At 70.9% G+C, this 42,267-nt stretch carries 45 protein-coding genes; 32 read left to right on the top strand and 13 right to left on the bottom strand.

What is annotated here, in order from left to right:
- On the top strand, positions 1 to 863 hold an 863-nt coding region (locus AC1DS4_RS07000; protein WP_477646012.1), incomplete at its 5' end, for an HNH endonuclease signature motif containing protein.
- On the opposite strand, the gene AC1DS4_RS06995 is transcribed toward AC1DS4_RS07000, so the two are convergent.
- From AC1DS4_RS06995 to AC1DS4_RS06985, 3 genes are all read right to left on the bottom strand, one after another.
- On the bottom strand, positions 817 to 1,869 hold the full coding sequence (locus AC1DS4_RS06995; RefSeq protein WP_477633081.1) for a DUF695 domain-containing protein: 1,053 nt from the start codon (positions 1,867 to 1,869) through the stop codon (positions 817 to 819). The two genes, AC1DS4_RS07000 and AC1DS4_RS06995, sit on opposite strands and share 47 nt — an antisense overlap.
- Positions 1,870 to 1,963: 94 nt before the next feature.
- Complete coding sequence (locus tag AC1DS4_RS06990) at positions 1,964 to 3,187, bottom strand: acetyl-CoA C-acetyltransferase (RefSeq protein WP_477614723.1); 1,224 nt, start codon at positions 3,185 to 3,187, stop codon at positions 1,964 to 1,966.
- Positions 3,188 to 3,237: 50 nt separating this feature from the next.
- The gene (locus AC1DS4_RS06985; RefSeq protein WP_477633082.1) at positions 3,238 to 4,473 is read right to left on the bottom strand and encodes an SGNH/GDSL hydrolase family protein; all 1,236 of its coding nucleotides are present in this window, start codon (positions 4,471 to 4,473) and stop codon (positions 3,238 to 3,240) included.
- Positions 4,474 to 4,676: 203 nt separating this feature from the next.
- Here AC1DS4_RS06985 and AC1DS4_RS06980 point away from each other — a divergent pair, with 203 nt between their 5' ends.
- Positions 4,677 to 6,053 carry a cystathionine beta-synthase gene (locus AC1DS4_RS06980; protein ID WP_477614725.1) on the top strand — a complete coding sequence of 459 codons (1,377 nt, stop codon included), beginning with the start codon at positions 4,677 to 4,679 and terminating at the stop codon, positions 6,051 to 6,053.
- A gap of 24 nt (positions 6,054 to 6,077) precedes the next feature.
- Here AC1DS4_RS06980 and AC1DS4_RS06975 read toward each other — a convergent pair whose 3' ends face one another.
- The gene (locus tag AC1DS4_RS06975; RefSeq protein ID WP_477646011.1) at positions 6,078 to 6,803 is read right to left on the bottom strand and encodes a TroA family protein; all 726 of its coding nucleotides are present in this window, start codon (positions 6,801 to 6,803) and stop codon (positions 6,078 to 6,080) included.
- Between the two features lie 167 nt (positions 6,804 to 6,970).
- Here AC1DS4_RS06975 and AC1DS4_RS06970 point away from each other — a divergent pair, with 167 nt between their 5' ends.
- From AC1DS4_RS06970 to AC1DS4_RS06955, 4 genes are all read left to right on the top strand, one after another.
- A complete protein-coding gene (locus tag AC1DS4_RS06970; RefSeq protein WP_477624968.1) occupies positions 6,971 to 8,446 on the top strand; it encodes an MFS transporter in 1,476 nt (491 codons plus the stop codon).
- A gap of 12 nt (positions 8,447 to 8,458) precedes the next feature.
- On the top strand, positions 8,459 to 9,022 hold the full coding sequence (locus AC1DS4_RS06965; RefSeq protein ID WP_477614728.1) for a universal stress protein: 564 nt from the start codon (positions 8,459 to 8,461) through the stop codon (positions 9,020 to 9,022).
- A gap of 104 nt (positions 9,023 to 9,126) precedes the next feature.
- On the top strand, positions 9,127 to 9,705 hold the full coding sequence (locus AC1DS4_RS06960) for a DnaJ family domain-containing protein (RefSeq protein WP_477633084.1): 579 nt from the start codon (positions 9,127 to 9,129) through the stop codon (positions 9,703 to 9,705).
- Between the two features lie 11 nt (positions 9,706 to 9,716).
- On the top strand, positions 9,717 to 10,172 hold the full coding sequence (locus AC1DS4_RS06955; RefSeq protein ID WP_477614730.1) for a lamin tail domain-containing protein: 456 nt from the start codon (positions 9,717 to 9,719) through the stop codon (positions 10,170 to 10,172).
- 71 nt (positions 10,173 to 10,243) lie between these two features.
- Here AC1DS4_RS06955 and AC1DS4_RS06950 read toward each other — a convergent pair whose 3' ends face one another.
- Complete coding sequence (locus tag AC1DS4_RS06950) at positions 10,244 to 10,732, bottom strand: N-acetyltransferase family protein (RefSeq protein ID WP_477614731.1); 489 nt, start codon at positions 10,730 to 10,732, stop codon at positions 10,244 to 10,246.
- 157 nt (positions 10,733 to 10,889) lie between these two features.
- A complete protein-coding gene (gene msrA, locus AC1DS4_RS06945) occupies positions 10,890 to 11,612 on the bottom strand; it encodes a peptide-methionine (S)-S-oxide reductase MsrA (protein WP_477615300.1) in 723 nt (240 codons plus the stop codon).
- A 105-nt stretch (positions 11,613 to 11,717) separates the two neighbouring features.
- Here msrA and AC1DS4_RS06940 point away from each other — a divergent pair, with 105 nt between their 5' ends.
- The 7 genes from AC1DS4_RS06940 to ilvA all read left to right on the top strand — a co-directional run bounded on the left by AC1DS4_RS06940 (position 11,718) and on the right by ilvA (position 19,086).
- Entirely contained in the window at positions 11,718 to 12,728 is a 1,011-nt protein-coding gene (locus tag AC1DS4_RS06940; RefSeq protein ID WP_477614732.1) for a GNAT family N-acetyltransferase, read from the top strand.
- Positions 12,725 to 13,189 carry an MOSC domain-containing protein gene (locus AC1DS4_RS06935; protein WP_477633085.1) on the top strand — a complete coding sequence of 155 codons (465 nt, stop codon included), beginning with the start codon at positions 12,725 to 12,727 and terminating at the stop codon, positions 13,187 to 13,189. The genes AC1DS4_RS06940 and AC1DS4_RS06935 overlap by 4 nt, the downstream gene beginning before the upstream one ends.
- Before the next feature lie 21 nt (positions 13,190 to 13,210).
- A complete protein-coding gene (locus AC1DS4_RS06930; RefSeq protein WP_477614734.1) occupies positions 13,211 to 14,398 on the top strand; it encodes a cystathionine gamma-synthase in 1,188 nt (395 codons plus the stop codon).
- Positions 14,399 to 14,456: 58 nt separating this feature from the next.
- Positions 14,457 to 15,776 carry a glutamate mutase L gene (locus tag AC1DS4_RS06925; RefSeq protein ID WP_477633086.1) on the top strand — a complete coding sequence of 440 codons (1,320 nt, stop codon included), beginning with the start codon at positions 14,457 to 14,459 and terminating at the stop codon, positions 15,774 to 15,776.
- Between the two features lie 192 nt (positions 15,777 to 15,968).
- The gene (locus AC1DS4_RS06920; RefSeq protein WP_477614736.1) at positions 15,969 to 16,943 is read left to right on the top strand and encodes an ATP-binding cassette domain-containing protein; all 975 of its coding nucleotides are present in this window, start codon (positions 15,969 to 15,971) and stop codon (positions 16,941 to 16,943) included.
- Positions 16,940 to 17,797, top strand: coding sequence for an ABC transporter permease (locus tag AC1DS4_RS06915; protein ID WP_477614737.1), 858 nt, complete (start codon positions 16,940 to 16,942; stop codon positions 17,795 to 17,797). The genes AC1DS4_RS06920 and AC1DS4_RS06915 overlap by 4 nt, the downstream gene beginning before the upstream one ends.
- 62 nt (positions 17,798 to 17,859) lie before the next feature.
- Positions 17,860 to 19,086, top strand: a complete 1,227-nt coding sequence (gene ilvA / locus AC1DS4_RS06910) for a threonine ammonia-lyase (RefSeq protein WP_477614738.1) — start codon at positions 17,860 to 17,862, stop codon at positions 19,084 to 19,086.
- Between the two features lie 33 nt (positions 19,087 to 19,119).
- On the opposite strand, the gene greA is transcribed toward ilvA, so the two are convergent.
- On the bottom strand, positions 19,120 to 19,614 hold the full coding sequence (greA, locus tag AC1DS4_RS06905; RefSeq protein WP_477614739.1) for a transcription elongation factor GreA: 495 nt from the start codon (positions 19,612 to 19,614) through the stop codon (positions 19,120 to 19,122).
- 370 nt (positions 19,615 to 19,984) lie between these two features.
- On the opposite strand from greA, the gene AC1DS4_RS06900 reads away from it, so the two are divergent.
- A complete protein-coding gene (locus tag AC1DS4_RS06900; RefSeq protein WP_477614740.1) occupies positions 19,985 to 20,431 on the top strand; it encodes a hypothetical protein in 447 nt (148 codons plus the stop codon).
- On the opposite strand, the gene AC1DS4_RS06895 is transcribed toward AC1DS4_RS06900, so the two are convergent.
- Positions 20,387 to 20,752: a DUF4307 domain-containing protein gene (locus tag AC1DS4_RS06895; RefSeq protein ID WP_477633087.1), complete on the bottom strand. Its 366-nt coding sequence runs from the start codon at positions 20,750 to 20,752 to the stop codon at positions 20,387 to 20,389. The two genes, AC1DS4_RS06900 and AC1DS4_RS06895, sit on opposite strands and share 45 nt — an antisense overlap.
- Before the next feature lie 95 nt (positions 20,753 to 20,847).
- Here AC1DS4_RS06895 and mca point away from each other — a divergent pair, with 95 nt between their 5' ends.
- The 3 genes from mca to AC1DS4_RS06880 are packed head-to-tail and all read left to right on the top strand — an operon-like array spanning position 20,848 to position 22,480.
- Entirely contained in the window at positions 20,848 to 21,783 is a 936-nt protein-coding gene (gene mca, locus AC1DS4_RS06890) for a mycothiol conjugate amidase Mca (protein WP_477633088.1), read from the top strand.
- A complete protein-coding gene (locus tag AC1DS4_RS06885) occupies positions 21,780 to 22,055 on the top strand; it encodes a hypothetical protein (protein WP_477633089.1) in 276 nt (91 codons plus the stop codon). Before mca ends, AC1DS4_RS06885 begins: the two co-directional genes overlap by 4 nt.
- 41 nt (positions 22,056 to 22,096) lie before the next feature.
- Entirely contained in the window at positions 22,097 to 22,480 is a 384-nt protein-coding gene (locus tag AC1DS4_RS06880) for a VOC family protein (protein WP_477633090.1), read from the top strand.
- Between the two features lie 4 nt (positions 22,481 to 22,484).
- Here AC1DS4_RS06880 and trhA read toward each other — a convergent pair whose 3' ends face one another.
- On the bottom strand, positions 22,485 to 23,189 hold the full coding sequence (trhA, locus tag AC1DS4_RS06875) for a PAQR family membrane homeostasis protein TrhA (protein WP_477614745.1): 705 nt from the start codon (positions 23,187 to 23,189) through the stop codon (positions 22,485 to 22,487).
- A 58-nt stretch (positions 23,190 to 23,247) separates the two neighbouring features.
- A complete protein-coding gene (locus tag AC1DS4_RS06870; RefSeq protein WP_477633091.1) occupies positions 23,248 to 24,123 on the bottom strand; it encodes a thioesterase family protein in 876 nt (291 codons plus the stop codon).
- 99 nt (positions 24,124 to 24,222) lie between these two features.
- On the opposite strand from AC1DS4_RS06870, the gene AC1DS4_RS06865 reads away from it, so the two are divergent.
- The 3 genes from AC1DS4_RS06865 (at position 24,223) to AC1DS4_RS06855 (ending at position 27,777) form a co-directional block, all read left to right on the top strand.
- Positions 24,223 to 24,984: an isoprenyl transferase gene (locus AC1DS4_RS06865; RefSeq protein WP_477614747.1), complete on the top strand. Its 762-nt coding sequence runs from the start codon at positions 24,223 to 24,225 to the stop codon at positions 24,982 to 24,984.
- Between the two features lie 419 nt (positions 24,985 to 25,403).
- The gene (locus tag AC1DS4_RS06860) at positions 25,404 to 26,732 is read left to right on the top strand and encodes a PhoH family protein (RefSeq protein WP_477614748.1); all 1,329 of its coding nucleotides are present in this window, start codon (positions 25,404 to 25,406) and stop codon (positions 26,730 to 26,732) included.
- A gap of 295 nt (positions 26,733 to 27,027) precedes the next feature.
- Positions 27,028 to 27,777, top strand: coding sequence for an aggregation-promoting factor C-terminal-like domain-containing protein (locus tag AC1DS4_RS06855; protein ID WP_477614749.1), 750 nt, complete (start codon positions 27,028 to 27,030; stop codon positions 27,775 to 27,777).
- A gap of 10 nt (positions 27,778 to 27,787) precedes the next feature.
- Here AC1DS4_RS06855 and AC1DS4_RS06850 read toward each other — a convergent pair whose 3' ends face one another.
- Complete coding sequence (locus AC1DS4_RS06850) at positions 27,788 to 29,212, bottom strand: class II fumarate hydratase (RefSeq protein ID WP_477614750.1); 1,425 nt, start codon at positions 29,210 to 29,212, stop codon at positions 27,788 to 27,790.
- 72 nt (positions 29,213 to 29,284) lie between these two features.
- On the bottom strand, positions 29,285 to 30,256 hold the full coding sequence (coaA, locus tag AC1DS4_RS06845) for a type I pantothenate kinase (RefSeq protein WP_477614751.1): 972 nt from the start codon (positions 30,254 to 30,256) through the stop codon (positions 29,285 to 29,287).
- Positions 30,257 to 30,323: 67 nt separating this feature from the next.
- Between coaA and glmS the strand changes: the two genes are divergently transcribed.
- The 9 genes from glmS to tsaD are packed head-to-tail and all read left to right on the top strand — an operon-like array spanning position 30,324 to position 39,027.
- Positions 30,324 to 32,183: a glutamine--fructose-6-phosphate transaminase (isomerizing) gene (gene glmS / locus AC1DS4_RS06840; protein WP_477614752.1), complete on the top strand. Its 1,860-nt coding sequence runs from the start codon at positions 30,324 to 30,326 to the stop codon at positions 32,181 to 32,183.
- Between the two features lie 11 nt (positions 32,184 to 32,194).
- Entirely contained in the window at positions 32,195 to 32,545 is a 351-nt protein-coding gene (locus tag AC1DS4_RS06835; protein WP_477633092.1) for a holo-ACP synthase, read from the top strand.
- Positions 32,546 to 32,548: 3 nt separating this feature from the next.
- On the top strand, positions 32,549 to 34,006 hold the full coding sequence (locus AC1DS4_RS06830; protein WP_477633093.1) for a bifunctional ADP-dependent NAD(P)H-hydrate dehydratase/NAD(P)H-hydrate epimerase: 1,458 nt from the start codon (positions 32,549 to 32,551) through the stop codon (positions 34,004 to 34,006).
- Between the two features lie 29 nt (positions 34,007 to 34,035).
- Positions 34,036 to 35,214: an alanine racemase gene (gene alr / locus AC1DS4_RS06825; protein ID WP_477646010.1), complete on the top strand. Its 1,179-nt coding sequence runs from the start codon at positions 34,036 to 34,038 to the stop codon at positions 35,212 to 35,214.
- Positions 35,211 to 36,383: an alpha/beta fold hydrolase gene (locus tag AC1DS4_RS06820; protein ID WP_477614755.1), complete on the top strand. Its 1,173-nt coding sequence runs from the start codon at positions 35,211 to 35,213 to the stop codon at positions 36,381 to 36,383. Before alr ends, AC1DS4_RS06820 begins: the two co-directional genes overlap by 4 nt.
- A complete protein-coding gene (gene tsaE, locus AC1DS4_RS06815; RefSeq protein ID WP_477633094.1) occupies positions 36,376 to 36,849 on the top strand; it encodes a tRNA (adenosine(37)-N6)-threonylcarbamoyltransferase complex ATPase subunit type 1 TsaE in 474 nt (157 codons plus the stop codon). The genes AC1DS4_RS06820 and tsaE overlap by 8 nt, the downstream gene beginning before the upstream one ends.
- Positions 36,846 to 37,520, top strand: a complete 675-nt coding sequence (gene tsaB / locus AC1DS4_RS06810; protein WP_477633095.1) for a tRNA (adenosine(37)-N6)-threonylcarbamoyltransferase complex dimerization subunit type 1 TsaB — start codon at positions 36,846 to 36,848, stop codon at positions 37,518 to 37,520. The genes tsaE and tsaB overlap by 4 nt, the downstream gene beginning before the upstream one ends.
- Positions 37,517 to 37,981, top strand: a complete 465-nt coding sequence (gene rimI, locus AC1DS4_RS06805) for a ribosomal protein S18-alanine N-acetyltransferase (RefSeq protein ID WP_477633096.1) — start codon at positions 37,517 to 37,519, stop codon at positions 37,979 to 37,981. The genes tsaB and rimI overlap by 4 nt, the downstream gene beginning before the upstream one ends.
- The gene (gene tsaD, locus AC1DS4_RS06800) at positions 37,978 to 39,027 is read left to right on the top strand and encodes a tRNA (adenosine(37)-N6)-threonylcarbamoyltransferase complex transferase subunit TsaD (protein ID WP_477614759.1); all 1,050 of its coding nucleotides are present in this window, start codon (positions 37,978 to 37,980) and stop codon (positions 39,025 to 39,027) included. The genes rimI and tsaD overlap by 4 nt, the downstream gene beginning before the upstream one ends.
- A 44-nt stretch (positions 39,028 to 39,071) precedes the next feature.
- Here tsaD and AC1DS4_RS06795 read toward each other — a convergent pair whose 3' ends face one another.
- Positions 39,072 to 40,082, bottom strand: a complete 1,011-nt coding sequence (locus tag AC1DS4_RS06795) for a glycoside hydrolase family 3 N-terminal domain-containing protein (RefSeq protein WP_477633097.1) — start codon at positions 40,080 to 40,082, stop codon at positions 39,072 to 39,074.
- Between the two features lie 37 nt (positions 40,083 to 40,119).
- Between AC1DS4_RS06795 and AC1DS4_RS06790 the strand changes: the two genes are divergently transcribed.
- From AC1DS4_RS06790 to AC1DS4_RS06780, 3 genes are all read left to right on the top strand, one after another.
- Positions 40,120 to 40,329, top strand: coding sequence for a hypothetical protein (locus tag AC1DS4_RS06790; RefSeq protein WP_477633098.1), 210 nt, complete (start codon positions 40,120 to 40,122; stop codon positions 40,327 to 40,329).
- 89 nt (positions 40,330 to 40,418) lie between these two features.
- Complete coding sequence (locus tag AC1DS4_RS06785; RefSeq protein ID WP_477633099.1) at positions 40,419 to 41,402, top strand: nucleoside hydrolase; 984 nt, start codon at positions 40,419 to 40,421, stop codon at positions 41,400 to 41,402.
- Positions 41,402 to 42,238, top strand: a complete 837-nt coding sequence (locus AC1DS4_RS06780) for a ribokinase (RefSeq protein ID WP_477633100.1) — start codon at positions 41,402 to 41,404, stop codon at positions 42,236 to 42,238. Before AC1DS4_RS06785 ends, AC1DS4_RS06780 begins: the two co-directional genes overlap by 1 nt.
- The last annotated feature ends 29 nt before the right edge of the window (positions 42,239 to 42,267 follow it).

Raw genomic sequence — 42,267 nt, 5'->3', positions numbered from 1 at the left:
GTGAGCCGGACCGGCGGCCGTCGGGGCAGCGGCGGATGGACGCCCTGTTGGAGGTGCTGCGCCGCGGGGTCGCCTCGGCCGGTGGGGTGGCCACCACCCCGAAGGCGGAGCTGTTCGTGACCGTGTCGCTGGAGGACCTGGTGGCCCGGGCGAACGCCGCGGCCGTGTTCGGGTCGGGAGAGGCGGGCACCCTGATCGGTCCGGACACGGTCCGGCGGATCGCGTGTGACGCCGGGGTCGTGCCGGTGGTGCTGGGCACCGACGGGCAGATCCTGGACCTGGGCCGCCGGTTCCGGCTGTTCACCTCCGCCCAGCTGCGGGCGTTGTGGTTGCGTGACGGCGGGTGCACCTTCCCCGACTGCACCGTGCCCGCGTCCTGGTGCGACGGACACCACCTGCGGCACTGGGCAGACGGCGGTCCGACGGATCTCGAGAACGCAGCGTTGTTGTGCGGGCGGCACCACACGATCGTGCACCGCAACGGCTACCACGCCGAGCTCGTCGACGAACGGGTCCACTGGGACCTGACCCCCGGCGCCTACGACCACTGGCTCACCCACTGCACAGGCACGGGCCCGGCTCCGACCCCGGCTCCGACCCCTGCTCCGGCTCCGGGTCCGACCCCTGCTCCGGCTCCGGGTCGGACGCAGGCTCGGACTCGAGCTCCGGCGCCGGAGCTCGGCCGGCCATCAGGACCTACGACGTCTGGGACCAGCTCGAGACCACTGCCCACAGGTCAACTGCATCCCCACCTTGGCGACCATGACCCCGCCCCACAGCCCGCCACCCCCGGCGGGCCCGCTGGCATGCGCCCGCTCAGGTGCGCAGGTGGGCGACGTTGGTCCATCCGGGATCGGGGGTGACCCGGATCTGCACGTCCTGCGGCCAGGGGTCGCAGATGCTGGCCAGCAGGGGGACGGCGTCCGCAGCCCCGTCGAGGTAGACGTGAAGGACGCGAACCCCGCCCTGGGACTGGTGCGCGACCACCCTGCCGGCGTCGCCGAGGGCTTCGTTGATCGAGTCCTCCAGTCTCCGCAGTGCGGCCAGCGCACTCTCTCCCGGCAGGCCGCGCTCGGTCTGGTCGTCGTAGGGGACGACGACGGCAGCATGGGTGTCGAGCTCCGGGGCGGTCGCCGACGCGAGTGGGACCTGGGTCATGGCGAGGACCGGCCCGCCCTCGCCGTCCCCGCTCAGGATCGCCCGGCCCGGCTGGCCGTGTTTGTCGGTGTTCTCCGCCTTGAGGTCGCGCACGACCGCGCGCAGACCTGTCAACCCAAACCCGTCGAGGGGCGCGACCTGAGCCGGCGCGACCTCACCGACCCAGAGCTCCACATCGGTCTCGCCCAGGGCGTTGTCGAGGGCGAGGAACGTCACGGTGATCCGGCTGTGTTCGTCCAGGGTGGCGAAGGCTGGGTGGTGGACGCTGACGTCGATGCGGTGACCTTCCCGTCGCGCGCCGACCACCACCTCGGCGAAGGCGATGCGTTGCCCGCCGATCTCGAGCTCGACGGCCTCCGCGTCCGGGTTGGCCTGCCGCGAGTCCGCGAACTCCCACGTTGCATCGGCGACGGGAGCGGCCTTGAGCCAGCGACGGGCAGGGGCGCGAAGGGCGGCGTCCCCCTCCGGACTCACGACGAGGCAGTGCTTGGCGGCTGACCCGGGACTGAGCTCCCAGGCGAGGCCGGGATGGATGCCGGAGACCGCTCGGCTCATCTGCGCCACCAGGGCTTCGTTGCCGCCGCCACCGATGCTGTCCTCCGCCAGGGCCCTCCCCTCGGTGGCCCACCATGACCAGAAGGCTTCGATCGACTCCTGCGTGCGCTGCGCACCTCGGTCGTCACGGTTCTTGCTGCGACGGAAGATCCCCATGGGGACAGTCTGGCGCGTGGTGGCAGGCGAGAGGCCCGGATCTCGAGGTTCTGAAACGCGAACCGGGAAGGAATCCGGGCCTCTCGGCGAACCCTCAGCTGAGGCGTTCGTAGATGATGGCCATGCCCTGGCCGCCACCCACGCACATCGTCTCGAGACCGAACTGGCCGTCCCGGGCAGCCAGGCCGTTGAGCAGCGTCGTCGTGATCCGCGCGCCGGTCGAGCCGAACGGGTGACCGAGGGCGATCGCGCCCCCGTGGACGTTGAGCTTGTCGAAGTCCATGCCCAGGTCATCGGCGGATGGCAGCACCTGCGCCGCGAACGCCTCGTTGATCTCGTAGAGGTCGATGTCGCCGATCGTCATGCCGGCCCGGGCCAGCGCCTGGCGCGATGCCTCGACCGGACCGAGACCCATGATCTCCGGCGAGAGCCCGGAGACGCCGGTGGAGACCACCCGGGCCAGTGGCGTCAGGCCCAGCTCCTTGGCCTTGGTGTCACTCATGACGACCACCGCGGCGGCGCCGTCGTTGAGCGGGCAGCAGTTGCCGGCGGTGATGGTGCCCTGCTCGCGGAAGACCGGGTTGAGCCCCTGCAGCGCTTCCAGTGTCACGCCTGCGCGCGGGCCGTCGTCCTTGCTCACGACGCTGCCGTCGCCCAAGGTCACCGGCGCGATCTCGCGCTCGAAGAACCCGTCAGCGATGGCCTTCTCGGCGCGGTTCTGCGACGAGACGCCCCACTCGTCCTGGCGTTCGCGCGAGATGCCGCGCAGGGTGGCGACGTTCTCGGCGGTCTGGCCCATGGAGAGGTACACGTCGGGCAGGAGGTCCTGCTGGCGGGGGTCGGACCAGGTCTCGTTGCTCGCGGCGATCTGCTCGCTGCGGGCGGCGGACCCGGCGAACCTGGGGTTCTGGTCGTCACCGGACGAGCCACCGGCCCCGGCCCAGTTGGTGTACTGCGAGACGCACTCGACCCCACCGGAGACGAAGATGTCGCCCTCGCCGGCCTTGATCGCGTGGTAGGCCATCCGCGTCGTCTGCACCGACGAGGCGCAGAACCGGTTGATCGTGGAGCCCGGCAGCCCGTCGAAACCGGCCAGCACGGCGATCACGCGCGCCATGTTGGAGCCGTGCCGACCCGACGGCTCGGCGCAGCCCCAGTAGAGGTCCTCGACGAGGCGGGGGTCGAGCTCGGGGATCTTCGCCAGCGCGGCACTGATGACCTGCACGGACAGGTCGTCGGGTCGCATCTCCTTGAGCGAGCCCTTGAATGCGCGCCCGATCGGCGTGCGGGCGGTCGAGACGATGACGGCTTCGGTCACGGGGTTCTCCTCAGGCAGCAGTTCCCAGCGGCGCAGAGATAAGCGACCGCTTAGTCAGCCTCGATGGTATGCCGTGTGGCTGGGTCCGTGGGTGTGTCCTTGCTCTCGCCGGACTCGACGCGGGACGCGACGCCGGACTCGCGGCCGGACGCGACATCGGACTCGGAGCTGGCCTCGACGCCGGACGCGTGCGCAGCGTGGCGGGTGAGGTCGGTCGCGCCGTCACCCGGGACCTGTGGGGCACTGTCGTTGGAGCCTGCAGTCGGGCCGTGCGCCTGCTCATGGCGGTCGGGCACCGGGTTGTGGGGGCGACGCAGCAGCATCGCCCAGCGACCACGGGGGCCGCGGCTCTGGCCGGCGATCTGGGTGGCGCTCACCTCGGTCCCGGGGTCGCGCACGGCGTGCACCGCTGCGACCGCCACGGGACCCACCCCTTCGCCTCGGCGGGTGTCGGGGGTGCGTTCCTCGGACCGCTCGCCCGACCACACGCCCAGGGCGGCATACACGCTGGGCAGCAACGCGGAGGCGGCCCGGGCATAGCCGGCGGGGGAGGGGTGGAAGCGGTCGGCGCTGAACATCTCGTGCGGACGCTCGGCGAACTCGGGGCCGAGCAGGTCTCCCAGCGAGACGGTGCGACCCCCGGCCTCGACCACGGCCACGGTCTGGGCCGCGGCGAGGTCGCGCGACCAGCGGCGTCCGATCAGCCGGAGCGGCTGGGGGATGGGCTGGATGGTGCCCAGGTCGGGGCAGGTGCCGACCACGACCTCGGTGCCCAGCACTCGCAGCGCCCGCACGGTCGTCTCGAGGTGGCGTACCGCCACCGCCTTGTTGATCCGGTGCGTGACGTCGTTGGCGCCGATCATGATGACCGCGACGTGGGGACGCGCCACCTGGTCCAGTGCGTTGGCGAGCTGGAGCTCCAGCCCGGAGGACTCGGAGCCCACGACGGCCGTGTTGGTGAGTCGGACAGGCCTGCCGGTGAGGGCGGAGACGCCGTTGGCGATGATCGCGCCGACCGTCTGGTAGCGGTTGTCCGCGCCCATGCCCGCGGCCGAGGAGTCGCCGAGGACGATGAGCTCGACCGGCTCGCCCACGCCGGCGCCGTAGGTGCCGTTGTCGTCCGGAGAGCCGTCGAAGGGCTGGCCGACGATCCGTCGGGCGACCTTGGCCTCGGCCTTGAGCACGCCGTAGCCCAGCGCGCCCAGGGCGCCGATGCCCGCAGCGAGACCGCCACCGCCGTAGGCAGCGGTGGCCGCGATCTTGCGCGCGCGTCGAGCACGGCCCATCGACAGCTCCCTCTCCTCGCCGGTCTCCCTGACGTTAACGGCTGACCATGACATGGTGTGCCCCCTCCCCCTCTGATGGTCCGCCGGGGGGTGTTCCCAGGGCTCCACCAGTTGTGGGAGAGCACAGTTGGAGGACTTTCCAGTGACTGGCCCGCCGTCTGCCGCGGGTCCGGTGGGTGTCCAGCATCTGAGAGGATGGGCTGGTGAAGTACGCAGAGCACATCGCCGACCTCGTCGGGAACACGCCCCTCGTCAAGCTGAACTCGGTCACCGAAGGGGTCGCCGCGACGATCCTGGCCAAGATCGAGTACATGAACCCGGGTGGGTCCGTGAAGGACCGCATCGCGCTGAAGATGGTCGAGGCCGCGGAGGCCTCCGGCGAGCTCAAGCCCGGCGGCACGATCGTCGAACCGACGTCCGGCAACACCGGCGTGGGCCTGGCTCTCGTGGCCCAGCGCAAGGGCTACAAGTGCGTGTTCGTCTGCCCTGACAAGGTCAGCCAGGACAAGCGCGACGTGCTGAAGGCCTACGGCGCCGAGGTCGTGGTCTGCCCGACCGCCGTGGCTCCCGACCACCCGGACTCCTACTACGAGACGTCCGACCGCCTCGTACGCGAGATCGAGGGCGCGTGGAAGCCGAACCAGTACGCCAACCCCATGGGACCTGCCTCCCACTACGAGACGACCGGGCCCGAGATCTGGGACGACACCGACGGTCGGGTGACGCACTTCGTCGCCGGCGTCGGCACCGGCGGCACGATCACCGGCACGGGTCGCTACCTGCGCGAGGTGTCCGACACCCGCGAGGGCGGACGCGTCCAGATCATCGGCGCGGATCCCGAGGGTTCGGTCTACTCGGGCGGCACGGGCCGTCCCTACCTCGTCGAGGGCGTCGGTGAGGACTTCTGGCCGACGGCCTACGACCCCAAGGTCGTCGATGAGGTCATCGCCGTCAGCGACGCCGACTCGTTCGAGATGACGCGCCGCCTCGCCAAGGAGGAGGGCCTGCTCGTGGGCGGTTCCTGCGGCATGGCCGTCGTCGCCGCCCTGCGCGCGGCCAAGGACCTGCCCGCCGAGGCCATCGTCGTCGTGCTGCTGCCCGACAGCGGGCGCGGCTACATGTCCAAGATCTTCAACGACGACTGGATGAGCTCCTACGGCTTCATGCGGTCGGTCGACCAGACCACCGTCGGCGAGCTGCTGCACAAGAAGGCCGGGGACATGCCGGCCCTCGTGCACACGCACCCGACCGAGACCGTGCGCGACGCCATCGAGATCCTGCACGAGTACTCCGTGTCGCAGATGCCGGTCGTCAAGGCCGAGCCGCCCGTCATGGCTGGCGAGGTGGCGGGCTCGGTCAGCGAGCGGGCCCTGCTCGAGGCGCTGTTCAACGGCAGCGCTCACCTCACCGACTCGGTCGACAAGCACATGGAGGCTTCGCTGCCCCTGGTCGGCGCGGGCGAGCCCGTCTCGGTCGCCCGCCACGAGCTCGAGAAGGCCGACGCCATCATGGTCGTCGAGGACGGCAAGCCGGTCGGAGTGCTGACCCGCGCCGACCTGCTCATCGCCCTGGTCGACTAGCCCTCGCGCCCTGTCGCGGCAGGTCTATCGCAGCCGTCGTGCCATGTCCTGGCGCGGCGGCTGCGTCGCCTCGGGGTGCAGGACCGCGGCCAGCGCCTCGACACCGTCGACGAGGCGAGGACCGGGACGCGCGAAGCTCGCGTTCGCGTCGACAGCCCAGACAGGTATGCCGGGTGGCAGCTCGCCGTCGTCGATCGCCTTGCGTGCCAAGGCAACCGAGCCCTCGAGGTCGTAGCCGCAGGGGGCGCACACGATCACGTCCGGCGCGCTCTCCCGGACGGCCTCCCAGGTCACCCGGACCGACTTCTCGCCGGCCGTGCCGAGCGCGTTGAGGCCGCCAGCGAGGGTCACCATCTCGGGCACCCAGTGACCCGGGGCGAAGGCGGGGTCGGTCCACTCGAGGACCAGGGCCCGCGGTCTGGGCGCCCCGCGCACTGCCTGCTCCACGGCATACAGGCGTTGGCGCAGGCCGGCCACGAGCCGACCGGCGCTGCCCTCGCAACCGGTGGGGGCGGGGCGGGCCCCCGCGTCGAGGTGGTAGAGGTCCTCGCCGGCAGCCATCGCCTTGCTCACGAAGGCGTCGATGTCGCGGGGCGAGAGGCCTTCGGGGATGGCCGTCGTCGAGACGATCGTGCGCGTGCGCGCCTCGACCGGGGTGTCGCACTCGAAGGTGACGCCGACGACCTGGTCGCCTGCCCCGATGGCGAAGAGGATCTCCGTCGTCGAGGGGAGCAGGGACACGATTCGCATGGACCAGACCCTACGCAGGGAGGCGCCGCAGGGGTGTTCAAGGTGGGTCGCGCGCGTGTTTGCGCAGGTCAGGGCATTGTTCAACGTGCGAATCGGACGAACCGCGCGTAGGTTCTCCCGTCGGGTGCGTTGCGCAACCACCTGACGTGAAGAGCGAGGAGTGGCCCATGACGACAGCAGCAGTCCCGACCGAGTCCGAGGCGGTGCGGAGCCTGATCCCGATCAGGATGGACCGGCTGCCCTGGGCCCGGTTCCACTGGTTGGTGGTGGTCGGTCTGGGCGTCTCGTGGATCCTCGACGGGCTCGAGATCCAGCTCGTGTCCAACGCGGGTTTCCAGGACAGCCTCCACATGAGCTCCACTGAGGTCGGCTTCGCGGGCACGATCTACCTCATCGGCCAGGTCGTCGGGGCGCTCACCTTCGGCCGCCTCACCGACCGGCTCGGCCGCAAGAGGCTGTTCATCATCACCCTGGCCATCTACCTGATCGGATCGGGCATCGCAGGTCTGGCCTGGACGCCGTGGTTCCTCTACCTGTGGCGGTTCGTGGCAGGTCTGGGCATCGGCGGCGAGTACACCGCGATCAACTCCGCCATCGACGAGCTGATCCCGGCGAAGTACCGCGGCCGGGTCGACATCGCCGTCAACGGCACCTACTGGGCGGGCGCGCTGCTGGGCGCCTTCGCGAGCTTCTGGTTGCTGGACACCGACCACGTCGCCGAGAACGTCGGGTGGCGGGTGGCCTTCTTCATCGGACCGGTGATGGGCCTGATCATCATCTGGCTGCGCCGGCACATCCCCGAGAGCCCGCGCTGGATGGTGACCCACGGCCAGGGCGAGGAGGCCGAACGCATCGTCGACGAGATCGAGGCGTCGGTGGAGGCCCAGGGCAAGACCTTGGCCCCGGTCGACGAGGACAAGGCGATGAGCATCAAGGCCAGGGAGAGCATCCCCTTCCGTGACCTGCTCCACGTCTTCGTCAAGAAGTACCCGTCCCGTACCGTGCTCGGCCTGACGATGATGATCACGCAGAGCTTCCTCTACAACGCCATCTTCTTCACGTATGCGTTGGTGCTGCAGAACTTCTACCACCTGGACAAGTCGGCGGCCGCGATCTACTTCATCCCGTTCGCCGTCGGCAACCTCGCAGGACCGCTGCTGCTCGGCCACCTCTTCGACACCATCGGCCGGCGCAAGATGATCTTCGCGACGTACATGATCGCCGGACTGGTGCTGCTGGTGTCGGCGTTCCTGTTCAAGGCCGGCACGCTCAACGCGACGACGCACACGATCTTCTGGTGCGTGTCGTTCTTCTTCGCCTCGGCGGGAGCGTCCTCGGCCTACCTGACAGTGAGCGAGATCTTCCCGCTCGAGGTGCGCGGCCAGGCCATCTCGTACTTCTTCGCCATCGGCCAGATCTTTGGCGCCCTGGGGCCTGTCCTGTTCGGCGCCCTCGTGGGAGAGGGCAAGGAGCGCACCCCGCTGTTCTGGGGCTACGTCCTGGCGTCGGCGATCATGCTCGTCGGCGGCCTGGTCGCCATCCGGATCGGGGTCGACGCCGAGGGCAAGGGGCTGGAGGACATCGCCGACCCGTTGAGCAAGGTCAGCGACGACGATCCGCAGTCCGAGCCGGTCCGCGCGTAGGAGGTGGTGTTGATGGGAGTTCTCGACGAGATGCAGCCCTACACGATCGTGGTCGGGGTCAGCGCGACCTCCAAGTCGCCCACCGCGCTGCACTGGGCCACCGAGCTGGCGGCCCTGCGCGGCGGGCGCGTCGTGGCCGTGCGCGCGTGGCGGCCCACGCCCCCGCAGACGGCATCCAGGGTCACCCCGGCGCCGATCACCGAGGACGCCGGCGCCGCGCAGGAGCAGGCGCTGGCCGACCTGCAGGCCGATGTGGCCGAGGTGCTCGGAGGTGGGCACGGCGTCGAGGTCCGGCTGGTCCCCGGCGGCAAGCGCGTCGGCCTGCTCGCGGCGGCTGAGCACGCGGACCTGCTGGTCATCGACGCACCCCGACGGCTCGACCTCACGACCCTCCCGGGGTTTGCCATGCGCCTGGTCAACGGTGCGAGCTGCCCGGTGGTGGTCATGCCGCCGAGCGTCTCGGGAGCCCCCCGCACGCCGCTCGAGCGTGCCGCCGGGAGCGTGGCCCGCAACGTCACCGAGGCAGCCGGCCGCGCCGGGCGGCCCGGCCTGAGCCACCCCGCCCCACCCACCTAGACGAGGTATGCCGCGTGGTCACCCGCATGCTCGCCGGCGTGGTCGCCCACGTGCTCGCCCACGCGGCATACCTCGTCGGTGGCTGCGCGAGTTAGGTTGGCACCATGGAGAACTGGGAATCTCCGGTGGAACGGGCCATCCGTGAGGCGCAGGAACGCGGGGAGTTCGACAACCTGCCCGGCTCGGGCAAGCCGCTGCGCAGACTCGGTGACCCGGAACGTGAGGACCCGGACTGGTGGGTCAGGCGGCTGGCCGAGCGGGAGCACCTCGACCTGTCCGGCGCGCTGTCACCCCCGCTGGCGCTGCGCAAGGAGGCGGCCGGGTTCCCCGCGTCGCTGCTCGACCTGCGGACCGAGGCCAGCGTCCGTGCCGTGCTCGACGACTACAACCACCGCGTGAAGATCGACCGGCTCCGACCCGGTGTCGGGCCGCGCTACCCGATCTGGGCGCCGCTGGTCGACGTCGACGACCTGGTGGGGCAGTGGCGTGCTCTCCGCGAAGCCGCTCGCGAGTCCACTGCGGCCGACCCGGCCAGCGCGGAGCCGGCGGCGTCAGCGCGGGACCGGCGGGGCCCTTCGTGGGTCAGTCGGCTCTTGCGGCGCAGGTCAGGGGGGTCGTCCGTTCGGACCGAGCTCCGGGCAAAAGGTGCGAACTCGACAGGCCGGGAGCCGGGCCGCGCCTAGTCTTTCGCCCCATGCGCTCTCGTCTCGCCCTCCCCGTCGTGCCCGCCGTCGCCCTCGCTGTGGGGCTGTTCGTTTCGGCATCCGCCGACGCGGCGGTCCCCGCCATCCGGATCACCCAGATCCAGTACGACTCACCGGGATCGGACACCGGATCCAACGCCAGCCTCAACACCGAGTGGGTGCGGATCACCAACACCACGGCCACAAACCGTTCGCTGACCGGCTGGACGCTCAAGGACAAGCAGGGCTACACCTACCGGTTCCCGACGTTCACGCTGAAGGCCAAGGCATCGGTCTACGTCTACACCGGCAAGGGAGCCGCCACCAGCACCAAGCGCTACTACAACCGCACCTGGTACGTCTGGAACAACACTGGTGACTCGGCCTACCTGCGCGACAGCAAGGGCGTCCTCAAGGACTCCTGGACCTTCGCCGACATCGGTGCCGCGTACCGCGTGAGTCGCTGAGCTGGGGGGCGCCCTGGCGGTGGGTCAGGCGCGCCGAGATCATGATGCCCCCAAGGAGAACGCCACGGACGTCAGAGCTCGAGCAGCATCAGGTGCAGTCCGACCCGGCCGTGGGTCCTGGATTCGAAGGCTGCTGGGACCGTTGCGAGGATCCTGAAGCCGAGGTCCCGCCACAGCCGGACTGCCGCGGTGTTGGTCTCGACCACGGCGTTGAACTGGATCGCGGCGAAGCCCTCCCGCCGGTGCCAGGCCACCATGTCCTCGGCCAGGGCGCGCCCGACACCGTGGCCGCGCGCCGCCGATCCCACCATGAAGCTCGCCGTCCCGATGTGCGAGCCGCGCCCGGGTCGGTTGGGCCCCATCTTCGCGCTGCCCAGCAGGGTGCCGTCGTCGTCGACCGCGACCACCGATCGCCCTGGCGCGTCCTCGAACCACAGGTCGCGGATCTGCTCGTCGGAGAGGTCGGGCGGGTAGGCGTAGGTCTCACCGGCGTCGACGACCTCGCGGAAGATCGGCACGAAGGCGTCGAGGTCGGAGTCGGCGATGTCACGGATCTGCACGGCGTCACCGTATGCCGCGCGCCCACCGCAGCGGGCGTTGCACCTCCCCGGTGGGGACTGAAATCCAGAAAGCGGAATGCGCCTTCGCATTTCTGAAGGCGCATTCCGCTTCCCGAACCTTGACGCGCGTCCAGGAGCGCGACGCGCGGCTCTCGAGTCAGCCGCTGAGGTCGCTCGAGTCGTTGACGCGCAGGACGCTCTCCTGCGACGGGAGCTGGTCCTGCTTCACCAGCCCGACGGGGCAGGTCATGCCGTTGGGTCCGTGGTTGCAGTAGCCGCCGGGGTTCTTGTAGAGGTACTGCTGGTGGTAGTCCTCGGCATAGTAGAACGCGCCCGCGTCCTCGGCTGACCGCAGCTCCGTCGTGATGGTGCCGAACCCGTTGTCCGACAACACCTTCTGGAACGCCTCACGTGTCGCCTCCGCGGCCCGCTGCTGGTCCGGCGTGGTCCAGTAGATCGCGGACCGGTAGGCCGTGCCGATGTCGTTGCCCTGCCGGTTGCCCTGGGTCGGGTCGTGGTTCTCCCAGAACTCCTTGAGCAGCAGCTCCGGCGTGGTCTGCTCCGGGTCGTAGGCGATGAGCACCGCCTCGGCGTGGCCGGTGAGGCCGGTGCAGGTCTCCTCGTAGGTCGGGTTCGGCGTCAGCCCACCCATGTAGCCGGCCGCCGTCGTGACGACGCCGGGCTGCCTCCAGAAGATGCGCTCCGCACCCCAGAAGCACCCCATCGCGATGTAGAGCACCTCGGTGCCGTCCGGCCACGGACCCTCGAGCGGGGTGTGCAGGACGACGTGGTCGTCAGCGATGTGGAACGGACGCGTCTCGCGTCCTCGCAGGGCGGTCTCGGCGGTGGGCAGGGTCGTCTTGGCACGCGATCCGAATATCACGACCGGTCCAACGCGCCCCGGCTCTCGACTGTTCCGTGCTCGGGCGCCAAGGCGCTGCGAAACGGTTGGCGCAGAGGGCGCTGGCCCGGGCAGGGTGGTGGCATGGTCACCATCACCCTGATCGAGGACCCGGACGACACCCAGCGGCAGCTCTTCGACGACTGGGCCGAGGTCTTCGCCGCGGACGGCCGACACCAGTTCGGCCCGGACCACACGGCCCACTCGGCTGACGAGCTGCGCGAGATGGGTCGCAGCACCGACCGACGCCGGATCCCCTGGGCAGCCGTCAACGACGCCGGGACCGTGGTCGGCGCCGCAGGCCTCGCGATGCCGCAGCACGACAACCTGTCGCAGGCCATGGTCTTCGTCGTGGTCCATCCCGACCACCGTCGCCGCGGGGTCGGCAGCGCACTGCTCGACCACACCGAGGCCGCCGCCCGCGGGCATGGTCGCTCCGTCTTCCTCGCAGAGACGCAGTGGCCCGTGGGTGCGCGGGACGAGAGCGGCGAGGAATTTGCTGCGCCGCACGGGTATGCCGTCGCCCAGACCGTGATGCGCAGCTCCCTGTCCCTCCCGGCGGACCGCGGGCGCCTGGAAGCCGCGCTGGCCGGGGACGAGGCGGACGGCTACGTCGTGCAGACCTGCTGGGACGGCATACCTGACGCGTGGTTGGCGGGGCGCGCGGAGCTGAGCCGGCGGATGAGCACCGACATCCCGATGGGCGACCTCCAGCTCGAGGAGGAGCGCTGGGACGAGGAGCGCGTGCGCGGCGACTACGAGCGGATCGCGGCCATGGGCCGCCGGGTCGTGGACACGTATGCCGTGCACCAGGCCACCGGCGAGCTGGTCGGCTACACGCAGGTGCAGGTGCCGCGCGAGAACCCGGCGGTGGCATTCCAGCAGGACACGCTCGTGGTGCGCGAGCACCGGGGGCACCGCCTCGGCCTGCGCATGAAGGCCGCCGGCACGCTCTCGCTCATGCAGGAGTCTCCTGCCACGAGGAGCGTCCGCACCTGGAACGCCGACGACAACGCCCCCATGCTGAACGTCAACCAGGTGATCGGCTTCGTGAACGACGCGATGATGCGCGAGTGGCAGAAGGTGACACCGTGAACGACGACCCGGTGGACGTCGATCTCGGGACGGTGGTGTCCATCCACGTCGCGAAGGCCACCAAGCTGCCGATGAGGTCCGTCGACTCGGTCGTGGCGGAGGCCGGAGCGGGGCTGGTGGGGGACCGCTACCACGGGTCGAGGCATCGCCACGTCACGGTGCAGTCGGAGGCTGCGCTGACCGAGGCGAGCCGCGAGCTCGGAGCCCCCGTCGAACCCGGAGCCACTCGTCGCAACATCACGGTGTCCGGCGGCCCCGTGCCCGGTCGCCCGGGGACCCGGGTCCGGATGGGGGAGGCCCTCCTCGAGGTGGTCCGCCCCGCCGCGCCCTGCCGGTTGATGGACGACTTGATCGGGCCGGGAGCCATGAAGGCACTGCACGCACGAGGCGGCACGGTCTTCCGGATCATGGAGGGCGGAGTGGTCCGCGTGGGTGACCCGGTGGTGAGGGAGCAGTCCTGAGCGGAGGCTAGCCTTGCGGCCATGAGCGAGCAGAGCAGCAACCAGGGCTTCGCCACGCGTGCGATCCACGCGGGCCAGGAGCCCGACCTCGGCACCGGGGCGGTCATCACCCCGATCTTCCAGGTCTCCACCTACAAGCAGGACGGGATCGGTGGGTTCCGCGGTGGCTACGAGTACAGCCGCTCCGCGAACCCGACCCGCACCGCCCTCGAGGAGTGCTTCGCCGCCCTCGAGGGGGGCGCTCGCGGGTTCGCGTTCTCGTCGGGCCTCGCGGGCCAGGACACCGTCCTGCGCGCCCTGCTGAAGCCCGGCGACCACGTCGTCGTGCCCAGCGACGCCTATGGCGGCACCTACCGGTTGTTCAACACGGTGCTGGCGACCTGGGGCATCGAGCACACGATCGCCACGATCGCCGACGTCGAGTCGGTGCGCGCGGCGATCCGCCCGGGGCTGACCAAGATCGTCTGGGTCGAGACGCCGACCAACCCTTTGCTCGGCATCGCCGACATCGCCGCCCTCGCCGAGGTGGCGCACGAGGCGGGCGCCCTGCTCGTCGTCGACAACACGTTCGCGTCGCCCTACCTCCAGCAGCCGCTGTCGCTCGGGGCGGACATCGTCACGCACTCCACCACCAAGTACTGCGGCGGCCACTCCGACGTCGTCGGTGGCGCCGTCGTCGTGGGCAACGACATCACCGTTCCCGGCTTCGAGGACGCGGTGGATCGCGTTGCAACGCATCAGAACTCGATGGGTGCGGTCGCCGGCCCGATGGACGCCTGGCTGGTCCTGCGGGGTCTCAAGACGCTCGCGCTCCGCATGGAGCAGCACAGCGACAACGCCGAGCGCGTGGTCGACTTCCTGCTCAGCCACCCGGCGGTCAGCGCGGTCCACTACCCGGGGCTCGAGAGCCACCCCGGGCACGAGGTCGCCAAGCGCCAGATGAAGCGGTTCGGCGGCATGATCTCGTTCCAGGTCAAGGCCGGCGAGGACGTCGCCGTCAAGGTCTGTGGCGAGACCCAGCTGTGGACCCTCGGCGAGTCCCTCGGCGGGGTCGAGTCCCTCATCGAGCACCCGGCCCGGATGACGCACGCCTCCGTCGCGGGCACCGAGCTGGAGGTGCCGGCCGACCTGATCCGTCTCTCGGTGGGCATCGAGGACGTCGAGGACCTCATCGCCGACCTCCAGCAGGCGCTCGACCGGCTCGGCTGACCGGCCCAGCGGGCATCGGGCGAACGACCAACGGGCGAGCGGGGATCGGGCCAACGACGTGGCGCAGCTGCTGTGTGTCGACTTCGGGTCGACCTTCACCAAGGCCGTCCTCGTCGACGGGTCGGGGTCGGTCGTCGCCACGTCCTCCACACCGACGACGATCGGCACCGATGTCCTGGACGGCTACCGCACCCTGCGCGCGGAGCTCGCGGTCCACGGCCCCGTCGACGAGGTGCTCGCGTGCTCGAGTGCGGGGGGCGGGCTGCGGCTGGCCGTCGTGGGCTACGAGCGGGACGTCACTGCGCAGGCCGGCCACCGCGTCGGGCTGAGCGCCGGCGCGCGGGTGTCCCACGTGACGTCGGGACCGCTGTCCGGTGACGGGGTCCGGGAACTGAGGAACAGCCGCCCCGACCTCGTGCTGCTCGTGGGTGGCACGGACGGCGGCAACGGAGAAGTGCTGCTGCACAACGCATCTCGCCTGGCGAAGGCTCGCATCGGAGCACCTGTCGTCGTGGCGGGCAACGCCGATGTCCAGGCCGAGGTCGCCGCGATCCTGTCCTCGACGGGGCGCTCGTTTACCATGGCCGACAACGTGCTGCCGGCCATCGGCGTCATCGTCCCCGAGCCGGCCCGCGCCGCGATCAGGCAGGTCTTCCTCGACCACGTCATCGGCGGCAAGGGCCTGTCCAAGGGGCCGGACTTCGCGGCGATGGTGCAGGCCCCCACCCCTGACGCCGTCCTCGACGGGGTCGCCGTCCTGGCCGAACACCTCGACGGTGACGTCATGGTGGTCGACATCGGGGGAGCGACCACCGACGTCTACTCCGCGCTGCGACCGCAGGGTGAGGACGCCGGACTGGCCAAGGACGTGGTCGCCCCGCTGTGGCACGCACGGACCGTGGAGGCAGACCTCGGCATGCGGTGGAACGCCGAGGGGATCGTCGAGGCCGCCCACCGTGAGCAGGTGCCCCTCCCCCCAGGCATCGACGGGTATGCCGCGCGCCTGGTCCGCGACACCGGTCACCTTCCGGAGGGGGGCGACGAGTGGGCGATGGACCTCGCCCTGGCACGGGCCGCAGCAGTGGTCGCAGTGCGGCGTCACGCCCGACCGCCCGGGCCCGGTGCCGGGCCCCGGCCGCTGGCCGACGTCCAGGTCGTGATCGGCTCCGGAGGGGTGCTCCGGCACGCCACGTCCGTTGGGCGCGAAGAGGTGCTGCAGTCGGTCAGGAGCGACCACGCCGGCGGCTGGAAGGTTCCTCGGGAGGCTGCCCTGGTGACCGACACGGCATACCTGCTCTTTGCGGTGGGCCTGTTGCGCGAGAGGCACCCGGTCGCCGCGCGGGCCCTGGCGAAGGCCGTTGTCGGTGGTGGGGCGTAGCGTCGGTCCAGCGGGGTGTGCAGGGGAGCTGCTGCGGGGTGTGCGGGGTAGCGGCGGCGGGCGGGGCGGAAGCGGGGTTGCGGGCCAGGAGACGGACGCGATATAACGTGTCTCGACCAACGCGATATAACGCGAATTGGAGGACTGGAAAATGACTGGTTGTGCAAGCAGACCCCGGCCTAGGGTCGAGGCATGACAGCCCTGGCGATCGAGGCCGAGCACCTCGTCAAGCGATTCGGTGACCAGACGGCCGTCGACGACGTGAGCTTCTCGGTGCCCGAGGGGTCGGTGCTGGGGCTGCTCGGTCCCAACGGCGCCGGCAAGACGACGACGGTGCGGATGATGACGACGCTGGCCCGGCCCACGAGCGGCACGGCCAGGGTCGCGGGGCACGACGTGCTGCGCGAGCCCGACGCGGTGCGCCGGTCCATGGGCCTCACCGGCCAGGCGGCCACGGTCGACGAGCTGCTGACCGGCCGCGAGAACCTGCGGTTGATCGGGTCCCTCTACGGACTGTCGTCGTCCTACGTCAAGGGGGCGGGCGCCGACCTGCTGGAGCGGTTCTCGCTGACGGAGGCGGCCGACCGGACCGTCAAGACCTACTCCGGTGGCATGCGTCGTCGGCTCGACCTCGCCGTCAGCCTCATCGCCACGCCGCCCGTCCTCTTCCTCGACGAGCCCACCACCGGGCTCGACCCCCGCAGCCGTGTTGAGCTGTGGGAGGTGTTGCGTGGGCTCGTCCAGGACGGCACCACGCTGCTGCTCACCACGCAGTACCTCGAGGAGGCCGACCAGCTCGCCGACCGCATCGTCGTCATCGACCGGGGCCAGATCATCGCCGAGGGCACCCCTCTCGAGCTCAAGGACCGCAGCGGCAAGGCGAGCCTGGTGCTCACGGTGTCGCGCGCGGAGGACCTCCAGACTGCCGCCGAGATGTTGCGCCAGCGCGTCTCCGAGGTCCACGTCGACGAGGCCGCCCGCCAGCTCACGGCGCCGGCCGAGGGACTGCGCGACATGACGCGGATCGCCGCGATCTTCGAGGACAGCGCGATCGAGCTCGACGACCTCGGCCTGAAGCGACCGAGCCTCGACGACGTGTTCCTCCACCTCACCGGCCACCGGGCCGAGAACGTTGCCACCGACACCGACCAGGAGCAGGCGTCATGACCACCGACACCACCACGCGCAGGTCGGCGAGCGGCATCGCCCGCCCCGAGATCAAGCCGACCGGCCTGCTGCGGCAGTCCCTCGCGATCACGCGACGCAACCTCATCCACATCAAGCGGATGCCCGAGATGCTGATGGACGTCACCATCCAGCCGGTGATGTTCGTCCTGCTGTTCGCCTACGTGTTCGGCGGCTCCATCGCGGTGCAGGGCTCGCCCGCCGGCTACCGGGAGTGGCTGATGGGCGGGATCATGGGGCAGACCATCGCCTTCGCGTCCTTCATCGTCGCCGTCGGCCTGACCGCCGACATCGACAAGGGCATCGTCGACCGCATGCGGTCGCTCCCGATCAACCCCTCGGCCGTGCTCGTGGGTCGGAGCATCTCCAGCCTGATGCACTCCAGCATCGGCATCCTCGTCATGTCCGTCACCGGCCTGTTCGTCGGCTGGCGGATCCGGGGCAGCTTCGCCGAGGCCGTGCTGGCCTATGCGCTCCTGCTGCTGTGGGGCTTCGCCATGATCTGGATCGGCATCCTCGTCGGATCGGCCATGCGGTCGGTCGAGGCGGTCAACGGACTCATGTTCACGACCATGTTCCCGATCACCTTCCTGGCCAACACTTTTGCGCCGACCGACAACATGCCGCACGCCTTGCGGGTGATCGCCGAGTGGAACCCCATCTCGTCGCTCGTGCAGGCGGTGCGTCAGCTGTGGGGCAACGACATCCCGGTGCCGGCCGATGCCCAGCTGCCGATGCACCACCCGGTCGTGACCACGCTGATCTGGACCATCGGACTGACCCTGGTCATCGCCCCGCTGGCCATCCGCGCCTTCAACAAGCGCACGCAGGGCTAGGTCACCCGGGGCTGACCCACCGATGGCGTCGGGGTGCCGTGGAAGGGACTAGCCTTCCGGCCATGGCATCACCGACGCTGTCTGTCACCCTCGACGACGTGCGCGCTGCGCAAGACCTGCTCAGTGGCATCGTCCGTCCCACGCCCCTCGAGTACAGCCGAGCGCTCTCCGACAGAGTCGGCGCCGAGGTCTTCCTCAAGTGCGAGAACCTCCAGCGCGCCGGGTCCTTCAAGATCCGGGGCGCCTACACCCGGATGGCCAGGCTCTCCGACGAGGAGAAGGCGCGCGGCGTGGTCGCGGCCAGCGCCGGCAACCACGCCCAGGGCGTCGCGCTGGCTGGTCAGCTGCTCGGCATCGACGTCAAGGTCTACATGCCTCATGGCGCGCCCATGCCCAAGCTGCTCGCGACGAAGGCCTACGGAGCCTCCATCGAGCAGGTCGGCACCACGATCGACGAGTGCCTGGTCAAGGCCCGCACGTGGGAGGCGGACAACGGAGCGGTCCTCATCCACCCCTTCGACCACCGCGACATCGTGGCCGGTCAGGGCACCGCCGGGCTGGAGATCCTCGACCAGTGCCCGGACGTCAAGACCATCGTGGTCAGCACCGGCGGCGGGGGCCTGCTCGCCGGGATCTCCGTCGCCGTCAAGGCTGCCCGCCCCGACGTGCGGATCATCGGCGTGCAGGCCGAGCAGGCCGCGGCATACCCCTTGTCGTTGGCGGCGGGCAAGCCGGTCGCCTACGAGAACATGCAGACGATGGCCGACGGCATCGCCGTCGGGATGCCGGGTGACGTGCCCTATGCCCTCGTCCGCGAACTGGTCGACGCGATCGAGACGGTGAGCGAGGAGGAGCTGTCGCGGGCCCTGCTGTTCACCCTCGAGCGCGCCAAGCTGGTCGTCGAACCCGCGGGCGCGGCGGCGGTCGCCCACCTGCTCGACAAGGCAGGTCAGCAGCAGCTCGACGGACCAGTGGTGGCGGTCCTCTCAGGCGGCAACATCGACCCGCTGCTCCTGCTGCGGATCATCCGGCACGGCATGGCGGCAGCCGGACGCTACCTGCAGTTCCGCGTGCGGGTCTCGGACCGACCCGGCCACCTCGCGAAGCTGCTCGCCGACTGTGCGGCCGTCGACGCCAACGTCCTCGAGGTCGAGCACATCCGCACCGGGACCACGATCACGGTCGACGAGGTCGAGATCGGACTGCAGCTCGAGACCCGGGGCAAGGAGCACTGCGACGAGGTCCTGCGCACCCTGCGCGGCCACGGCTACGAGCTCAAGTTCAGCTGAGCGGCATGCCTGGGCCGCGAAGGGCGCAGACGCTCACGCGGTGTAGGGCGTCGCTGACTTGACGCGGACCTGGATGGTCTTGCCGTTGGGGGCCTTGTAGGACGCCTTGTCGCCGGCCTTCTTGCCGTTGATGGCAGCGCCGAGGGGCGACTTCTCGCTGTAGACCTCGAGGTCGGTGCCGTCGGCGATCTCGCGCGAGCCGAGCAGGAACGTGACGTCGTCGCCGAACATCTCGACGGTCACGACCATGCCCTGCTCGACGACACCGTCATCGGCCGGCTTGGTGCCCACGATGGAGTTCTCGAGCAGCTGGGTCAGCTGGCGGATGCGGGCCTCCATCTTGCCCTGCTCCTCCTTGGCCGCGTGGTAGCCGCCGTTCTCCTTCAGGTCGCCCTCGTCGCGGGCGGCCTCGATCTTCTTGGCGATCTCCGTACGGCCGGTGCCGGAGAGCTGGTCCAGCTCGGCCTTCAGACGGTCGAAGGCCTCCTGGGTCAGGTAGCTCGCGGTGGGGGTCGCGGTCTCGCTCACGGTGTACTCCTTGTTCGGGTCTCCGCCGGACGCGGACGCGTCTCGGAGATGGTGGTACGCACAGCGGCCCGGACCCCGACCACGTTCGCAGTGGCATCGCAGTGTCGGGTCCAGACCGCTCGGTGAAAGGACAAGACTACATCGCCGCGCTCGAAAGGGTCCATTTCGCCGAGTTCGTGGACAGTGGCTCCGGTATGCCGCGGCATCGCGTCGGCTGGTTGGCCCACCTCGGGGGCCGAGCCGGTATCTTCGCAGGTCAGACGGGGTGGGGTGGCCTTCGTCCAAGCAAGCCCGAAGTCGGCCCCAAGTGAGCCCCGGCACGCTGCTGCCTTGACGGGGAAGGCCCGTCCGAGAACCAAGGAGACCCAGCATGTCCGTCACCACTCCCACCACCACGACTCGCGGGCTGCGGATCGCCATGGCGATCCTCCTCGCGACCGACCTCACTGGCGGGCTCCTCGCGGTCCGCGCCGGCGTCAACACCTGGGGTGAGGCCTGGGGCCCGGAGGCCCTGCTGGCGGCGCCGGTGCCGATGATCCTCGCGCAGCTGCTGCTCGTCTGGCTCGCCACGCGATCGCCCGGGCGGGTGGCCATCGGGGCCTCCGGACTGCTGGCCGCCGCCTGCCTGGTCAGCGTGGTGTCCGGGTTCTTCGACGGCGGCCTGGGCAACGACGAGCTCACGCCAGGGCTCGCGGCGTTCCAGTACTTCCTGCTGGCGGTCACGACGTCGGTCGGCGGGCTCGCCCTCGGACGGCTGGTCTCCCTCGTGCGCCTAGGAGGCCGCGCAGCTGCGGACGCTGCCGCCGACGGCCCGTGACGCGGTGCGTACCACCACCTGCTGGTGCACCGACCGCTCCGCGGACGGTGGCACCCGGACTTCGAGCACTCCGACGACGCCGTGTGCCGTGTCCTGCGCCTGGACCGTGCATGTGACGGCTTGGGCGGGGGACCGGTGCACGTCGAAACCGACCTGCACGCTGCGGTCGTCGAGCACCTTGTAGTCGGTGTCGGTCCACGTGACGGCGCCCAGGCTGTTGGCCAGCCCGAGCCAGACCGCGAGGGCGACCCCGATGGTGCAGCCGATCGTGCCGATCACCCACCAGCGACCGGTGCCGGGTGCGGGACGGGGGAGCGGCATGGGTGACCTTCCGCGGGTGAGAGGATGGCAAACGGTCCGGACGTCTGGTGACTCCGGAGGACCATTGTCGGCGATGGACGAATGAGGTTGTGCAGGTGGCTGACCGGTTGCGACTGATGGCGGTGCACGCGCACCCCGACGACGAGTCGAGCAAGGGTGCGGCGACGATGGCGAGGTACGCCGCCACGGGGTATGACGTGCTCGTGGTCTCGTGCACGGGTGGCGAGCGGGGCGATGTGCTGAACCCCCGGCTCAAGGGCGACCCCCACATCGAGCGGGACCTCGCGCAGGTCCGCCGTGACGAGATGAAGCGCGCCCAGGAGATCCTCGGTGTCCAGCACACGTGGCTGGGCTTCGTCGACTCCGGTCTTCCCGAGGGTGACCCGTTGCCGCCGCTCCCCGATGGGTGCTTCGCCCTCGAGCCGGTCGAGGTGACGACCGAAGCCCTGGTCCGCGAGATCCGCCGGTTCCGCCCCCACGTCGTGACGACGTACGACGAGAACGGCGGCTACCCCCACCCGGACCACATCATGACCCACACGGTGTCGATGGCGGCCTTCGCGGCGGCAGGCGACGCCTCGGCATACCCCCATGCCGGTGAGCCGTGGCAGCCGCTGAAGCTCTACTACAACTCGCACAACCGGGCCAAGTACGCCGCCTTCCACGACGCGCTGCTGGAGCAGGGCGTCGAGAGTCCGTATGCCGATTGGCTCAAGGACTGGGACCCGGAGAAGGCCCGCACCATCACCACGCGCGTGCACTGCGCCGACTGGTTCGACCAGCGCGACCAGGCGCTGCTGGCGCACGCGACGCAGATCGACCCGGACGGCGCCTGGTTCCGCGTGCCGCGTGAGATGCAGGTGAGCGTCTGGCCGACCGAGGACTTCGAGGCGGCCCTGTCGTACCTGCCCGTCATTCCCGTCGAGGACGACCTCTTCGCGGGCATCCCGGACGCGGCCACGGGCGACGAGCTCGCGACCAGGGGCGACCTGGAGCTCGCCTACGACGGGCGCCGCGAGGTGACCTCGTGAACGGCGCGCCCTCGGCGATGGTCTCGCCCGGACTATGGGGCTTCGTCGCCTTCTTCGTGCTGGCGGTCGCGCTCTACCTCCTCATGCGCAACATGAACGCCCGGATGCGACGGATGTCCTACCGTGCCGAAGAGCTCCAGCGCGAGGCCGAGGCCGAGGCCGCCGTCAAGAAGTCCCGCAAGGACGGGTCGGGCGGGCAGCAGCCGGAACTGCCCCCCGACAGCGGTGACGCCGACGGCCCCGAGGGGCAGACTGGGGAGTCCAGAACGTAGCGCTCCGCCCTGGCGGGGCGCCGACCCAGGGAGGCCCCGTCATGAGCGGTCGCATCGTCCACTTCGAGCTCCCCTACGACGATGGGGAGCGGGCCCGCGCGTTCTACGGCGACCTGTTCGGATGGGACCTGCAGTCCTACCCCGGCATGGACTACACGATGGTGTCCACGGGCCCGAGCGGTGACCAGGGACCGACCGAACCCGGGTACATCAACGGGGGAATGGGCCAGCGGTCGACCACCCTCGCCTCGCCGACCGTGGTCATCGACGTGGAGGACATCGACGCCACGCTGGCCCGGGTCGAGGCAGCCGGCGGTGCCGTGTTGTCACCCAAGGAGCCCGTTGCCTCGATGGGCTTCTCGGCCTACTTCAAGGACACCGAGGGCAACATCGTGGGTCTCTGGGAGACCGCGCCGCAAGCCTGACGCGTCAGCTGGGTGAGCCGGCGCCGGCGCCGTAGACCGTCATGGACGCCGCGATGTAGTGCACCGTGAACGCGGCGACGGTCAGGGTGTGGAAGATCTCGTGGAACCCGAACCAGCGCGGTGAGGGGTTCGGCCGCTTGATGCCGTAGACGAGGGCCCCCAGCGTGTACAGCAGGCCGCCGACGGCGATCAGGGTGACGATGACCGGACCGCCGAACTTGAGGAGCGGGCCGAGGTAGAAGACCGCGACCCACCCGAGCGCGACGTAGACCGGGGTGTAGAGCCAGCGGGGGGCGCCGACCCAGAAGACGCGGAACAGCACTCCGGCGATGGCACCGGACCACACGATGATCAGCATGGTCCGGGCGTCGTCGCGGGGGAGCAGGAGCGTGAAGGGCGTGTAGGTGCCGGCGATGATCAGGAAGATGTTGGAGTGGTCCATCCGCTTCAGGATGCCGGCGACCTTCGGCGACCAGTTGCCGCGGTGGTAGACCGCAGAGGTGCCGAACAGGAGCCAGGCGGTGACGCTGAAGACCGCGGCGGCAATGCGCGCGGGAGTCGTGGGGGCCAGGGCGATCAGGACGATGCCTGCCGCGAGGGCGAGGGGGACCATGCCGGCGTGCAGCCAGCCGCGCAGGTGCGGCTTCACCGCAGCGACGACCGACTCGAGTGGGCCCTGCTGGGAGCGAGGGGCGGGTGCCGTAGTCATGCCACCACTGTAACCTACGGTTGCGTAGGTTACCTGAGCGTAGGTTGTGAGGTCGGCCTCAGGCGGTGCTCGAAGACCGACCGTCCGTCGCTCCTGCATCGCTGGCCGCAGGAGCCGCAGGAGCCGCACCCACCGCCACCGCCGGTCGCACCAGCAGCGCCTGCGCCGTCCGGCCCACGAAGCCGTGCTCGTCGAACACCTCGGCCTGCGCCAGGCCCGCAGCGGCGCCGCCCAGGATGGTCTGGGCGCGGAGGCCGATCCACTCCCCGCCGGGTTCGCGGATCAGGTGGCCGGTGAGCTCGGTGTTCATGAACTGCCAGTCGCGGATGTCCAGGGCCGCGCTGGCCCCCGAGGCGGAGTCGACGCACACGAGGAACCGCTGGAGCGGTGACAGCGGCTCGCCGGGCACGAGGGTCACGCGCGGACGCATCCAGACCGTGGCCGGTCCGGGGTGCTCCAGAGCGCCGTCGACCCACGACCACTCGATCGCGTCGAGGTACCCGGGGTGCCAGCCACGCGGCATACCGTGCTGGACGCCCTCGGCGTGTCCCGGCGGGGGCACGGGAAGCCCCGTCACCGGCCCCGACTCGACGCGCGGCACCAGCCACAGTGCCGCCCGCGCCACCGGACGCCCGGTGGCCACGTCGACGAGCTCGCACTCGACCAGCTCCACGGACCGCCCGGGGCGGGCCACGCGCGCGCTCACCCGCAGCCTCCCCACCGGTACCGGTCCGAGCAGGTCGCAGGTCACCCGGGCGACCACCCGCGACCCGTCGCCCACGCGCTCCGCCTCACGCGCCATCAGTGCCATGGGTGGCCCACCGTGCTGGGCGTCCGCCGACCACGGTCCCGCCGTGTGGGGCGTGGCGGTCACGGTGCTGCTTCCCGCCTCCGTCGCGTCGAGGTCGTAGAAGGATCCGGGAGCGAGCGACATGGTCGCCATCCTGCCTGACCGCGCGGGGCGCGCGGGGGTAGCGTGGTGCGTTGGGACCGAGAGGGTCGAGTGCAGTTCGGGAGAAGGCGAGGAGTGGCCGTGGCGTTGTCCGACCTCCTGTATGCCGCGTACGAGCGACGACTGAGTCGTCGCCTTTCGCGGGAGACCCTTCCCCGGCACGTCGGCGTGATGCTCGACGGCAACCGCCGCTGGGCCAAGGCCCGTGGCCACGGCACCAAGGAAGGGCACCAGGCCGGAGCGGACAACATCGCGGGATTCCTGGACTGGTGCGAGGAGGCGCGGGTCGAGGTGGTCACCCTGTGGCTGCTGTCCACCGACAACCTCAGCAGGCCTGCGGCCGAGGTGGTCCCACTGCTGTCGATCATCGAGAACACCGTGAGCGACCTGGCCCAGACCAAGCGCTGGGTGATCAACCCGGTCGGGTCGCTGGACCTCCTGCCGGCCGAGACCGCGCGCCGCCTCAAGGAGAGCGCCGACCTCACCGAGGGCGTCAAGGGCATGACGGTCAACGTCGCCGTGGGGTACGGCGGACGCCAGGAGATCACCGACGCCGTCCGGTCGATGCTCGTCGCGCACGCCGCGAACGGCACCACGATCGAGGAGCTGGCCGAGACGCTCCAGGTCGAGCACATCGCCGAGCACCTCTACACCAAGGGTCAGCCGGACCCCGACCTCGTCATCCGCACGTCGGGCGAGCAGCGGCTGTCCGGCTTCCTGCTCTGGCAGAGCGCGCACAGCGAGTTCTACTTCTGCGAGGCCTACTGGCCCGACTTCCGGCACGTCGACTTCCTGCGCGCCCTACGGGCCTACGCCGAACGCAACCGCAGGTTCGGCAGCTAGCAGCTGACCGCAGACCGGGCGCTCATGGGCAACTGGGCGACCACGTGGCATACCAACGCCCGAGGGCTCCCTCGGCCGGTCGGGTCAACTCTGGATGACATGTGAGGACATGCGGCGTGGTTGCGTCGTGGAAGCCCCACACGGTCGTACCGTCCGTAGTGACGCGGGGCACCCGTCCCACGTTCGGGGAGGCCGACCTATGGAGCGAATCCAGCTCCGAGCGGAGGGCCGGAACCGGCTCCACCGCAGTGGGAGAGCCTGGTCCCGGCACCTCGTTCGCGAGTAGGCGCATCGCGCCGAAGCGCGCGCTGTGCCAAGGAGAGACATTGGCCTCGAACCACGACAGCACCCGTCGTACCTCCTTCAGCTCATCGCCGCGCACCGCCAGCACGTCGGTCACCCCAGGGGCCTCTCGCGCCATGCCGGTGCCGAAGGTGAAGGGCAAGCCCCAGGCGCCCGCGTTCCGGACGTTCGTGCTCGACACCTCTGTCCTGCTGTCCGACCCGCGCGCCATGCTGCGGTTCAAGGAGCACGAGGTCGTGCTCCCGGTCGTGGTCGTCACCGAGCTCGAGGCCAAGCGGCACCACCCGGAGCTGGGGTACTTCGCGCGGCAGGCGTTGCGGCTGCTCGACGACCTGCGCATGAGCGAGGGGCGGCTCGATGCGCCTGTGGCCGTCGGGGACGTGGGGGGCACCCTGCGCGTCGAGCTCAACCACACGGACCCGAGCTCGCTGCCGGCCGGCTTCCGGCTGGGGGACAACGACACCCGGATCCTGTCGGTCGCCAAGAACCTGTCCGACGAGGGGTTCGCCGTCACCGTCGTCAGCAAGGACCTGCCGATGCGGGTCAAGGCGTCGGCCGTCGGGCTCGACGCGGAGGAGTACCGCGCCGAGCTCGCCGTCGACTCCGGCTGGACCGGCATGGCCGAGCTCGACGTCACCACCGTCGAGATGGACTCCCTCTACGAGCACGGCCGCATCGAGAACGCGGCGGCCGCCGAGATGCCCTGCCACACCGGCCTGGTCCTGCTCTCGCCGCGGGGAAGCGGTCTGGGGCGGGTCGGCGCCGACAAGCAGATCCGGCTGGTGCGCGGCGACCGCGACGCGTTCGGGCTGCACGGCCGCAGCGCCGAGCAGCGGATCGCCCTCGACATCCTGCTCGACCCCGACGTGGGCATCGTCTCCCTGGGCGGGCGGGCCGGCACCGGCAAGTCCGCGCTGGCGCTGTGCGCCGGCATCGAGGCGGTCATGGAGCGGCGCCAGCACCGCAAGGTCGTCGTCTTCCGCCCCCTGTATGCCGTGGGGGGCCAGGAGCTGGGGTACCTGCCTGGTTCGGAGTCCGAGAAGATGGGGCCGTGGGCCCAGGCGGTCTTCGACACCCTGGGAGCGCTGGTCTCGCACGAGGTCGTCGAGGAGATCATGGACCGGGGCATGCTCGAGGTCCTGCCGCTGACCCACATCCGGGGTCGCTCGCTGCACGACGCGTTCGTCATCGTCGACGAGGCGCAGAGCCTGGAGCGCAACGTGCTGCTCACCGTGCTCTCGCGCATCGGCCAGAACTCACGGGTGGTGCTGACGCACGACGTCGCGCAGCGGGACAACCTGCGGGTCGGTCGGCACGACGGGGTGGCCGCTGTCATCGAGGCGCTCAAGGGGCACCCGCTGTTCGCCCACGTCACCCTCACCCGCAGCGAGCGCAGCCCGATTGCGGCGCTGGTGACTGACCTGCTCGAGGGACTCGAGGTCTGAGGGACGCCTGGCGCGGAGTCGCTGCCGATGTGTCCGGAGGCACACCGCCCTGCTCAGAGGGCGGTGTGCCTCCCCCAAATGGGTGAATCTGGTGTCACACCTGTCACAGGAGCACCAGTGGTATGAAGGCGATTGGAGTTCGACTTCCAAGGTCGGGTAAAGTCTCGGTTTCATAACGTGCCGGGACGCTGTCTGTTGGGCTGTAGCAAGCCTGTTGGGCGACTTGGCAACGACACCCCCCGGCATCGACAAAGGCCACCACGCATGCGGTGGCCTTTCCTTTGGAGGAACCCGTATGAGTCAGCCCTACCAGGGACGGCACCGCAACGGTGCGGCCCACGGCAGGAAAGCCTCTCGATCCTCCGGCCTCACCAAGGCGATCCGCCGCCCCGCGGTGACCTCGAGCGTGCTGCTCGCGGTCATCGCCACGACCGCTGCCGGCTACCAGGCGGCGGACCAGCGACAGACCGGCGCTGCCGCGTTCACGGTGAGCACCGAGGCCATCGCCCAGGCCAACGAGCTCGCCGATGCCCAGATCGAGGACACCGCTCGGCTGGCCGCTGACCGCAACGAGACGAACGCGAGCATGGCCGCGGCCCAGGAGAAGGACCGCATCGCCGCGATTGCCGCGGCCCAGGCCGCCGCCACCGCGCGCCGCGAGGCCGCCGAGAAGGTGGCCCGCGACAAGGCCCGCAAGGCGCTCGAGGCCAAGAAGCAGGCCATCCTCGAGAACGCCCAGAGCGACCCCCGCGCCGCTGCTCGCGCGCTCCTCCCCGAGTTCGGGTTCGACCAGGGCCAGTGGAGCTGCCTCGACAGCCTCTGGATGGGCGAGAGCGGCTGGAACTACAAGGCCACCAACTCCTCGTCCGGCGCCTACGGCATCCCGCAGTCGCTACCCGCCTCCAAGATGGGCACCGTCGCCTCGGACTACCTGACCAACCCGGCGACCCAGATCCGCTGGGGCCTGCAGTACATCAAGAGCTCGTACGGCACGCCGTGTGGCGCGTTGAACGCGTGGCAGAGCCGCTCCCCGCACTGGTACTGAGCCACACCGCTCAGCGTGGCGGTCGGGTCATGGCGAGCACGTCGAGCGCTTCGTCGAGCTGCTGCTCAGTGAGCTCGCCGCTGGCCACGTGGCCGCGCTCGATCACGACGTCGCGGATGGAGCGTCGCTCCTTGATCGACTGCTTGGCCACAGCGGCAGCGGCCTCATAGCCGATGTAGCGGTTCAGCGGGGTGACGATCGACGGAGAGCCCTCGGCCAGGTCCCTGGCGCGCTCGACGTCCGCCTCGATACCCGCGACGCAGCGGTCGGCCAACAGCCTGGACGTCGCTGCCAGCAGTGCCGCGGACTCGAGGATGTTGCGTGCCATCACGGGCAGCATGACGTTGAGCTCGAAGGCGCCCGAGGCGCCGGCCACCGTGATGGTCGTGTCGTTGCCGATGACCTGGGCGCAGGCCATCAGGGTGGCCTCCGGCAGCACCGGGTTGACCTTGCCGGGCATGATGCTCGACCCGGGCTGCAGGTCGGGCAGGTGGATCTCGCCGAGACCCGACCGTGGACCGGAGGACATCCAGCGCAGGTCGTTGCAGATCTTGGTCAGGCTCACGGCGACGACCTTGAGCGCCCCGCTGAGCTCGACGACGGCATCCTGCGCGGACTGGGCCTCGAAGTGGTCGGCGGCCTCCCGGAAGTCCACCCCGGTCTGGCTGCTCACCCGCTCGATGACGGCCGGCGCGAACCCCGGTGCCGCGTTCAGGCCGGTCCCGGCCGCCGTGCCGCCGAGGGGCAGCTCCGCCGTCGCCTGCGCCGCGACCAGGACGCGGTCGGCGCCCAGCTCGACCTGCCTGGCATAGCCACCGAACTCCTGTCCGAGCGTGACCGGCACCGCGTCCATGAGGTGCGTGCGGCCGGCCTTGACGACCTCGGCGAACTGGGTCTCCTTGGCCCGCAACGCCTTGGCGAGGTGCCTCAGGCTGGGTGCGAGGTCGCGGTGCACGGCCAGGGTGGCTGCGATGCGCAGCGCACTCGGGAACGTGTCGTTGCTCGACTGCCCCGCGTTGACGTGGTCGTTGGGGTGGACGGCGTCGCCGGAGGCCAGGTGAGCGATCCGGGCGACGACCTCGTTGACGTTCATGTTGGTCGAGGTGCCCGACCCCGTCTGGAAGACGTCGATGGGGAACTGGTCGTCGTGCCCGCCCTGCGCCACCTCGGAGGCAGCGGCCGCGATGGCTCCAGCCATGGCGGGCTCGACCACCCCGAGCTCGGCGTTGACCTCGGCGGCGGCGGCCTTGAGCAGGGCGAGCGCGTGGATCACCCCGGCGGGAACAGGCTGCCCGGAGATGGGGAAGTTCTCGACCGCACGCGCGGTCTGGGCGCCCCACAGGGCGTCGACGGGCACCTCCACGTCCCCCATCGAGTCGTGCTCGGTGCGTGTGGCAGGGGCGGTGGGTTGCACGCGGTCGGAAGCGGACGGCATACCCCCATCATGCGCCCGAGCCCAGCCCTCGGGTGAGGTATGCCGCGTGGTCGGCTACGCGGCGTGTGGCGGCTAGAGCTTGCGGAGGCGGATCCGACGCACGCTGTGGTCCTTGCCCTTGGCGAGCACCAGGGTCGCTCTGCTGCGGGTGGGCAGCACGTTCTCGCGCAGGTTGACCTCGTTGATCTCCCGCCAGATCCGCGCGGCGGTGTCGCGGGCCTGCTCGTCGGACAGCACGGCGTAGCGGTGGAAGTACGAGTGGGGATCGGCGAAGGCCGTCTCGCGGAGGCGCAGGAACCGCTCGACGTACCACTGCCGGATGTCGTCGAGGTGGGCGTCCACGTAGACCGAGAAGTCGAAGAAGTCGCTCACCGCCAGACCGGTGCGTCCGTCCTCCTGGAGCCGCGGCGCCTGCAGGACGTTGAGGCCTTCCACGATGAGCACGTCGGGCTGGCGGACGACGACGCGCTCGCCGGGCACGATGTCGTAGGTCAGGTGTGAGTAGACCGGTGCGCTGACCTCGGCCTTGCCGGACTTGACCTCAGCCACGAACCGCAGCAGCGCTCGACGGTTGTAGGACTCGGGGAAACCCTTGCGTTGCAGCAGGTTCCGACGCTCGAGCTCGGCATTGGGGTAGAGGAAGCCGTCGGTCGTGATGAGCTCGACCTCAGGCGTCCCCGGCCAGCGGGACAGCAGTTCCTTGAGCAGGCGAGCGGTCGTGGACTTGCCCACGGCGACCGACCCCGCGACGCCGATCACGAAGGGCGTCTTGGCAGGGCTCTCGCCGAGGAAGTCGCCCGTGATCCGGTGCAGCCCGGCCGTGGCGCCGACGTAGAAGTTCAGGAGGCGCGAGAGGGGGAGGTAGACCTCCTCGACCTCGGCGAGGTCGACCCGCTCGCCCAGCCCCTGGACCCGGCTCACGTCGTCGGCGTCGAGGTTGAGCGGCTGGTTCTCCCGCAGCCGGGCCCAGGCGGCACGGTCCAGCTCGACGTAGGGCGAGGGAAGGGCGCCGTTGCCGTTCGCGGGGTGGCTCACAGGCGCCATTCTTGCTCACGGGCTCGCAGACCCTTGGATGCAGTCCGCGAGGCGGTCGACGGTTAGGCTGCCTCCCATGTGCGGAATCGTCGGATACGTCGGCCCGAACGCGGACGGCAAAGCGCTGGACGTCGTGATGGAGGGGCTGGCCCGCCTCGAGTACCGGGGCTACGACTCGGCGGGCGTCGCCCTGGTCACGACCGACGGGGTCTCGAGCGAGAAGCGCGCCGGCAAGCTGGTCAACCTCCAGGAGGCGCTGGACGCGGACCACCTCCCGGGCGCGACGACGGGCATCGGTCACACCCGCTGGGCGACGCACGGCGGGCCGACCGACCGGAACGCCCACCCGCACCGCGCCGGTGAGGACGGCAAGCTCGCCCTCATCCACAACGGCATCATCGAGAACTTCCACCAGCTCAAGAACGCCCTCCTCGCCGACGGCGCGACCTTCGAGAGCGAGACCGACACCGAGGTCGCAGCCCACCTGGTGGCCCGCGAGTACGCCACCACGGGGGACCTCACCGAGGCCATGCGGAACGTCGTGAACCGCCTGGAGGGCGCCTTCACCCTGCTGGCGGTGCACGCCGACAGCCCCGGCGTCGTCGTCGGAGCCCGACGGAACAGCCCCCTCGTCGTGGGGCTGGGCGAGGGCGAGAACTTCCTTGGCTCGGATGTGGCGGCCTTCATCGGGCACACCCGCAACGCCCTCGAGCTCGGCCAGGACCAGATCGTCACGATCACGCCCGACTCCTACTCGGTGATCGACTTCGACGGCACGCCCGCCGAGGGCAAGCACTACGAGGTCACCTGGGACGCCGCCGCCGCCGAGAAGGGTGGCTACGCGACGTTCATGGAGAAGGAGATCTACGACCAGCCGCACGCCGTCGGCGACACCCTGCTGGGCCGCACCGACATCGACGGGCGACTGGTGCTCGACGACATGTCGATCACCGAGGACCAGCTGCGGGGCGTCGACCGCATCACGATCGTGGCCTGCGGCACCGCGGCCTACGCCGGGATGGTCGCCAAGTACGCCATCGAGCACTGGACCCGGATCCCCGTCGAGGTCTCCCTCGCCCACGAGTTCCGCTACAGCGACCCCATCGCCACGGAACGCACGCTGGTCGTGTCGATCAGCCAGTCCGGCGAGACGATGGACACCCTGATGGCCGTCAAGCACGCCCGCGAGCTGGGCGCGCTCACCCTGTCCATCTGCAACACGCACGGCTCGACCATCCCGCGCGAGTCCGACGCCGTGCTCTACACGCACGCCGGTCCCGAGATCGCGGTCGCCTCGACCAAGGCCTTCCTCGCGCAGATCACCGCCTGCTACATCCTCGGGCTCTACCTCGCACAGCTGCGGGGCGGCACCTTCGCCGACGACGCGCAGTCGGTCATGAAGGAGCTCCACGAGATCCCGGCCAAGCTCGAGGACCTGCTCGGTCGGATGGACCGGGTCAAGGAGATCGCCCGGTTCATGGCCGACACGCGGTCGGTGCTCTTCCTCGGCCGGAACGTCGGCTTCCCCGTTGCCCTCGAGGGAGCGCTCAAGCTAAAGGAGCTCGCCTACATCCACGCCGAGGGGTTCGCGGCGGGTGAGCTCAAGCACGGCCCGATCGCCCTCATCGAGGCTGGGCAGCCGGTCTTCATCGTGGTCCCCGGCCCGGGCACCCCGCACGAGCTGCACAAGAAGGTCGTCTCCAACATCCAGGAGATCCGCGCCCGTGGCGCCCGCACCATCGTGGTCGCCGAGGACGGTGACGAGGACGTGGTGCCCTTCGCCGACGAGGTGATCCGGGTGCCCGCGACGTCGCCGCTGCTGGCGCCGCTGCTGACCGTCGTGCCCCTGCAGGTCTTCGCGCTGCACCTGTCCTCGGCCAAGGGCCTGGACGTCGACCAGCCCCGCAACCTCGCCAAGAGCGTCACCGTCGAGTGATCGGCCACTAGGTGATCGTCGGGGTCGGGATCGACGTCGTCGACGTGGAGCGCTTCGGGCAGACGCTCGAACGCACGCCCGGCCTGCTCGACCGCCTGTTCACCGACGAGGAGCGCTCCCTGCCGCTCAACTCGCTCGCCGCGCGGTTCGCCGCCAAGGAGGCGCTGGCCAAGGCGCTCGGCGCACCCGTCGGCCTCCAGTGGCATGACGCCACGGTGCGACGCGGCGACGACGGCCGCCCACACCTGCAGATCACCGGGACCGTCGAGGCTCGCGCCGAGGCCCTCGGCGTGCACGCGATGCACATCTCGCTGTCGCACGACGCGGGGATCGCCTCGGCCGTCGTCATCGCGGAGGGCTGAGCAGTGCTGAGGGCCTGGTCGGCGCAGCGCGTCCGCGCCGCCGAGGAAGCCCTGATGGGCGAGCTCGCCGAGGGCGAGCTCATGGCACGCGCAGCCGCAGGGCTCGCCGAGGTGTGCCGTGCCCGACTCGAAGCCTCCGGGGGCACCCGCGTCGTGGTCCTCGCCGGGCCGGGCAACAACGGCGCAGATGCGTTGTATGCCGCGGCCCACCTCGCGGAGGACGGCTACGACTGCGTTGCGCTGCAAGGGAACTGGCCTCTGGGCATCGGCGACGCGACCTCGTGGCAGGCGGCCGGCGTGAGGGTCGTGGCCGTGGAGGGCGACTGGGCGGGCCCGCTCGCCGCCGCCGACCTCCTCGTCGACGGGCTGCTGGGGATCGGAGGCAGACCGGGGCTGCCGGAGGCTGCCGTCGCGTGGGTCGACGCCATCCCCGAGTCGGCCTACGTCGTCAGCGTCGACCTGCCGTCGGGTCAGGACCCGGCGGGTGAGAGTGCTTCGGACACAGGGGTTTTCGCCGACGAGACGGTGACCTTCGGCGTGGCCAAGCCGGTGCACCTGCTCCCTGCGACCGAGGCTGCCGTCGGGCGGCTGACGGTCATCGACATCGGGCTCGTGCTGGACGGTCCACCCGACGTCGAACGCCTCGACTTCTCCGACGTGGCGCGCCTCTGGCCGGTCCCCACGGCCACCGACGACAAGTACTCCCGCGGTGTCCTCGGAGTGGTCGCCGGCGGTGAGGACTACACGGGGGCGGCCATCCTGTGCTGCACGGCTGCGGTCGGTGCCGGCCTGGGCATGCTGCGCTACGTCGGCACGCCGACCCCGACCGGCCTGGTCCGGGCGGCCATCCCCGAGGCCGTCCACGGCGAGGGGCGCGTTCAGGCCTGGGTGGTTGGCCCCGGGATCGACACCGCCTCGCGGGCGCGGGGCAGCAAGGCCCAGCTCGATGTCGCCCGCGCCGCCCTGGATTCCGACCTGCCGGTCCTCGTCGACGCTGGCGGTCTGGACCTGGTCGACGGGACGCGCGGAGGACCCATCCTGCTGACCCCTCACGCGGGCGAGCTGTCCCGGCTGCTCACCCGACTCGAGGGCTCCGAGACCACCCGTGAGGCGGTCCAGGCGGACCCGGTCGGCCATGCTCGCCGCGCGGCCGACCTCACCGGCGCCACCGTCCTGCTCAAGGGCGCCACCACCCTCGTCGTGCCACCCACGGGCTCAGGTCTCCCGGTCCGCTCCCAGAACGACGCACCCCCCTGGCTCGCCACGGCTGGAGCCGGTGACGTGCTCGCCGGAGTCTGTGGGGCCCTCCTCGCTGCGGGGCTCTCGCCGCTGGACGCCGGCAGCCTGGGGGCTCTGGTGCACGGCGTCGCCGCGGACGGGGCCAACCCCGGAGGTCCGGTGCGCGCACTCGCCGTCGCCCACGGCATACCCGCGACGGTCGCGCACCTGCTCACGCGCTGACTCCCGCCCTCGTGAAAGACTGGGCGGCGATGAGCAACACCACGATCAGCACCCCCCCAGCCCCGGCCCCGCCGGGGCTGCCCGCGTGCGCCCAGGTGGACCTGTCCGCGATCAGCGCCAACGTCGCGGCCCTCAAGCGCCTGGCCGGCGGCGCCGAGGTGATGGCGGTCGTCAAGGCCGACGCCTACGGCCACGGCCTGGTGCCCAGTGCCCGCGCCGCCCTGCGCGGGGGAGCCGCGTGGCTCGGCGTGGCCCAGCTGCCCGAGGCCGTCGAGCTGCGCCGCGCCGGGATCGAGGCGCCGCTGCTGTCGTGGCTGCACGTGCCCGGCCAGGACTTCGTCGAAGCCGTCGAGCTCGGCATCGACCTCGGCGTCTCCACGACGTGGGCCCTCGACCAGGTGCTGGCCGCCGCCACCACCACGGGACGAACGGCGCGGGTCCACCTCAAGGTCGACACCGGGCTAGGCCGCAACGGCGCCTGGGACTCCGACCTGGACGAGCTGCTGACCACCCTGGCCTCGGCCCAGGCCGAGCGGGCAGTCGAGCTCGTGGGGCTGTTCAGCCACTTCGCCTACGCCGACGCCCCGCAGCACCCGACGGTCAAGGCCCAGCAGGAGCGGTTCGAGGGGATCGTCGACCAAGCTGAGCGCGCCGGCCTGACGCCCGAGGTGAGGCACCTGGCCAACTCGGCGGCCACCCTCACCAACCCGTCTGCCCACTATGACCTCGTGCGTCCGGGAGTCTCCGTCTACGGCCTCTCTCCGGTCCCCGAGCTGGGGGCGCCCGAGGACTTCGGCCTGCGTGAGGCCATGCGGCTCGTCGCCCGGCTGTCCAGCGTGAAGGACTCCCCTGCGGGGCAGGGGGTGTCCTACGGTCACGTCTACACCACGACCCAGGAGACCAGGCTCGGGCTGGTGCCGATGGGCTACAGCGACGGCGKGCCGCGGCACGCCACCAGCGTCGGACCGGTGCAGGTCGGCGGACGCCGGTATGCCGTGGCGGGACGGGTCTGCATGGACCAGTTCGTCCTCGACCTGGGTCCCGACAGCACTGCGCAGGCTGGGGACGAGGCCGTCCTCTTCGGCGTCGGAGTGGCCGGGGAGCCCACCGCGCAGGACTGGGCAGCTGCGATCGACACCATCAACTACGAGATCGTGACGCGAGTCGGCGCCAGGGTGCCTCGGGTCTACCTCGGGGGCGACCTGTGAGCCCCACGAACCGCAGCCTGGCCGGCTTGGGCATCGGTCTGGCCGCCGCCGGCGTCGCCACGGCCGCCGGCATCGCGGCGGGCCGGGTCAGCAAGGAACGCCACGCGCGCCTGTCGGTCCTTGCCCCCGTCGGTGCCTACGCCCACACACCTGACAAGGAGCTCGTCGTCGTCGCGGACGACGGCGTGCCCCTGCACGTCGAGATCGACGAACCGGCGGCCGACACCGCGTCTCCCGAGAAGCCGACGGTGGTCTTCTCCCACGGCTTCTGCCTCAGCCTCGAGAGCTGGGTCCTCCAGCGCAAGGCGCTGGTCAGGGACGGCCACCGCGTGGTCGCGTGGGACCAGCGGGGGCACGGGCGCTCGGGGCGGGGCAGCGAGGCCTCCTGTGACATCGACCAGCTCGGCCGCGACCTGCACCGCGTCATCGAGGAGGCCGCACCCGAGGGGCAGCTCGTCCTCATCGGTCACTCGATGGGTGGCATGACGACGATGGCCCTCGCCGACCAGGACCCGGACCTGATCCGCGACCGTGTGGTCGCGACGGCGTTCGTCGCGACCAGCGCGGGTGGCGCCCAGCTGGTGTCGCTCGGCTTCGGCCAGTACTTCGGCAAGCTCGTGGGCCGCTTCGGCCCGGGGGTCCTTGACCGCCTCTCGTCCCGGCCCGGCCTGGTCCGCACGGCCCTGCGCGCAGGCCGTGACATCGAGGAGTTCCTGGTCGAGCGGTGGAGCTTCGCCTCGCCGGTGCCGCCCATCGCGGTCCGGCTGACCGCAGACATGATCTTCGGCACCCCGCTCGACGTGATGGCGGACTTCCTGCCGACCTTCGACCAGCACGACAAGCGCGATGCCCTCGTGCACTTCCACGGCGTGGAGGTGTTGGTGCTCAACGGAGTTCACGACGTCCTCACCCCTCCTGACCACAGCGAGGAGATCGTCCGTCTCATCCCCGGCGCTGAGCACGTGGTGATCGAGGAGGCCGGGCACATCATCATGCTCGAGCACCCCGAGGTGCTCAACGAGCAGTTCGAGTCGCTCATCGACCGAGGCATGCGGGCGGCCGCCGAGGGTGTGAGGGTCGCACGCAAGCCGCGGGTCCGGCGCACGGTCACCGACCTCGCCAAGCGTCGCAAGGTCGCCAGGGCGCGACGCGGAGAAGGCCGTGCCTGAGCTGACCAGCCCAGACCTGCCCACCGCGGAGGACACCCGGTCGTGGGGGGTGCGCCTCGGTCGCCTGCTGACCGCCGGCGACCTCGTGGTGCTCACCGGTGGGCTCGGTGCCGGCAAGACCACGCTCACGCAGGGCATCGCCGAGGGCATCGACGTGCGTGGCCCGATCACCTCACCCACCTTCGTGATCGCGCGGGTGCACCCGTCCCTGGTGGGCGGGCCGGCACTGGTGCACGTCGACGCCTACCGACTCGGTGGCTTCGCCGAGCTCGACGACCTCGACCTCGACGCGTCGCTGGAGGAGTCGGTGACCGTGGTCGAGTGGGGCCACGGCCTCGCGGAGGACCTCGCCGACGACCGCTTGGAGGTCACGCTGTCCGGGGAGGACACCCGCCGGGCGCGAGTCCAGACCCACGGCGCCCGATGGGTCGATGCCGACCTCACGCCCCTGGGGGCGGCTGGATGAGCCGCGTCGTGCTGTCGATCGACACGTCCACGTCAGTGAGCGTGGCGGTGTCTGTTGGTTCGCGGTGGGCCTTCGGCGGGTCCGACGACCCGCGCGGTCACACCGAGAGCGTCGCGCCCCTCATGCGCGACCTCATGGCCAGTGCCGGGGTTGCCCCATCAGACGTGACGGAGGTCGTCGTGGGCAACGGTCCCGGGCCCTTCACCGGGCTGCGGGTCGGCATCGTGAGCGGGCTGGTCTTCGGGCACGCCCGAGGGATCCCGGTGCACGGAGTGTGCAGCCTCGACGCCCTGGCGCAGCAGGCGGTTCAGGAGGTCGGCGGCGGCGAGTTCCTCGTGGCCACTGACGCGCGACGCAAGGAGGTCTACTGGGCTCGCTACCGGGTCGACCTGGACCAGCCTGAGGAGGACCGGGCCGTGCGCCTCACCGACCCGGCCGTCGCGCGTCCCGCGGACGTGCCCGAGGAGGACCGGATGCTGCCCACGGCCGGTCGTGGCCCCGTGCTCTATCCCGAGCTCTTCCCCCGACCGGTCGAGGTCCTCGACGTCTCGGCAGGGCTGCTGGGCGGCATTGCGCTGCAACGGCTTGCCGCCGGCCTCGAGCTGCCGGTGGAGCCGCTCTACCTGCGCCGCCCCGACGCGCTCACCACCGCCGAGCGGGCCAAGCGGTGACGACGACCATGCGAGACCTGCACTGGACCGACCTCGACGACGTCGTCGCCCTCGAGGGGGAGCTGTTCCCCGAGGATGCGTGGACGCCCGCCTCGCTCTGGGCCGAGCTCGCTGCCCGACCCCGACGTTCCTACGTCGTCGAGGAGGACGCCGACGGAATGATCGTCGGCTATGCCGGCGTCGACCTCGGCGGCGAGGTCGCGGACGTCATGACCATGGCCGTCGCGCCCCGCGCGCAGGGTCGCGGCCTCGGCCGCCAGCTCCTCGAGGAGCTGGTGTCGCGCGCGAGGGCCGACCACGCGGCATACCTCATGCTCGAGGTGCGAGCCGACAACGAACCGGCTCGAAAGCTCTATGAGTCAAGGGGATTCGAGCTGCTGACCATCCGCCACCGTTACTACCAGCCGGGCGACGTGGACGCCCACGTGATGCGGCTGACCCTCCGGGAGATGGCGCCGTGAGCGCCGACCAGCCGCTCGTCCTCGGGCTCGAGACGTCCTGCGACGAGACGGGCGTGGGCATCGTGCGGGGCGAGACCCTGCTGGTCGACGCGATCGCCAGCAGTGTCGACGAGCACGCGAGGTTCGGCGGCGTGGTGCCCGAGGTGGCCAGCCGTGCCCACCTCGAGGCGATGGTGCCGACCATCGAGCGAGCCACTCGCGAGGCGGGCATCAAGCTCGCCGACCTGGACGCGATCGCGGTGACTTCAGGTCCCGGACTCGCCGGCGCGTTGATGGTGGGTGTGGCCGCCGCCAAGTCGCTCGCGGTCGCACTCGGCGTCCCGCTGTACGGCGTCAACCACCTCGCGTCGCACGTCGCCGTCGACATCGTGGAGCACGGCCCGCTGCCCGAACCCACCCTGGCCCTGCTCGTCTCCGGTGGGCACTCGTCCTTGCTGCTCGTGCCCGATGTCACGCACGACATCCAGTCTTTGGGGTCGACGATCGACGACGCGGCGGGGGAGGCGTTCGACAAGGTGGCGCGGGTCCTCGGGCTGCCCTTCCCGGGCGGGCCACCCATCGACCGCATGGCGCGTGAGGGTGACCGGTTCGCGATCGACTTCCCCCGCGGGCTGACGACCGGGCGCGACATGGAGCGCTACCGGTTCGACTTCTCCTTCTCAGGGCTCAAGACCGCCGTGGCCCGCTGGGTGCAGGCGCGCGAGGCGGCGGGGGAGCCCGTGCCGGTGGCCGACGTCGCCGCGTCGTTCCAGGAGGCGGTCACCGACGTGCTGACCCGCAAGGCCGTGCTGGCCTGCAAGGAGCACGGCGTCACGAACCTGCAGATCGGTGGTGGGGTGGCGGCCAACAGCCGGCTGCGCGCCATGGCCCAGGAGCGCTGCGACGCTGCGGGCATCACGCTGCGGGTGCCGCGCCCCGGACTCTGCACCGACAACGGTGCGATGGTCGCATCGCTCGGGGCGCAGATGGTGCTCAAGGGACGAGCGCCCTCAGACCTCGGGCTCCCCGCGGACTCCTCGATGCCCGTGACGCTGGTCCAGTCCTAGCCGGTGACCCGGCAGGTCCTCCCCTGGGGCCCGTAAGCAGTCGGTCAGGAGCACTTCACGAGGCCGAGGTCGGCCTTGAGGTCGAGCACCCTCGCCGCCGCCGCGTCGACCTGGGCCGCGAAGGCCGGGCTGGCGGCCCGCCTGGCGGCGATCGCCTTGAGCATGACCGGCGCCTGCGACGCCCTGGCGGTGAGGACGATGTCGCCACCAGCAGCGATGAAACGGGTCGCCCGCTGGCCGACCGGAATCGACGCCACGGCCTTGGCGGCGCCCACGTCGTCGGTGATCACGACGCCGTCGAAGCCCATCGTGTCGCGAAGCAGCCCGGTGACCACGGCCTTGGAGAACATCGCCTGGTTGTCCGGGTCGAGCTTGGGATAGCGGGCCGAGGAGATCATGACGATCGGTGCGCCGGCACCGACTCCCGCGGCGAACGGCGCCATGTAGGGGTCGCCGGCGTCGGTCGTGCGGTCGGTGATGCCGCTGCTGCTCACGTCGGTGTTGCCGGTGACGCGACCCAGCCCCGGGAAGTGCTTGAGGGTGGGGGCGATGCCGGCGGCGAGGGTGCCGCGGACGAAGGCCGCGGCATACCTCGCGTTGGTCGAGGGCGAACCGGGGGCGAAGTCGCGGCGGTAGCGTCCGATCGGCTGGTTGGCCGCGCCCAGCGACGTGGGCACGGTGTCCGCCACCGGTGCCAGGTTGACGTTGACGCCGGCAGCCGCGAGCTCGCGGGACCACTGCTCGACGTTCGCCTCCTCGCGGGCGACGCCGGTCGTGGCCTGGGTGCGGGCCGAGGGCATCCGGGTGAACCCCGGGCCCCGCAGCTGCTGGACCTGGCCGCCCTCCTGGTCGGCGGCCACCAGCAACCCGTCCGCGGCCGCGGTCCTCAGTCGCTTCGAGATGGTCGCCATCGAGGCGGACCCGCCGGACCACCCGCCGAGGTAGATCACCCCACCCAGCCGCTGGGACTTGATCTGGGCAGCGAGGGCACGTGAGCTGCCGGTCGGCTGGAGCCCGACCATCAGCAGCTGCCCGGCCCGTTGCGGCGCGGTCATCGCGGCAGCGAGCTGCTCGCCACAGGTGGGGGCTGGGGTGGTCGTCGTGCTGGACGTGCTCGAGGGCCCAGAGCTGGAGCTGCTCGGGCTGGTGGCCGACCCCGACGAAGACCCTGAGGTACCCGAAGACCCGCTGCCCGACGACCCGCTGCCCGACGACCCTCCGCCCGCGTCGCACCCTGCGGTCGCCGTGAGCGCCGCGACCGCCAGGCCGACCAGGAGGAGGCGGGCGTGGCGCGCCGGGTGAGCAGTCACGCACGGAACCTACCCCGGCCCCGCGGCCGCGACGAAACCCGGACCGGGCTGCCGCCGCCCCGCCTCTGGCAGGATCGCCACATGGCCATTCCCGTCGTCCTGGACGTCGACACCGGGGTCGACGACGCCTGTGCGCTGTTGCTGGCGGCGCTGCACCCAGCGCTCGACCTGCGTGCCGTGACGTGCGTGGGGGGCAACGCGGCGGTGGACGCCGTCGTGGCCAACACCCTCACCGTGCTGGACGCGGCGGACCGCGCCGACGTCCCGGTCGCCAGGGGTGCCGAACGCCCGTTGCTGGAGGAACCGGTCGACGCCAGGCACGTCCATGGCCGGGACGGGATGGGTGATCTCGACTGGGCGAGGTCCGAGCGCCGGCCCGACTCCCGCCACGCCGTGGAGCTGTTGCGCGACGTGCTCCTGGAGGCTGCCGCCCACGCCGACGACGCCCGCCGGGTCACCCTGATCCCGCTTGCACCGCTCACCAACCTGGCCCTGCTCCTGCGCACCTATCCCAGTGTTGCCAAGGGGATTCGCGAGATCGTCTTCATGGGCGGGGCAGCGCAGGTCGGCAATGCGACAGCCTCGGCCGAGTTCAACGTCTTCCACGACCCGGAGGCCGCGGCAGTCGTGCTCGACGCCTGTGCCGACCTCGACATCCCGCTCACGATGTACGGCCTGGACGTCTTCTACGAGCCAAGGGTCAGCCTCGAGACGGCCCGCACCCTGGCGGCACCGGGTGGTCACGACGCGGCCGAGCTGGCCGGGCGCCTCATCGAGTTCCAGTGTGAGCGGTTCGAGTCACCGGACGCGACGATCGGCGACGCCGGTGCCGTCTGCGCCGTCCTGGAGCCGGGAGGAGTGCGCCGTGAGCGGCTCCCGGTGCGCGTCGAGCTCGCGGGCACCTGGTCCCGCGGACGCACGATCGTCGACAGGCGGGAGTGGTCAGGTGGCCTCGCCCACGACCCCCACGGCCAGGCCCGGTCCACCATCGACGTCTGCCTCGAGGTCGACGGCCAGCGCTACGCCACCCTGTGGCTCGACACCGTCAGCGGCGGGAGGCGCTGATGGGGCGGGTGGTCGTCCTCGGCTCGCTCAACGTCGACCTCGTCGCCGCGGTCGAGCGCCACCCGGGGCCGGGGGAGACCGTCCTCGCCGACGGCCCGCTGCACCGGTTCGCGGGCGGGAAGGGCGGCAACCAGGCCGTCGCGGCTGCCGCGGCCGGTGCGACAGTGGGGCTGGTCGGCGCCGTCGGGTCGGACGACGCAGGCCAGGCCTACCTGCAGCGGCTTCGCTCCCGCGGGATCGACGTCTCGGCCGTGCGCGTCGTCGACGGCACCCCCACCGGCCAGGCGTGGATCACCGTCGACGACGACGGCGAGAACTCCATCGTGGTCATCCCCGGCGCCAACGCCCACGTCTCGGTCGACGACCTGCCAGACCACTTGTCCGACCTCGAGACCGGCGACGTCCTGCTGGTCCAGCTCGAGGTGCCGCTGCGGACCGTCGCAGCTGCCGTGCGCGCCGCCCACGGGCGCGGCGCCCGCGTGGTCCTCAACGCAGCCCCGTATGCCGCCCTGCCGCGCGACGTCGTGGCCCTCGCCGACCCGCTCGTGGTCAACGAGCACGAGGCGCTCCAGCTGGCCGACAGCGATGCCGCCCCGACCTCGGTGCTGGTGACCTTCGGTGCAGCCGGGTGCAGCTGGGACGGGGAGCGGTCGGACGGCATACCCGTGGACGAGGCGGAGGTGGTCGACACGACCGGCGCGGGCGACGCGTTCTGTGGGGCGCTGGCGGCGGCACTGGCGAGCGGAGCGAAACGAGAGGCGGCCGTGAGGGCAGCGAGCCAGGCCGGCGCGGATGCGGTCCGTCACCGCGGTGCCCAGCTCGACCCCGAGCTCTAGCCAGACCAGCCAGTCCGTCTGCGACTTCG

It is taken from the genome of Pedococcus sp. P3_C7 (assembly GCF_056402615.1).
The sequence above is the reverse complement of the archived record's forward strand: the minus strand, read 5'-3'. Positions and strand labels throughout refer to the sequence as shown.

Bases quoted from the DNA above. Each gene is read 5' to 3' on its own strand.
- AC1DS4_RS06915 (WP_477614737.1), top strand. From the start codon at position 16,940: ATGACCACCGACACCACCACGCGCAGGTCGGCGAGCGGCATCGCCCGC.
- AC1DS4_RS06955 (WP_477614730.1), top strand. From the start codon at position 9,717: ATGCGCTCTCGTCTCGCCCTCCCCGTCGTGCCCGCCGTCGCCCTCGCT.
- AC1DS4_RS06900 (WP_477614740.1), top strand. From the start codon at position 19,985: ATGTCCGTCACCACTCCCACCACCACGACTCGCGGGCTGCGGATCGCC.
- AC1DS4_RS06975 (WP_477646011.1), bottom strand. From the start codon at position 6,803: ATGCGAATCGTGTCCCTGCTCCCCTCGACGACGGAGATCCTCTTCGCC.
- AC1DS4_RS06785 (WP_477633099.1), top strand. From the start codon at position 40,419: ATGGCCATTCCCGTCGTCCTGGACGTCGACACCGGGGTCGACGACGCC.
- AC1DS4_RS06985 (WP_477633082.1), bottom strand. From the start codon at position 4,473: ATGGGCCGTGCTCGACGCGCGCGCAAGATCGCGGCCACCGCTGCCTAC.
- AC1DS4_RS06930 (WP_477614734.1), top strand. From the start codon at position 13,211: ATGAGCGAGCAGAGCAGCAACCAGGGCTTCGCCACGCGTGCGATCCAC.
- AC1DS4_RS06780 (WP_477633100.1), top strand. From the start codon at position 41,402: ATGGGGCGGGTGGTCGTCCTCGGCTCGCTCAACGTCGACCTCGTCGCC.
- AC1DS4_RS06995 (WP_477633081.1), bottom strand. From the start codon at position 1,869: ATGGGGATCTTCCGTCGCAGCAAGAACCGTGACGACCGAGGTGCGCAG.
- AC1DS4_RS06870 (WP_477633091.1), bottom strand. From the start codon at position 24,123: ATGTCGCTCGCTCCCGGATCCTTCTACGACCTCGACGCGACGGAGGCG.
- AC1DS4_RS06880 (WP_477633090.1), top strand. From the start codon at position 22,097: ATGAGCGGTCGCATCGTCCACTTCGAGCTCCCCTACGACGATGGGGAG.
- AC1DS4_RS06895 (WP_477633087.1), bottom strand. From the start codon at position 20,752: ATGCCGCTCCCCCGTCCCGCACCCGGCACCGGTCGCTGGTGGGTGATC.
- AC1DS4_RS06795 (WP_477633097.1), bottom strand. From the start codon at position 40,082: ATGACCGCGCCGCAACGGGCCGGGCAGCTGCTGATGGTCGGGCTCCAG.
- tsaB (WP_477633095.1), top strand. From the start codon at position 36,846: ATGAGCCGCGTCGTGCTGTCGATCGACACGTCCACGTCAGTGAGCGTG.
- AC1DS4_RS06965 (WP_477614728.1), top strand. From the start codon at position 8,459: ATGGGAGTTCTCGACGAGATGCAGCCCTACACGATCGTGGTCGGGGTC.
- AC1DS4_RS06860 (WP_477614748.1), top strand. From the start codon at position 25,404: ATGCCGGTGCCGAAGGTGAAGGGCAAGCCCCAGGCGCCCGCGTTCCGG.
- AC1DS4_RS06920 (WP_477614736.1), top strand. From the start codon at position 15,969: ATGACAGCCCTGGCGATCGAGGCCGAGCACCTCGTCAAGCGATTCGGT.
- AC1DS4_RS06970 (WP_477624968.1), top strand. From the start codon at position 6,971: ATGACGACAGCAGCAGTCCCGACCGAGTCCGAGGCGGTGCGGAGCCTG.
- AC1DS4_RS06850 (WP_477614750.1), bottom strand. From the start codon at position 29,212: ATGCCGTCCGCTTCCGACCGCGTGCAACCCACCGCCCCTGCCACACGC.
- coaA (WP_477614751.1), bottom strand. From the start codon at position 30,256: ATGGCGCCTGTGAGCCACCCCGCGAACGGCAACGGCGCCCTTCCCTCG.
- AC1DS4_RS06855 (WP_477614749.1), top strand. From the start codon at position 27,028: ATGAGTCAGCCCTACCAGGGACGGCACCGCAACGGTGCGGCCCACGGC.
- glmS (WP_477614752.1), top strand. From the start codon at position 30,324: ATGTGCGGAATCGTCGGATACGTCGGCCCGAACGCGGACGGCAAAGCG.
- trhA (WP_477614745.1), bottom strand. From the start codon at position 23,189: ATGACTACGGCACCCGCCCCTCGCTCCCAGCAGGGCCCACTCGAGTCG.
- AC1DS4_RS06940 (WP_477614732.1), top strand. From the start codon at position 11,718: ATGGTCACCATCACCCTGATCGAGGACCCGGACGACACCCAGCGGCAG.
- AC1DS4_RS06960 (WP_477633084.1), top strand. From the start codon at position 9,127: ATGGAGAACTGGGAATCTCCGGTGGAACGGGCCATCCGTGAGGCGCAG.
- ilvA (WP_477614738.1), top strand. From the start codon at position 17,860: ATGGCATCACCGACGCTGTCTGTCACCCTCGACGACGTGCGCGCTGCG.